General features: G+C 55.0%; 51 protein-coding genes (2 of these 51 cut by a window edge). 26 read left to right on the forward strand and 25 right to left on the reverse strand.

Features of this window, described 5'->3' with window-relative positions; all coding sequences use genetic code 11:
• Positions 1-1,070: the 5' portion of a malonate decarboxylase subunit alpha gene (gene mdcA, locus EoCCA6_RS09975; protein WP_152082510.1), read on the reverse strand. The gene continues 586 nt to the left of window position 1, outside the view; only the first 1,070 of its 1,656 coding nucleotides appear in the window; it begins with the start codon at positions 1,068-1,070; its stop codon lies beyond the left edge, outside the window.
• A gap of 227 nt (positions 1,071-1,297) precedes the next feature.
• Here mdcA and EoCCA6_RS09980 point away from each other — a divergent pair, with 227 nt between their 5' ends.
• Genes EoCCA6_RS09980 through EoCCA6_RS09990 form a run of 3 tightly spaced genes read left to right on the forward strand, consistent with a single transcriptional unit; the run spans position 1,298 to position 3,435 of the window.
• Positions 1,298-2,320, forward strand: a complete 1,023-nt coding sequence (locus tag EoCCA6_RS09980) for a hydrolase (RefSeq protein WP_152082511.1) — start codon at positions 1,298-1,300, stop codon at positions 2,318-2,320.
• Positions 2,317-2,535 (forward strand): YheU family protein, encoded by a 219-nt coding sequence (locus EoCCA6_RS09985; protein WP_152082512.1) that lies wholly within the window; start codon positions 2,317-2,319, stop codon positions 2,533-2,535. The genes EoCCA6_RS09980 and EoCCA6_RS09985 overlap by 4 nt, the downstream gene beginning before the upstream one ends.
• A gap of 30 nt (positions 2,536-2,565) precedes the next feature.
• Complete coding sequence (locus EoCCA6_RS09990; protein WP_152082513.1) at positions 2,566-3,435, forward strand: phosphoribulokinase; 870 nt, start codon at positions 2,566-2,568, stop codon at positions 3,433-3,435.
• Between the two features lie 86 nt (positions 3,436-3,521).
• Here EoCCA6_RS09990 and EoCCA6_RS09995 read toward each other — a convergent pair whose 3' ends face one another.
• Positions 3,522-3,926, reverse strand: coding sequence for an OsmC family protein (locus tag EoCCA6_RS09995; RefSeq protein ID WP_152082514.1), 405 nt, complete (start codon positions 3,924-3,926; stop codon positions 3,522-3,524).
• A 311-nt stretch (positions 3,927-4,237) separates the two neighbouring features.
• On the opposite strand from EoCCA6_RS09995, the gene crp reads away from it, so the two are divergent.
• Positions 4,238-4,870 carry a cAMP-activated global transcriptional regulator CRP gene (gene crp / locus EoCCA6_RS10000; RefSeq protein WP_000242758.1) on the forward strand — a complete coding sequence of 211 codons (633 nt, stop codon included), beginning with the start codon at positions 4,238-4,240 and terminating at the stop codon, positions 4,868-4,870.
• Between the two features lie 56 nt (positions 4,871-4,926).
• Positions 4,927-7,014, forward strand: a complete 2,088-nt coding sequence (locus EoCCA6_RS10005) for a YccS/YhfK family putative transporter (protein ID WP_152082515.1) — start codon at positions 4,927-4,929, stop codon at positions 7,012-7,014.
• On the opposite strand, the gene argD is transcribed toward EoCCA6_RS10005, so the two are convergent.
• The 4 genes from argD to ppiA all read right to left on the reverse strand — a co-directional run bounded on the left by argD (position 7,011) and on the right by ppiA (position 10,175).
• On the reverse strand, positions 7,011-8,231 hold the full coding sequence (argD, locus tag EoCCA6_RS10010; protein ID WP_174779595.1) for a bifunctional acetylornithine/succinyldiaminopimelate transaminase: 1,221 nt from the start codon (positions 8,229-8,231) through the stop codon (positions 7,011-7,013). The genes EoCCA6_RS10005 and argD overlap by 4 nt on opposite strands.
• 87 nt (positions 8,232-8,318) lie before the next feature.
• Positions 8,319-8,882: an aminodeoxychorismate synthase component 2 gene (pabA, locus tag EoCCA6_RS10015; protein WP_152082517.1), complete on the reverse strand. Its 564-nt coding sequence runs from the start codon at positions 8,880-8,882 to the stop codon at positions 8,319-8,321.
• A 30-nt stretch (positions 8,883-8,912) separates the two neighbouring features.
• A complete protein-coding gene (locus tag EoCCA6_RS10020; RefSeq protein WP_152082518.1) occupies positions 8,913-9,497 on the reverse strand; it encodes a putative adenosine monophosphate-protein transferase Fic in 585 nt (194 codons plus the stop codon).
• A gap of 105 nt (positions 9,498-9,602) precedes the next feature.
• The gene (ppiA, locus tag EoCCA6_RS10025; protein WP_152082519.1) at positions 9,603-10,175 is read right to left on the reverse strand and encodes a peptidylprolyl isomerase A; all 573 of its coding nucleotides are present in this window, start codon (positions 10,173-10,175) and stop codon (positions 9,603-9,605) included.
• 278 nt (positions 10,176-10,453) lie between these two features.
• Here ppiA and tsgA point away from each other — a divergent pair, with 278 nt between their 5' ends.
• Positions 10,454-11,638, forward strand: coding sequence for an MFS transporter TsgA (gene tsgA, locus EoCCA6_RS10030; RefSeq protein ID WP_152082520.1), 1,185 nt, complete (start codon positions 10,454-10,456; stop codon positions 11,636-11,638).
• Positions 11,639-11,641: 3 nt separating this feature from the next.
• On the opposite strand, the gene EoCCA6_RS10035 is transcribed toward tsgA, so the two are convergent.
• Positions 11,642-12,958 carry a cytosine deaminase gene (locus EoCCA6_RS10035; protein WP_152082521.1) on the reverse strand — a complete coding sequence of 439 codons (1,317 nt, stop codon included), beginning with the start codon at positions 12,956-12,958 and terminating at the stop codon, positions 11,642-11,644.
• Positions 12,959-13,197: 239 nt separating this feature from the next.
• On the opposite strand from EoCCA6_RS10035, the gene nirB reads away from it, so the two are divergent.
• From nirB to EoCCA6_RS10070, 6 genes are all read left to right on the forward strand, one after another.
• On the forward strand, positions 13,198-15,741 hold the full coding sequence (gene nirB / locus EoCCA6_RS10045; RefSeq protein WP_152082523.1) for a nitrite reductase large subunit NirB: 2,544 nt from the start codon (positions 13,198-13,200) through the stop codon (positions 15,739-15,741).
• Complete coding sequence (gene nirD, locus EoCCA6_RS10050; RefSeq protein ID WP_152082524.1) at positions 15,738-16,064, forward strand: nitrite reductase small subunit NirD; 327 nt, start codon at positions 15,738-15,740, stop codon at positions 16,062-16,064. The genes nirB and nirD overlap by 4 nt, the downstream gene beginning before the upstream one ends.
• 68 nt (positions 16,065-16,132) lie before the next feature.
• Positions 16,133-16,942 (forward strand): nitrite transporter NirC, encoded by an 810-nt coding sequence (gene nirC, locus EoCCA6_RS10055; RefSeq protein ID WP_152082525.1) that lies wholly within the window; start codon positions 16,133-16,135, stop codon positions 16,940-16,942.
• A gap of 11 nt (positions 16,943-16,953) precedes the next feature.
• Positions 16,954-18,327: a siroheme synthase CysG gene (gene cysG / locus EoCCA6_RS10060; RefSeq protein WP_152082526.1), complete on the forward strand. Its 1,374-nt coding sequence runs from the start codon at positions 16,954-16,956 to the stop codon at positions 18,325-18,327.
• A gap of 266 nt (positions 18,328-18,593) precedes the next feature.
• On the forward strand, positions 18,594-23,966 hold the full coding sequence (locus EoCCA6_RS10065; protein ID WP_152082527.1) for a BigA/YdbA N-terminal beta-barrel domain-containing protein: 5,373 nt from the start codon (positions 18,594-18,596) through the stop codon (positions 23,964-23,966).
• A 192-nt stretch (positions 23,967-24,158) separates the two neighbouring features.
• Complete coding sequence (locus tag EoCCA6_RS10070; RefSeq protein ID WP_152082528.1) at positions 24,159-24,329, forward strand: YhfL family protein; 171 nt, start codon at positions 24,159-24,161, stop codon at positions 24,327-24,329.
• A 144-nt stretch (positions 24,330-24,473) separates the two neighbouring features.
• Here EoCCA6_RS10070 and trpS read toward each other — a convergent pair whose 3' ends face one another.
• The 12 genes from trpS to EoCCA6_RS10130 all read right to left on the reverse strand — a co-directional run bounded on the left by trpS (position 24,474) and on the right by EoCCA6_RS10130 (position 34,418).
• The gene (gene trpS / locus EoCCA6_RS10075) at positions 24,474-25,478 is read right to left on the reverse strand and encodes a tryptophan--tRNA ligase (protein ID WP_152082529.1); all 1,005 of its coding nucleotides are present in this window, start codon (positions 25,476-25,478) and stop codon (positions 24,474-24,476) included.
• Entirely contained in the window at positions 25,471-26,232 is a 762-nt protein-coding gene (gene gph, locus EoCCA6_RS10080) for a phosphoglycolate phosphatase (protein ID WP_152082530.1), read from the reverse strand. The genes trpS and gph overlap by 8 nt, the downstream gene beginning before the upstream one ends.
• The gene (gene rpe, locus EoCCA6_RS10085; protein ID WP_152082531.1) at positions 26,225-26,902 is read right to left on the reverse strand and encodes a ribulose-phosphate 3-epimerase; all 678 of its coding nucleotides are present in this window, start codon (positions 26,900-26,902) and stop codon (positions 26,225-26,227) included. The genes gph and rpe overlap by 8 nt, the downstream gene beginning before the upstream one ends.
• Positions 26,903-26,943: 41 nt before the next feature.
• Positions 26,944-27,756, reverse strand: coding sequence for an adenine-specific DNA-methyltransferase (gene dam / locus EoCCA6_RS10090; RefSeq protein WP_152082532.1), 813 nt, complete (start codon positions 27,754-27,756; stop codon positions 26,944-26,946).
• A gap of 67 nt (positions 27,757-27,823) precedes the next feature.
• Positions 27,824-29,098, reverse strand: a complete 1,275-nt coding sequence (gene damX / locus EoCCA6_RS10095; protein ID WP_152082533.1) for a cell division protein DamX — start codon at positions 29,096-29,098, stop codon at positions 27,824-27,826.
• Between the two features lie 92 nt (positions 29,099-29,190).
• Positions 29,191-30,279: a 3-dehydroquinate synthase gene (aroB, locus tag EoCCA6_RS10100; RefSeq protein ID WP_152082534.1), complete on the reverse strand. Its 1,089-nt coding sequence runs from the start codon at positions 30,277-30,279 to the stop codon at positions 29,191-29,193.
• A gap of 57 nt (positions 30,280-30,336) precedes the next feature.
• Complete coding sequence (gene aroK, locus EoCCA6_RS10105; protein WP_010436374.1) at positions 30,337-30,858, reverse strand: shikimate kinase AroK; 522 nt, start codon at positions 30,856-30,858, stop codon at positions 30,337-30,339.
• Positions 30,859-31,144: 286 nt separating this feature from the next.
• The gene (gene hofQ, locus EoCCA6_RS10110; protein WP_232623280.1) at positions 31,145-32,356 is read right to left on the reverse strand and encodes a DNA uptake porin HofQ; all 1,212 of its coding nucleotides are present in this window, start codon (positions 32,354-32,356) and stop codon (positions 31,145-31,147) included.
• The gene (locus EoCCA6_RS10115; protein ID WP_152082536.1) at positions 32,295-32,699 is read right to left on the reverse strand and encodes a HofP DNA utilization family protein; all 405 of its coding nucleotides are present in this window, start codon (positions 32,697-32,699) and stop codon (positions 32,295-32,297) included. The genes hofQ and EoCCA6_RS10115 overlap by 62 nt, the downstream gene beginning before the upstream one ends.
• Positions 32,689-33,150 (reverse strand): HofO family protein, encoded by a 462-nt coding sequence (locus EoCCA6_RS10120; RefSeq protein WP_152082537.1) that lies wholly within the window; start codon positions 33,148-33,150, stop codon positions 32,689-32,691. Before EoCCA6_RS10120 ends, EoCCA6_RS10115 begins: the two co-directional genes overlap by 11 nt.
• Before the next feature lie 3 nt (positions 33,151-33,153).
• Positions 33,154-33,645 (reverse strand): PilN domain-containing protein, encoded by a 492-nt coding sequence (locus EoCCA6_RS10125; RefSeq protein WP_152082538.1) that lies wholly within the window; start codon positions 33,643-33,645, stop codon positions 33,154-33,156.
• Complete coding sequence (locus EoCCA6_RS10130) at positions 33,642-34,418, reverse strand: type IV pilus biogenesis protein PilM (RefSeq protein ID WP_152082539.1); 777 nt, start codon at positions 34,416-34,418, stop codon at positions 33,642-33,644. The genes EoCCA6_RS10125 and EoCCA6_RS10130 overlap by 4 nt, the downstream gene beginning before the upstream one ends.
• Positions 34,419-34,538: 120 nt before the next feature.
• Here EoCCA6_RS10130 and mrcA point away from each other — a divergent pair, with 120 nt between their 5' ends.
• Positions 34,539-37,091, forward strand: a complete 2,553-nt coding sequence (gene mrcA, locus EoCCA6_RS10135; protein WP_167515539.1) for a peptidoglycan glycosyltransferase/peptidoglycan DD-transpeptidase MrcA — start codon at positions 34,539-34,541, stop codon at positions 37,089-37,091.
• Between the two features lie 79 nt (positions 37,092-37,170).
• Here the strand turns inward: mrcA and nudE are convergent, their stop codons facing one another.
• The gene (gene nudE, locus EoCCA6_RS10140; protein WP_152082541.1) at positions 37,171-37,731 is read right to left on the reverse strand and encodes an ADP compounds hydrolase NudE; all 561 of its coding nucleotides are present in this window, start codon (positions 37,729-37,731) and stop codon (positions 37,171-37,173) included.
• Positions 37,732-38,056: 325 nt separating this feature from the next.
• On the opposite strand from nudE, the gene EoCCA6_RS10145 reads away from it, so the two are divergent.
• The 4 genes from EoCCA6_RS10145 to hslO all read left to right on the forward strand — a co-directional run bounded on the left by EoCCA6_RS10145 (position 38,057) and on the right by hslO (position 42,243).
• Positions 38,057-40,195: an intracellular growth attenuator family protein gene (locus EoCCA6_RS10145; RefSeq protein WP_152082542.1), complete on the forward strand. Its 2,139-nt coding sequence runs from the start codon at positions 38,057-38,059 to the stop codon at positions 40,193-40,195.
• A 63-nt stretch (positions 40,196-40,258) separates the two neighbouring features.
• Positions 40,259-40,942 (forward strand): GMP/IMP nucleotidase, encoded by a 684-nt coding sequence (yrfG, locus tag EoCCA6_RS10150; protein ID WP_152082543.1) that lies wholly within the window; start codon positions 40,259-40,261, stop codon positions 40,940-40,942.
• Positions 40,939-41,340 (forward strand): ribosome-associated heat shock protein Hsp15, encoded by a 402-nt coding sequence (gene hslR, locus EoCCA6_RS10155; protein ID WP_152082544.1) that lies wholly within the window; start codon positions 40,939-40,941, stop codon positions 41,338-41,340. The genes yrfG and hslR overlap by 4 nt, the downstream gene beginning before the upstream one ends.
• 24 nt (positions 41,341-41,364) lie before the next feature.
• Positions 41,365-42,243 (forward strand): Hsp33 family molecular chaperone HslO, encoded by an 879-nt coding sequence (gene hslO, locus EoCCA6_RS10160; protein WP_023333711.1) that lies wholly within the window; start codon positions 41,365-41,367, stop codon positions 42,241-42,243.
• Positions 42,244-42,281: 38 nt separating this feature from the next.
• Here hslO and EoCCA6_RS10165 read toward each other — a convergent pair whose 3' ends face one another.
• Positions 42,282-44,039: a DUF4153 domain-containing protein gene (locus EoCCA6_RS10165; protein ID WP_152082545.1), complete on the reverse strand. Its 1,758-nt coding sequence runs from the start codon at positions 44,037-44,039 to the stop codon at positions 42,282-42,284.
• Positions 44,040-44,418: 379 nt separating this feature from the next.
• Between EoCCA6_RS10165 and pckA the strand changes: the two genes are divergently transcribed.
• On the forward strand, positions 44,419-46,038 hold the full coding sequence (pckA, locus tag EoCCA6_RS10170) for a phosphoenolpyruvate carboxykinase (ATP) (protein ID WP_152082546.1): 1,620 nt from the start codon (positions 44,419-44,421) through the stop codon (positions 46,036-46,038).
• An 82-nt stretch (positions 46,039-46,120) separates the two neighbouring features.
• Here pckA and envZ read toward each other — a convergent pair whose 3' ends face one another.
• Together envZ and ompR are read right to left on the reverse strand one after the other, a co-directional pair.
• Positions 46,121-47,467 (reverse strand): two-component system sensor histidine kinase EnvZ, encoded by a 1,347-nt coding sequence (envZ, locus tag EoCCA6_RS10175; RefSeq protein ID WP_152082547.1) that lies wholly within the window; start codon positions 47,465-47,467, stop codon positions 46,121-46,123.
• Positions 47,464-48,183, reverse strand: a complete 720-nt coding sequence (gene ompR / locus EoCCA6_RS10180; protein WP_001157751.1) for an osmolarity response regulator transcription factor OmpR — start codon at positions 48,181-48,183, stop codon at positions 47,464-47,466. The genes envZ and ompR overlap by 4 nt, the downstream gene beginning before the upstream one ends.
• A 232-nt stretch (positions 48,184-48,415) precedes the next feature.
• Between ompR and greB the strand changes: the two genes are divergently transcribed.
• The 5 genes from greB (at position 48,416) to feoC (ending at position 54,428) form a co-directional block, all read left to right on the forward strand.
• Positions 48,416-48,889 (forward strand): transcription elongation factor GreB, encoded by a 474-nt coding sequence (gene greB / locus EoCCA6_RS10185; protein ID WP_152082548.1) that lies wholly within the window; start codon positions 48,416-48,418, stop codon positions 48,887-48,889.
• A gap of 89 nt (positions 48,890-48,978) precedes the next feature.
• Positions 48,979-51,300: a Tex family protein gene (locus tag EoCCA6_RS10190; protein WP_152082549.1), complete on the forward strand. Its 2,322-nt coding sequence runs from the start codon at positions 48,979-48,981 to the stop codon at positions 51,298-51,300.
• Between the two features lie 303 nt (positions 51,301-51,603).
• A complete protein-coding gene (gene feoA / locus EoCCA6_RS10195) occupies positions 51,604-51,831 on the forward strand; it encodes a ferrous iron transporter A (RefSeq protein WP_152082550.1) in 228 nt (75 codons plus the stop codon).
• Between the two features lie 30 nt (positions 51,832-51,861).
• Positions 51,862-54,180, forward strand: a complete 2,319-nt coding sequence (gene feoB, locus EoCCA6_RS10200) for a Fe(2+) transporter permease subunit FeoB (RefSeq protein ID WP_152082551.1) — start codon at positions 51,862-51,864, stop codon at positions 54,178-54,180.
• Positions 54,181-54,191: 11 nt separating this feature from the next.
• Positions 54,192-54,428, forward strand: coding sequence for a [Fe-S]-dependent transcriptional repressor FeoC (gene feoC / locus EoCCA6_RS10205; RefSeq protein ID WP_152082552.1), 237 nt, complete (start codon positions 54,192-54,194; stop codon positions 54,426-54,428).
• A gap of 33 nt (positions 54,429-54,461) precedes the next feature.
• On the opposite strand, the gene EoCCA6_RS10210 is transcribed toward feoC, so the two are convergent.
• Entirely contained in the window at positions 54,462-54,731 is a 270-nt protein-coding gene (locus EoCCA6_RS10210) for a YdgH/BhsA/McbA-like domain containing protein (protein WP_152082553.1), read from the reverse strand.
• A 111-nt stretch (positions 54,732-54,842) separates the two neighbouring features.
• Positions 54,843-55,616 carry a pimeloyl-ACP methyl ester esterase BioH gene (gene bioH, locus EoCCA6_RS10215; RefSeq protein WP_152082554.1) on the reverse strand — a complete coding sequence of 258 codons (774 nt, stop codon included), beginning with the start codon at positions 55,614-55,616 and terminating at the stop codon, positions 54,843-54,845.
• Between the two features lie 35 nt (positions 55,617-55,651).
• Between bioH and gntX the strand changes: the two genes are divergently transcribed.
• The 3 genes from gntX to gntT all read left to right on the forward strand — a co-directional run.
• Complete coding sequence (gntX, locus tag EoCCA6_RS10220; RefSeq protein ID WP_152082555.1) at positions 55,652-56,335, forward strand: DNA utilization protein GntX; 684 nt, start codon at positions 55,652-55,654, stop codon at positions 56,333-56,335.
• Positions 56,336-56,396: 61 nt separating this feature from the next.
• Complete coding sequence (gene nfuA / locus EoCCA6_RS10225) at positions 56,397-56,972, forward strand: Fe-S biogenesis protein NfuA (RefSeq protein WP_152082556.1); 576 nt, start codon at positions 56,397-56,399, stop codon at positions 56,970-56,972.
• A 362-nt stretch (positions 56,973-57,334) separates the two neighbouring features.
• A protein-coding gene (gene gntT, locus EoCCA6_RS10230; RefSeq protein ID WP_152082557.1) for a gluconate transporter crosses the window boundary here: on the forward strand, positions 57,335-57,671 show its beginning. It continues 980 nt past the right edge of the window; only the first 337 of its 1,317 coding nucleotides appear in the window; it begins with the start codon at positions 57,335-57,337; its stop codon lies off the right edge, out of view.

Below are 57,671 nucleotides of genomic sequence, written 5' to 3' on the forward strand. Positions count from 1 at the left end.
GTAGAACCGATAAACATATCGACCGCATACTGGCCTGCCAGCTGGCAGAAGGCGCGGTTGGAACGCATGGAGCCATCGGCACCGGTAAAGAAGACATCAGGGCGGGCGCGGATGTACTCTTCCATCCCCAGTTCGCCGCCGAAGCAGTGCACGCTCTCCACCCAACCGCTCTCGATCGCCGGGATCAGCGTCGGGTGCGGGTTCAGCGTCCAGTGTTTACAGATTTTGCCTTTAAGTCCGAGCTGTTCACCGTAGGTTGGCAGCAGCAGCTCAATCGCTGCAGTGTTAAAGCCAATCCCGTGGTTCAAAGACTGCACCTGGTGTTCCGCGTAGATGCCTTTGATCGCCATCATCGCCATCAGGATATGTTCCTGTTTGATCAGGCGCGGGTCGCGGGTGAACAGCGGTTCGATAAAGAACGGCTTATCAGCAACGACGACGTAATCAATCCAGGAACCCGGAATATCGACGCGCGGCAGGTCGCATTCGTCGTCCACCAGCTCGTTCACCTGTGCGATGACGATACCGTCATGGAACGCGGCGGCTTCCACCAGCGCAGGTGTATCTTCGGTGCTCGCGCCGGTATAGAGGTTGCCTTTGCGATCCGCTTTAAAGCCCGCGATCAGCGCCACGTTGGGCGAGAGATCAACATACAGGCGGGAATAGAGTTCGATGTAGGTGTGGATCGCACCGATTTCGAGCTGACCATCTTCCAGCAGTTGCGAGATACGCAGGCTCTGAGTGCCGGAGAAAGAGAAGTCCAGTTTGCGGGCGATGCCTTTCTCAAAGATATCCAGATGCTCACTGCGGCCAACGCTTGGCATGATCATATGCAGGTCGTGCACGATTTGCGGGTTCACTTCAGCCAGTGAACGGGAAAGGAAATCCGCCTGCTTCTGGTTGTTGCCTTCCAGAACGACTTTGTCGCCCGGTGCGATCAGTTTTTCCAGCATGGCGACAAGATCGCCGGTTGGCAGTACCTTGCCCTGCACCGGTATGGACGCCAGACGACGCGCTTTTTCTGTGCGTCGAGTGTTCCATTGCCGGGTGGGTGTTTGCCCAGATAACATTATTAACCTCCTGATTCAGCGCATCATTCTGATTTGCTTAACGTTGAGTAAAGTGTGCGCTCTGGCGAGAAAGGCATCAATTAAGCGTAGAGTGGAATCATTAGCCTGAGAGTAATAATCAGGGTAAAGATTTGTGATCGGGATCAGTTCATGTTTCGGAAAAACGGGCTAAACGGGGTACAATTCGGAAGGTATAGTAAATAACTGACAATAATTACATCGCCGTTATGACCCAAATCATTCCATCAGACTTCGACATTGCAGCCGAAGAGAGCGCCGGATTCGTGCCGATGCGCGGCGTGGCTAACCCGCACCTGCAGACCATGCTGCCGCGCCTGATCCGCCGCAAGCTACAGTTCACCCCACACTGGCAACGCCTTGAGTTGCCGGACGGTGATTTTGTGGATCTCGCCTGGAGCGAAGCACCAGACCAGGCCCGCCATAAACCGCGTCTGGTTGTTTTTCATGGTCTGGAAGGCAGCCTGAATAGCCCTTACGCACACGGGTTGATTCAGGCGGCAAAAGCGCGCGGCTGGCTCGGCGTGGTGATGCATTTTCGCGGCTGCAGCGGCGAGCCGAACCGCCAGAAACGCATTTACCACTCCGGTGAAACCGAAGACGGCACCTGGTTTTTATGCTGGCTGAGGGAGAACTTTGGCACAGTGCCAACCGCAGCCGTGGGCTACTCGCTGGGGGGCAACATGCTGGCCTGCCTGCTGGCCAAAGAGGGTGACGCGGTGCCGCTGGAGGCGGCGGTAATTGTTTCCGCGCCGTTTATGCTGGAGCAGTGCAGCTACCATATGGAAAAAGGGTTTTCACGGGTGTATCAGCGCTACCTTCTTAACCTGCTGAAAGCCAACGCGGCTCGCAAACTTAAGGCGTATCCGGATACATTGCCCGTCAGCCTGCAACAGCTCAAGCGCGTGAAGCGTCTGCGCGAGTTTGACGATCTGATCACCTCGAAGATCCACGGCTTTGCGGATGCCATTGACTACTACCGTCAGTGCAGCGCGATGCCGTTATTGAACCAAATCACAAAGCCGACGCTGATTATCCACGCCAAAGATGACCCGTTTATGGATCACCACTCTATTCCGGCACCCGACCATTTACCGGCAAACGTGCAGTATCAACTTACGGAATACGGCGGACACGTCGGCTTCGTTGGCGGCACGCTGCGTCGACCCAAAATGTGGCTGGAAACGCGCATTCCTGACTGGTTAACGGCTTATCTGGACGGTAAACAATGATTATTCCCTGGCAGGATCTGGCTCCCGAAACGCTCGATAATCTGATTGAAAGTTTTGTATTACGTGAAGGCACCGATTATGGTGAACATGAACGTTCGCTTGAGCAAAAGGTCAGCGATGTGAAGCGCCAGCTCAAAAGCGGCGACGTGGTGCTGGTGTGGTCCGAACTGCATGAGACAGTCAATATCATGCCCCGCAACGCGTTTCACGGCTGAGCTTAAAACCTTTCCAGTCAGGGAGTTGCTATGTCTGCCAGACATCCGGTTATTGCCGTAACGGGTTCGAGTGGTGCGGGAACCACCACCACCAGCCTCGCCTTTCGCAAGATTTTCGCCCAGCTGAATTTACGGGCGGCAGAGGTCGAAGGCGACAGCTTTCACCGCTACACGCGCCCGGAGATGGACATGGCCATCCGCAAGGCGCGCGATCTGGGTAAACACATCAGCTATTTCGGCCCGGAGGCCAATGATTTCGGCCTGCTGGAGCAAACCTTCGCTGAATACGGTCAGAGCGGTAAAGGGCAATCCCGTAAATACCTGCATACCTACGATGAAGCCGTTCCCTGGAACCAGGTGCCGGGGACGTTCACGCCCTGGCAGCCGCTGCCGGAACCGACCGACGTGCTGTTTTATGAAGGGCTACACGGCGGCGTGGTCACGCCACAGCACGACGTGGCGCGCCATGTGGATCTGCTGGTCGGCGTAGTGCCGATCGTTAACCTCGAGTGGATACAGAAGCTGACGCGTGACATGAGCGAGCGCGGCCATTCGCGTGAAGCGGTGATGGATTCGGTGGTACGCTCCATGGAAGATTACATCAACTACCTCACGCCGCAGTTCTCCCGTACCCACATTAACTTCCAGCGCGTGCCGACGGTGGACACCTCTAACCCGTTCGCCGCCAAAAGTATCCCGTCGCTGGATGAGAGCTTTGTGGTGATCCATTTCCGCAATCTCGAAGATATCGATTACCCCTGGCTGCTGGCGATGCTGCAGGGCTCGTTTATTTCTCACATGAATACATTGGTGGTGCCGGGCGGGAAAATGGGGCTGGCGATGGAGTTAATTATGACACCGCTGGTGCAGCGGTTGATGGAAGGAAAGCAGATCGCGTGACGCCTGTTACCGGATGGCGTTTCGCTTATCCGGCCTACGTTCGTGCAGTTGTAGGCCCGGTAAGCGCAGCGCCACCGGGCTTTGTTTTAAGCCTCGATCACTTCATACGAATGGGTGATTTTTACCGCTTTCTCCAGCATTAACGCCACAGAGCAGTATTTCTCCGCAGAAAGATCCACCGCGCGTGATACCGCCGCATCTTTCAGCTCCTTGCCGGTAACAATAAAGTGCAGATTAATGTGCGTAAACAGGCGCGGTGCCTCTTCGCGGCGTTCAGACGTGAGTTTGACTTCGCAATCGGTCACATTGTGGCGGCCTTTTTGCAGAATCGACACCACGTCGATTGCGCTGCATCCGCCCGCCGCCATCAGCACCATCTCCATCGGGCTTGGGGCTTTGTCGCCGGAGTTCCCGTCCATCAAAATCTGGTGTCCTGAAGCGGACTCGCCCAGGAACGTTAACCCTTCAACCCACTTTACACGCGCTTGCATATTCATTAACTCCAACGTTGCATTTTTGGTGACAGATTACGCGCGCGTTACATTTCTCGCAACGGAAGGCGACCTGCATCATGCTGAAGCGAGACACCAGGAGACACGCGGCTAAAGCTATGCTAAAACACTCTGGATGCTACAGTAATACATTGACGTTACACATGTATGCAGAGGACATCAAACTTTACTGGCTGCGAAACGTTACGACAGCCGACTTCCCAGGGTATGGGTAAGAATTCGATTGCAACCCCAGAGTCCGGATGCATCTTATGACTCTGGTGACAGCTTATAACAGAGGATAACAGCGCATGGTGCTTGGCAAACCGCAAACAGACCCGACTCTCGAATGGTTCTTGTCTCATTGCCACATTCATAAGTACCCATCGAAAAGCACTCTGATTCACCAGGGTGAAAAAGCCGAAACGTTGTATTACATCGTTAAAGGCTCGGTGGCAGTGCTGATCAAAGATGAAGAAGGGAAAGAGATGATCCTTTCTTATCTGAACCAGGGCGATTTCATCGGTGAACTGGGCCTGTTTGAAGAGGGCCAGGAACGTAGCGCCTGGGTTCGTGCAAAAACAGCATGTGAAGTGGCTGAAATTTCCTACAAGAAATTCCGTCAGTTGATCCAGGTTAACCCGGACATCCTGATGCGTCTTTCTTCCCAGATGGCTCGCCGTCTGCAGGTCACGTCTGAGAAAGTGGGTAACCTCGCCTTCCTGGACGTTACCGGCCGTATCGCGCAGACGCTGCTGAACCTGGCGAAACAGCCAGACGCCATGACCCACCCTGACGGCATGCAAATTAAAATTACCCGTCAGGAAATTGGTCAGATCGTCGGTTGCTCCCGCGAAACAGTGGGCCGTATCCTGAAAATGCTGGAAGACCAGAACCTGATCTCTGCCCACGGTAAAACTATCGTGGTTTACGGAACCCGTTAATTCCGGCCAAACGGCGTGCCATCGCAAGGTGGCACGCCGTTTTTGTCTCTATTCCCATGTGGCGCAGGCTGATTTATCACCCGGAAGTTAACTACGCACTGCGACAAACGCTGGTGTTGTGTCTTCCCGTGGCTGTGGGTCTGATCCTCGGACATCTCCAGCAGGGTCTGCTGTTTTCTCTCGTTCCCGCCTGCTGCAACATTGCCGGTCTGGATACGCCGCATAAGCGTTTTTTCAAACGTCTGATTATTGGTGGCTGCCTGTTCGCAGGCTGTAGCCTCGCCGTACAGCTCCTGCTTGCCCGCGATATTCCGCTGCCGTTGATTTTGACCGTGCTGGCGATGACGCTCGGCGTGACCGCCGAAATCAGCTCGCTGCATGCCCGGTTACTCCCCGCTTCGCTGATTGCCGCCATCTTCACTCTGAGCCTTGCGGGCAATATGCCGGTGTGGGAACCGCTGCTGATCTACGCCCTCGGCACGCTGTGGTACGGGCTGTTTAACTGGTTCTGGTTCTGGCTGTGGCGCGAACAACCGCTGCGCGAATCCCTGAGCCTGCTCTATGTGCAGCTTGCAGATTACTGCGAAGCCAAATATACCCTGCTTACCCAGCACACCGATCCGGAAAAATCACTGCCGCCGCTGCTGGCACGTCAGCAAAAAGTGGTCGATCTGATAAGCCAGTGCTATCAGCAATTACACATGCTGGCCGCCAATAAAAACCATGATTACAAGCGGCTGCTGCGTACCTTCCAGGTGGGGCTGGATTTACAGGAGCATATCTCCGTGAGCCTGCATCACCCGGAGGAAGTGCAGAAGCTGGTGGAACGCAGCCACGCCGAAGCGGTGATCCGCTGGAACGCGCAGACCGTTTCTGCGCGCCTGCGGGTACTGGCGGACGATATTCTGTATCACCGCTACCCGACGCGATTTACCATGGACAAACAGCTCGGCGCGCTGGAGAAAATCGCCCGTCAGCACCCGGAAAACCCGGTCGGGCAGTTTGCCGCCTGGCACTTCAGCCGCATCGCCCGCGTGTTGCGCACCCAGCGGCCACTTTACCCTCGCGACCTGATGGCCGATAAACAGAAGCGTCTGCCGCTGCTGCCCGCGCTGAAAAGCTACCTTTCACTGAAATCTGCTGCCCTGCGCAACGCCGCGCGGATAAGCGTGATGCTCAGCATCGCCAGCCTGATGGGCATGGCGCTGCACCTGCCGAAGCCGTACTGGATTTTAATGACGGTACTGTTTGTGACCCAGAACGGCTACGGAGCCACGCGGGTACGCATACTGCATCGGGCAGGCGGAACGATGGCGGGGCTGATTATTGCGGGCGTGACGCTGCACTTCCACGTGCCTGAAGGCTATACGCTGGTGGGTATGCTGGCGATAACGATGGTCAGCTATCTGATTATCCGTAAAAATTACGGCTGGGCGATGGTGGGCTTTACAGTCACGGCGGTGTATACCCTGCAACTGCTGACGCTCAACGGCGAGCAGTTTATTATCGCCCGTCTGGTTGATACGCTGATTGGCTGCCTGATCGCCTTTGGCGGTATGGTCTGGCTGTGGCCGCAGTGGCAGAGCGGGTTGCTCAGGCAGAACGCCCACGACGCGCTGGAGGCCGATCAGCAGGCGATCCGCTTAATCCTTAGCGACGACCCGCAGCCCTCCCCGCTGGCGTATCAGCGCATGAAGGTCAACCAGGCACATAACGCCCTGTTTAACTCGCTCAACCAGGCGATGCAGGAGCCGGGGTTTAACGCGCACTATCTGGCTGATATGAAGCTGTGGGTGACGCACAGCCAGTTTATCGTCGAGCATATCAATGCCATGACCACGCTGGCGCGCGAGCATACGATGCTGACGCCGGATCTGGCGCAGCGCTATTTGCAATCGTGTGAAATTGCCCTGCAGCGGTGTCAGCAACGTCTGGAGTACGACGCGCCGGGCGAGTCAGGGGATTCGAATATTCTGGAAGCGCCGGAGACGTTAACTCACGGGCCGATGAGCACCCTGGAGCAGCATTTGCAGCGCGTACTGGGGCATTTAAACACCATGCACACCATTTCGTCGGTGGCATGGCGTCAGCGTCCGCATCACGGCATTTGGTTAACGCGCCGGTTAAAACGAACCGAGTATTAGCCTTTTACGATCTTCGCGACCGCTGCGGCAAAGCGGGTCAATCCGTCCTCAATGTCTTTTTCTTCCACCACCAGCGACGGTGCAAAACGCATCACGTCCGGCCCCGCATTCAGCACCATCACCCCTTCATGGGCGGCGGCGTGCAGGAAATCGCGCGCGCGACCTTTGTACTGCGGCTTCAGTTCAGCGCCAATCAGCAGTCCCATGCCGCGGATCTCGCTGAACACGTCGTACTGGTCATCAATCTGCTGAAGATGCTTCACAAAACGTTCGCGCTTCGCGTTGACGCCGTTCAGCACCTCCGGCGTGTTAATAATATCAAACGCGGCACCGGCAATAGCGCAGGCCAGCGGGTTGCCGCCGTAGGTGGAGCCGTGGGACCCGACGTGGAACGCAGAGGCAATCTCCTGCGTGGTCAGCACCGCGCTGACCGGGAAGCCCCCGCCGAGCGCTTTCGCGCTGGTCAGAATGTCCGGCGTCACGCCGTAATGCATATAGGCGAACAGGTCTCCGGTACGCCCCATGCCGCTCTGAACTTCATCAAAGACCAGCAGCGCCTGATGCGCATCGCACAGCTCGCGCAGCCCTTTCAGGAATTCCGGCGTGGCGGCAGTCACACCGCCTTCCCCCTGAATCGGCTCAACCACCACCGCACAGGTGTGGTCGTCCATCACCGCTTTCACCGCATGCAGATCGTTAAACGGCACGTGGACGATATCGGCCGGTTTCGGGCCAAAACCGTCGGAGTATTTCGGCTGACCGCCGACGGAGACGGTAAAGAAGGAGCGCCCGTGGAAGGCGTTATGGAAAGCGATGATTTTGGTTTTGTACGGGCTATGTCGGGTCGTCGCGTAGTAACGCGCCAGCTTGAAGGCCGTTTCGTTGGCTTCGGTGCCGGAGTTCATAAACAGCACGCGCTCGGCGAAGGTCGCATCAATAATCTTACGCCCCAGACGCAGCGCCGGTTCGTTGGTAAACACGTTGCTGGTGTGCCACAGGGTTTCGCCCTGGGTTTTTAGCGCCTCCACCAGCGCAGGATGGCAATGGCCCAGCGCCGTCACCGCAATACCGCCCGCGAAATCCACATACTCTTTACCCTGCTGATCCCAGACGCGGCTGCCTTTTCCTTTTACCGGGATAAACTCAGCCGGTGCATAAATCGGCAGGATCACTTCATCAAATGTTGCGCGGGTAATTGCGGGTTGTTCAGTTGCCATATCATGACCATCCATTTTTATGTCACAGTTAATGTGAAAATATAATCACAAAATATGCATAAAAAATCACAGCAAGGCAACAGATATTCAGCGATTAAGGAAATTCGCCAGCAGGTCGTGCCCCTGCTCGCTGAGAATGCTTTCCGGGTGGAACTGCACCCCTTCGAGATCCCACTCGCGATGGCGGATGCCCATGATCTCCTGGGTGTCGCTCCAGGCGGTCACGTCAAAACAGGCAGGCAGGGTTGGCGGGTCAATCACCAGAGAATGGTAGCGCGTCACGGTTAACGGGTTATTTAACCCAGTGAATACGCCCGTGCCGGTATGCGTAACCGGCGAGGTTTTACCGTGCATCACTTTGGCGGCACGCACGATGGTCGCACCAAAGACCTGCGCTATCGCCTGATGGCCCAGGCAGACACCCAGAATCGGCAGCTTGCCGGCAAAGTGTTGGATAACATCGAGAGAAATGCCCGATTCCGACGGCGTACAGGGGCCTGGTGAAATCACAATTTTCTGCGGGGCCAGCATGTCAATGTCGGCCAGGCCGATCTCATCGTTGCGGCGGACAACCACCTCCGCACCCAGTTCACAAAAATACTGGTAAAGGTTCCAGGTGAAGGAATCGTAGTTATCTATCAGCAGGATCATGGCGGCTCCGGAAAAAAATGCCGCCCTATTCTACTCAGTTTCCCGCGCTTCGCTCACTACTTTGGCAAAGATGGCGTTCAGGGCCGTTAAATCTCCCATTGCCCCGCTCTGGTTAGCTACCGCCCAGTCGTCCGGGTCGATACCTTTCCAGCTCAGCTGATAGCCCGCATGGATCGCCAGCTGTTCAAAGAAGATCCGCTGGGCAATGCCATTGCCGCTCATAAAAGGGTGCAGCATATTGATTTCACAGTAGTAATGGCTAACTTTGTCTGTGAACGCCTCTTTCTGAAGACCCACCAGATACTTGTCGCTTTCCATCGCCGCCATCAGTTCGTTACCCATCTTTTCGATGTACTCGAAATGACAAAAAGGAATGTTACCCTTAGAAATGTCGGCGGTGCGAAGCTCGCCAGCCCGCTTCATCTCTCTGCGGTATAAATGGCGGTGAATGAGACACAAATGGGGTAAACCAGGCGCAGACGGCCCCAGTTCCAGCGTCTCAATGTGGGGTTCTGAAGGACCATTACCTTTTTCAAGGAGGCAACTGGCCTGAAAATTGACGTTACGCTGCTGCTCCCAGAGACGGGATTTTTGCTTGTCGGTGAGTTTTTTCACTTAACGCCTCCCTGAATGTCCGTTTGCCACAAGTATAAGCAGCAAAACGCGCTTTCGCAGGGAGGACGAAAGAACACGAGCGAGATGGGCCCGTGTTAATGGTAATTACGGCAGCACTTTTGCGGAGAGGATAACCACCGGTTTTGACGGCACATTCTGGTATGGACCGACATCATGCGTCTGTACCTGAGAGATCTTGTCTGCCACATCCATCCCTTTCACAACTTTACCGAAAACGGCATAGCCAAAGTCACGCTGGCCGTGGTCCAGGAAGGCGTTATCCGCAACGTTGATGAAGAACTGGCTGGTCGCGCTGTCTTTATCTGCAGTGCGCGCCATAGAGATAGTGCCACGTTTGTTCAGCAGGCCGTTGTCTGCTTCGTTTTTAATAGGCGGATTAGGCTGCTTTTGCTGCATCTGCTCATTAAAACCGCCGCCCTGCACCATAAAGCCCGGAATCACGCGGTGGAAGGTGGTGTTGTTATAGAAACCACTGTTCACATAGTCGAGGAAGTTTTTCACAGAAACGGGAGCTTTCTGGCTATTCAGTTCCAGCTCAATGTTCCCGGCGGAGGTGGTCAGCAGGACGTGGGGGTCTCCGTTTGCTGCCAGCGCAGCAGGGGAAACGGCAGAAAGAGCAAACACAGCTGCGACAGCCGCCAGTGTTGATTTGAGCATGAGAATTCCTTAACAAAGCGCAGTATAAAAAGCGAATGGCTTGATTCTAAAGAGCAGTATGAACTGAGACCAGCCTTTTACCTAATTTTACGAAATTGAAACAGTTGTAACCGCGCAAACGATTGGTTTTCACGCCGATTAATGTGACTCAGATCACATTAAAAACTGCAATAGAGTTCAAATTTTCTTTAAAAGATATGAATGGATCACTTTCGCGACTAAAATCTGCCCGCTCAAACGCAGTCAATGCGTTTTACTTTACTTTGAACAGGCCAGACATGACTAACAGCAATCGCATCAAGCTCACATGGATCAGCTTCTTCTCCTACGCCCTGACCGGCGCGTTGGTGATCGTCACCGGGATGGTGATGGGAAATATCGCAGACTACTTCCAGCTGCCCGTTTCCAGCATGAGTAACACCTTCACCTTCCTCAACGCGGGGATACTGATCTCCATCTTCCTGAATGCCTGGCTGATGGAGATCGTGCCGCTGAAAACGCAGCTACGCTTTGGTTTTGTGCTGATGGTCGCCGCTGTCGCTGGCCTGATGCTGAGCCACAGCATCGCGTTGTTCTCTGCCGCCATGTTCGTGCTCGGCCTGGTGAGCGGGATCACCATGTCGATCGGGACGTTCCTCATTACCCATATGTATGAAGGCCGCCAGCGCGGCGCGCGTCTGCTGTTTACCGACTCCTTCTTCAGCATGGCCGGGATGATTTTCCCGATGGTGGCGGCCTATCTTCTTGCTCGCAGCATTGAGTGGTACTGGGTGTATGCCTGCATTGGTCTGGTTTACGTCGCTATCTTCATTCTGACCTTCGGCTGTGAATTCCCGGTGCTGGGTAAAAAAGCGCAGACCACTGAGGAACCTGTCGCGAAAGAGAAATGGGGCATCGGCGTGCTGTTTCTCTCCGTTGCCGCACTGTGCTACATCCTGGGCCAACTGGGCTTTATCTCCTGGGTGCCGGAGTACGCCAAAGGTCTGGGCATGAGCCTGAACGATGCCGGTAAACTGGTGAGCGATTTCTGGATGTCTTACATGTTCGGCATGTGGGCGTTTAGCTTCATCCTGCGCTTCTTCGACCTGCAGCGCATCCTGACCGTGCTGGCAGGCCTGGCGACGGTGCTGATGTATCTGTTCATCAACGGTTCACCGGAACATATGCCGTGGTTCATTCTGACCCTGGGCTTCTTCTCCAGCGCGATTTACACCTCCATCATCACGCTCGGTTCCCTGCAGACCAAAGTGGCCTCGCCGAAGCTGGTCAATTTTGTACTGACCTGCGGCACCATCGGCACCATGCTGACCTTCGTCGTCACGGGCCCGATTGTTGCGCACAGCGGCCCACTGGCCGCGCTGCACACCGCTAACGGGCTATATGCCGTGGTGTTCATTATGTGCTTCGTTCTCGGCTTCGTGACGCGCCACCGCCAGCACAACGTAGCAGCGGCGTCTCACTGATCCCTACGCCCCTTTGCGCTCAGCAGAGGGGCTGTTTCCGGTAAAGAACACCTCTTCTCCCCCCTTGTCCGTTTTTATCCAGGTCTGAGCCAGTTGCGTGGTCGCAATCACGCGTCCCTGACGAATCGACCAGCGCACCGGCACCTGGCAGCGTACCGCTTCAAACCCGCTCTCCGCAGGCAGAATAATCAGGTTAGCCGGATTTCCCGTCTCAATACCGTAATCGCTCAGGCCAAAGGTTCGCGCGCTATTATGGGTAATGAGATTCAGGCCGCTGTCGATTTGCGGATACCCCATCATCTGGCAGACGTGCAGCCCCATATGCAGCACCTGCAGCATATTGCCGGTGCCAAGCGGATACCACGGGTCAAAGACATCATCATGACCGAAGCAGACGTTAATTCCCGCGTCCTGCAGCTCTTTCACGCGGGTAATGCCGCGACGCTTCGGATAGTCGTCAAAGCGCCCCTGCAGATGGATGTTTACCAGCGGGTTGGCGACAAAGTTAATTCCCGACATTTTCAGCAGACGGAACAGCCGCGAGGTGTAAGCGCCGTTGTAGGAGTGCATGGCGGTGGTGTGGCTGGCGGTCACGCGCGGGCCGATCCCGGCCTCATAGGCCAGCGTGGCGACCGTCTCGACAAAGCGCGACTGTTCGTCGTCAATTTCATCACAGTGGATATCCAGCGGACGGTCGTATTTCTTCGCCAGCTCGAAGGCAATATGCAGCGACTGCACGCCATATTCGCGGGTGAACTCGAAATGCGGAATAGCCCCCACCACATCCGCTCCCAGCCTTAACGCCTCTTCCAGCAGCGCCGCGCCGTTCGGGTAAGAGAGAATACCCTCCTGCGGGAACGCCACGATTTGCAGCGTCACCCACGGCGCGACCTCCTGCTTCACCTCCAGCATCGCCTTCAGCGCGGTAAGCGTCGGGTCAGAAACATCGACGTGGGTACGCACAAACTGGATACCGTTGGCGATTTGCCACTTCAGCGTTTTCCATGCGCGTGCTTTCACATCCTCATGGCTGAGCAGCGCCTTGCGTTCGGCCCAGCGTTCAATGCCTTCAAACAGCGTCCCGGACTGGTTCCAGTTCGGTTCGCCCGCCGTCTGGGTGGTATCAAGATGAATATGCGGCTCAATAAACGGGGGTATCGCCAGCCCGCCGCGAGCATTCAATACCTCATAGCTTTCGGTGTGGGTATCGTCCATGGGCGTAATGTCACCAAAACGACCGTTCTCAATGGCGATTTGCCACAGCCCTTCCCGACCCGGTAAACGAACATTCTGGACAAGCCAAAGCGGTGTTGTAGACATACCTTTCCCCCGAAAAACGCGGCTGAAATTTAGGAGTACGCATTTTTAAAAATCCGCCTCCAGTTTGTACACAAAATCGACGAGAACGAAAAGCCAGCGATTTCCACAATTTATAAAAATCCTGACAAATCAGCAATCTACCCACTAAGGGGTAGTTGAAGGCGTATTTGATTTGCATCAATAAGCGCCGTTGCTGAATCGTTAAGGTAGGCAGTAATAGAAAAGAAATCGAGGCAAAAATGAGCAAAGTCAGACTCGCTATCATCGGTAACGGCATGGTCGGCCACCGCTTTATTGAGGATCTTCTCGATAAAGCCGATGCCGATCGGTTCGATATTACCGTGTTCTGTGAAGAACCCCGCAAGGCGTACGACCGTGTGCACTTGTCTTCCTACTTCTCCCATCATACCGCCGAAGAGCTTTCTCTGGTGCGTGAAGGTTTCTATGAGAAGCATGGCGTAAAAGTGCTGGTGGGCGAACGCGCTATCACCATCAACCGTCAGGAAAAAGTGATCCACTCCAGCGCCGGACGCACGGTTTTTTACGACAAGCTGATCATGGCGACTGGCTCGTATCCGTGGGTTCCGCCAATCAAAGGCTCGGAAACGCAGGATTGCTTTGTATACCGTACCATTGAAGACCTCAAAGCCATCGAAAACTGTGCACGTCGCAGTAAACGCGGCGCGGTGGTCGGTGGCGGCCTGCTGGGTCTGGAAGCAGCTGGCGCGCTGAAAAACCTCGGTGTTGAAACCCACGTTATCGAATTTGCCCCGATGCTGATGGCCGAACAGCTGGACCACATGGGTGGTGACCAGCTGCGCCGTAAAATCGAAAGCATGGGCGTGAAAGTTCACACCAGCAAGAATACCAAAGAGATCGTCCAGGAAGGCACTGAAGCGCGTAAAACCATGCGCTTTGCCGACGGCAGCGAGCTGGAAGTGGACTTCATCGTCTTCTCCACCGGTATTCGCCCGCGCGACAAAATGGCTACCCAGTGCGGCCTGGCCGTTGCGCAGCGCGGCGGGATCATGATTAATGACTCCTGCCAGACCTCCGACCCGGATATCTACGCTATCGGCGAGTGCGCCAGCTGGAATAACCGCGTGTACGGCCTGGTGGCTCCGGGTTACAAAATGGCGCAGGTCGCCGTTGACCATATCCTCGGCACCGAAAACGCCTTCACCGGCGCAGACATGAGCGCCAAGCTGAAGCTGCTGGGCGTGGACGTGGGTGGTATCGGTGATGCGCACGGCCGCACCCCGAACTCTCGCAGCTACGTTTACCTCGACGAAAGCAAAGAAGTCTACAAACGTCTCATCGTCAGCCAGGACAATAAAACCCTTCTCGGTGCGGTACTGGTGGGCGACACCAGCGACTTCGGCAACCTGCTCCAGCTGGTGCTGAACGCCATTGAGCTGCCGGAAAACCCGGACGCGCTGATCCTCCCGGCCCACGCCTCCAGCGGCAAGCCGTCTATCGGCGTGGATAAACTGCCGGACAGCGCACAAATTTGCTCCTGCTTCGACGTCACCAAAGGCATGCTGATTTCCGCCATCAACAAAGGCTGCCACACCGTTGCGGCGCTGAAAGCGGAAACCAAAGCCGGTACTGGCTGCGGCGGCTGCATTCCGCTGGTCACTCAGGTGCTGAACGCCGAACTGGCGAAACAGGGCATCGAAGTGAACAACAACCTGTGCGAGCACTTCGCTTACTCTCGCCAGGAGCTGTACCACCTGATCCGCGTGGAAGGCATCAAATCCTTCGACGAGCTGCTGGAAAAACACGGCCAGGGCTACGGCTGTGAAGTATGTAAACCGACCGTTGGCTCCCTGCTGGCCTCCTGCTGGAACGACTACGTGCTCAAACCAGAGCACACGCCGCTGCAGGACACCAACGATAACTTCCTGGCGAACATCCAGAAAGACGGCACCTACTCCGTGATCCCACGGTCTGCGGGCGGTGAAATCACCCCGGAAGGGCTGGTCGCGGTGGGTCGTATCGCCCGTGAATATAACCTGTACACCAAAATCACCGGCTCCCAGCGTATCGGCCTGTTTGGTGCGCAGAAAGATGATCTGCCTGAAATCTGGCGTCAGCTGATTGAAGCAGGCTTCGAAACCGGCCACGCGTATGCCAAAGCGCTGCGTATGGCGAAAACCTGCGTGGGCAGCACCTGGTGCCGCTACGGTGTGGGCGACAGCGTGGGCTTCGGCGTGGAGCTGGAAAACCGCTATAAAGGCATCCGTACCCCGCACAAAATGAAGTTCGGCGTCTCCGGCTGTACCCGTGAATGTGCGGAAGCGCAGGGTAAAGACGTGGGTATCATCGCCACCGAGAAAGGCTGGAACCTGTACGTCTGCGGTAACGGCGGGATGAAACCACGCCACGCGGACCTGCTGGCAGCGGATCTCGACCACGATACGCTGATCAAATACCTCGACCGCTTCATGATGTTCTACATTCGCACCGCCGATAAGCTGACCCGTACCGCCTCCTGGCTGGATAACCTGGAAGGTGGCATCGACTACCTGAAGTCGGTCATTATCGACGACAAACTGGGTCTGAACGAACATCTGGAAGAAGAGATGGCTCGCCTGCGCGACGCGGTGATCTGCGAGTGGACCGAAACCGTGAACACGCCAGCGGCGCAGACGCGCTTCAAACACTTTATCAACAGCACCCAGCGCGACCCTAACGTGCAGGTGGTGGCAGAACGCGAGCAGCATCGTCCGGCGACACCTTATGAACGTATTCCGGTGACTCTGGTGGAGGAAAACGCATGAGCCAGTGGGTAAACATCTGCAACATTAACGACATCCTGCCTGCCACCGGCGTCTGTGCGCTGCTGGGTAAAGAGCAGGTCGCGATTTTCCGCCCTCGCCACGATGAACAGGTCTTTGCCATCAGCAATATCGACCCGTTCTTCGAGGCCAGCGTGCTCTCCCGCGGTTTGATCGCAGAGCATCAGGGTGAGCTGTGGGTCGCCAGTCCGCTGAAAAAACAGCGTTTCCGTTTGAGTGACGGGCATTGCATGGAAGATGAGAGTCACTCTGTGAAGCACTACGACGTCCGCGTGAAAGACGGTAAAGTGCAGTTACGCGGTTAACTATTTTGAGGGAGGCGCAATGCCTCCCTTTTTAAACTTTTTCTTTTATTTTTCAGGATAATCAAACCATGTTTACAGACACTATTAACAAGTGTGCGGCTAACGCTGCGCGCATCGCACGGCTCAGCCAACATAACCCGCTCGGCTTCTGGGTCAGCTCCGCGATGGCAGGCGCTTATGTCGGCCTGGGAATTATTTTAATTTTCACGCTCGGGAATCTGCTCGAACCTTCCGTTCGTCCCCTCGTCATGGGCGCAACCTTTGGTATCGCGCTGACGCTGGTGATCATCGCCGGGTCTGAACTCTTCACCGGCCACACGATGTTCCTGACGCTCGGCGTGAAAGCGGGCACCATCAGCCACCGCCAGATGTGGGCGATCCTGCCGCAGACCTGGGTGGGCAACCTGCTGGGTTCTATATTCGTGGCGCTGCTGTACAGCTGGGGCGGCGGTAGCCTGCTGCCGGTGGATACCAGCATCGTTCACACCGTGGCGCTGGTAAAAACCACGCAGCCCGCGATGGTGCTGTTCTTCAAAGGCGCGCTGTGTAACTGGCTGGTGTGTCTGGCTATCTGGATGGCAATTCGTACCGAAGGCGCGGCGAAGTTCATCGCCATCTGGTGGTGTCTGTTGGCGTTTATCGCATCCGGTTACGAGCATTCCGTTGCCAATATGACGCTGTTCGCTCTCTCCTGGTTTGGTCACCACAACGACGCCTTCACCCTTTCGGGTATCGGCCATAACCTGTTGTGGGTAACGCTGGGCAATACCCTTTCAGGTGCAGTGTTTATGGGGTTAGGTTACTGGTATGCTACCCCGAAAGCGGAGCGTCCGACTCCGGCAAACATCGCAACTGCTCAGGCGAAAGCCCATTCTTAAGAGGTAATGTCGTGGATCACCTGCCGATTTTCTGTCAATTACGCAATCGCGACTGCCTGCTTGTAGGCGGCGGCGATGTCGCTGAACGCAAAGCGCGCTTGCTGTTAGAAGCAGGTGCCCGACTCACCGTAAATGCCCTCACCTTCGCGCCGCAGTTTGAGGTGTGGGCGCAGGAAGGGATGCTCACGCTCATGCAGGGTGAGTTCAACGAATCCCTGCTTGATACCTGCTGGCTGACCATCGCCGCCACGGATGACGATGCAGTGAACCAGCGCGTCAGCGATGCCTGCGAAACGCGCCGAATCTTCTGCAACGTGGTGGACGCGCCGAAAGAAGCCAGCTTTATCATGCCATCGATTATTGACCGTTCGCCGTTAATGGTGGCGGTCTCGTCCGGCGGGACTTCGCCGGTGCTGGCTCGTCTGCTGCGCGAAAAACTGGAATCGATTCTGCCTCAGCATCTCGGCCAGGTGGCGCATTATGCAGGCCAGCTGCGTTCCCGCGTGAAAAAAACCTTCGCTACCGTCGGTGAGCGACGTCGCTTCTGGGAAAAGTTCTTTGTGAACGACAGGCTGGCGCAGTCGCTGGCGAATCAGGATCAACAAGCCGTTGCAGAAACGACAGAGCAACTGCTTAGCGAACCGCTGGATCATCGCGGCGAAGTGGTGCTGGTGGGCGCGGGTCCTGGCGATGCTGGCTTACTGACGCTCAAAGGGCTGCAGCAGATCCAGCAGGCAGATATCGTGGTTTATGACCGTCTGGTCTCCGATGACATCATGAACCTTGTACGCCGCGACGCCGACCGCGTATTCGTGGGCAAACGTGCGGGTTACCACTGCGTGCCGCAGGAAGAGATTAACCAGATCCTGCTGCGTGAAGCGCAAAAAGGGAAGCGTGTGGTGCGTCTGAAAGGCGGCGATCCGTTTATCTTTGGCCGCGGCGGAGAAGAGCTGGAAACCTTGTGCAACGCAGGTATTCCGTTCTCCGTTGTACCAGGTATTACGGCGGCGTCCGGCTGTTCGGCCTACTCCGGTATTCCGTTGACCCACCGTGACTACGCCCAGAGCGTGCGTCTGGTAACCGGTCACCTGAAAACCGGCAGCGAGCTGGACTGGCACAACCTGGCCGCTGAAAAGCAGACGCTGGTGTTTTATATGGGGCTGAATCAGGCCGCGACCATCCAGGCAAAACTGCTGGAGCATGGCATGGATGAAGCAATGCCCGTCGCGCTGGTAGAGAATGGAACATCCATTAAGCAGCGCGTGGTGAATGGCGTGCTGACGCAGTTAGGGGAACTGGCACAGCAGGTTGAAAGCCCGGCGCTGATCGTCGTGGGTCGCGTGGTCGCGCTTCGCGAAAAATTAAACTGGTTTTCCAATCATTAAGAACAATGTTAAATGCCCTGTAACCGGGGCATTTATTAATAAATCAATTTAGCCCCTCTGAATTTACGTTTCTTTATTTTTTATTTAATAACCATCGTGAATAAATAAAACTGTAAAACACGATTTACCCATAAAAAAACCGCCAATAATTCACAAGACAAATAATACGAAAAAACCAGAGACCATTTTTTCCTCCCGTTTATTCTCCATACAGATTTATAATTAATATTAATTCATACATCCAATCTTTTTTGAGGGATTGCCACATGCAAAGGAAAAAATTCCTTGCAGCTGCCATTGCTATTGCGCTGCAAACGTCTTATGCGCCCGTTTTTGCTGCAGAAACACCTGATGATGATAATGATTGCCCAACCAATATTTCGTCATTATCACAAAAAGAGAAAGAAAAACTCTCTGATAAATGTCTCATTCCGTTAGCTGAGCAAGATAATCAATGGGGATGGATCTCCGGTGGTATCGCGGCACTGGCTGCGGGTGTGGCGATTGGTATAGAAAATAACGGAGGGGATGATGCTCATCACAATAACGTCTCTCCCGTACCGCCAGATGATGGCGGCGATGTGACTCCGGTGCCACCGGACGATGGCGACGATAACACACCTGTGCCACCCGATGACGATGACGACACTCCCGTACCCGATACCCGCGTAACAACGTACGATAATGGCGTAACGCTTAATCGCGCACAGAAAACCATTACCATTGATTATCTTGATGTAAACGGCACGGCCTTTACAGACGCCACTTTCACTTACGCCAGCACTGAAGATGGCAAGCACTATATTCTGACTGCGCCAGACAGCACCACGCTGCTTGTCGATAACTGGCATGCCACTGCCCCGGAAAGCGGAAACGGGATGAATGCCGTATTTAGTGGCACGACCGACGACGGGCATTTCTGGAAATACGACAGCCGCGGAAACTTTATTCTTGCATCAGATCAAACCGTTATTACGGATCAGGACAATGCGAATAACAACTTCGATGACGCAATAACCATTGATGGCAAAAATAAAATCACCAATATTATTTCCGGAGACAAAACAAACAATACCATAAATGGTGAAATTGCAACGAGTAACGGCGCAACTGGCTATATCATTACGGGCGACGATACAACAAACACATTTAACAGTGATAGCGTCAGTGATGGAGCCGTCGGCATTCATATCTCAGGAAACCGCGCTGATACGACCCTGAACGGTAAAACGACAACGACAGATGGCGGCTGGGGTGTATTGATTGACGGTGATGATTCGCGTCTCGATAACCACGGAACGGTTGAAGCGATCGGTACGGGATCGATTGGTGCCATTATTGAAGGTGATGATTCCATATTCACGAATGAAGGTGAGATTTCCGCGAAAGACGGCGGTGCCGGGGTACTGATTTCAGGAGACGGGAACACAACCTACAGCAGCGGCACGATCCACGCCGATGGAAAATCCTCCATTGGGATCGCCATCGCGGGTAATGATGCCAATATTATCCAGAATGGCGATTTGATCGTCACCAATGGCGCGTATGGCATCCTGAGCTACGGCGAAGATAATCTGATCGCCAACACAGGAAAAGCAACAGTGCGTGACGATGGCTCGATCGGCTTCATCGTCACAGGTAAAAATAACACTTTCAGTAACAAGGGGGACATCGATGTCTCTCTGAACGGCATCGGCACACTGGTCAATGGCGATGAGTCCACGGTAAAACTTGACGGCGATATCCTCGTCACGGCAGCAAAAGGGAGCGATGGCCTGATGCATGGCGCAACAGGCGTGACGGTATCAGGGGATGCCAATACCACGACAATTTCCGGCGACCTCAACATCAGCGCACTCTTCGCCACGGATGACCAAATTGATAGCAGTGATTCCGTTAACGGCGTGATGGTCAGCGGCAGCGGCAATACCGTGACTCTGGACGGTGAGTTGAATATGGATGTGCACTATGACAGCACGGCTGAAGAAGTCATCAATACCACAGGGCTGACTGTTGAAGGTGAGAATAATACCGTAAACATTACTCAGGGTCTGAATATGGATGTTTCATCACGACCCCAGTCTGAAGAAGCGTTTACTACCGGCATTTACATTAACGGTGCCAATACCGTTAATCTGGGCGGCAACTCCACGCTAACCATCAATTCGCTTACAGGTGGCCGCCAGATGCTGGCGAATGTGCAAAATGGCGGCCATCTCATTCTGAATAAGGATTCTGAAATCGTCCTTAACAAGACCATTAACTCACTTTATTACGATTTCTACTCCTTGTTAAATGCCAGCGGAGAAGGCTCTTCGATAGTGAATGAGGGGACTATCGAAAGTAACGGTATCACGGCGTTAATGTCCGCCGAAAATGAAGGGACGGTGATAAACAAAGGGGTACTGACTACTGTTGTCAACGTCGATGACTCCGCTGTTTTCGAAACATTCGTCAGTGCAAACGGTAAGAATTCTACGGCACATAATGGCAGTGGCGGCATCATCAATTTAACGTCACTGGTAACCCCCACCGGAAGCGCTCAAACAGCCCTGCCATTCTCCCCAATAAACTTTACCTATAAAATTTTTTACGCTATGTCGACGTATGATTACGGTGAAGTCAGCAATGATGCAGGCGCGACCATTTCATTAAATGGCGCGGGTGTCTATGGCATGTCAGCCGTTCAAGGTACTGCGATTAACGCTGGTGATATTTATCTGGATGGCTTCGTTCCTGTTTTAGATGACGCAGGGAATATCATTAGCTCAAGCTACTGGCAAGCCCCGCAATCCTATCTCTATGACACCAGCGCAGCGATGATTGTTGGTTCCGATGACTCAGGCAGAGGCGACGCTACCGCTATCAACACCGGTACTATCACCGTCAAGAATGCCGGTTTCGGTATGACCGCGCTTAACGGTGGCACCGCCATTAACCAGGGCACCATTAATCTGATCGCAGATGAGGGCGTCACCGGTGAACCCAATCAGCTGGTAGGGATGGCTGCGCTTAAGCAAGGCGTGGTGATCAACGATACCACTGGCGTCATCAATATCGACGCTGACTATGGACAGGCTTTCCTCACGGATGAAAACAGCTACGTTATCAACAATGGCACCATTAACCTGGATGGTTCCCCGATGGCGGATGACGACTCGCATATGGGAGCCACACCGACCGATAAAGCCTGGATACAAACCCTGCCCGGTAGCGGCGAGAGCAGCACTCAAACCTCCGATACCGGTTTTTTCACCAGTGATGTGGTAGCGAACTATGGTAACGCCACGCTGAACGGTGATGTGGACATCCAGGACTGGCTGTATAACGAAACGGATGCCAGCCTAACCGTCAACGGCGAGTTGAATATCAACGCCAGTGGTCTGGAAAACAAAGGCACACTCAACGCTGATACCATCAACACTCACAGCGGGATCTATAACCGTGCGGACGGTAGCATCACCACAAACCTGCTCACGCTCAACGGTAACGTCACGCTGTTTAACGAAGGGGATTTCACCGGCTCCATCGCGGGGACCAGCTACCAACAAGAGATCGTCAACACGGGCAACATGACGGTGGCAGCAGACGGGAAATCACTGATCGAGGGTAGTTTCATCTTCTATAACCAGGAGGGTGCAACGCTGACCAACAGCGGTAACGCAGTAGAAGGCGGTGAAAATACCATCATTAACCTGACGCGTACCAGCGACTCTCTTGCCCAGGTTAACAGTGGCACAATCACGGCGACCAACGGTTACAGCGCCATTACCACGGCAAACGCCAGTAACAATCCTGTCTGGATTTGGAACACGGCAACCGGCGTGATTAACGGCATCAACCCGGATGCACCGCTCATTAATCTGAGCCGCGGCTTTAACTTTGGCAATGAAGGCACCATCAACGTCCAGGGTGATAACGCGGTAGCGATCAGCGGCGGCACCACCAGCTATAACGTTAATCTGGTCAACAGCGGCACCATCAACGTGGGTACTGAGCAGGGCCAAAAAGACGGTACAAACGGTACAGGGCTTATCGGTATAAAAGGCAACGGTAAAGCCACTACCATCAATAATACCGCCGACGGCGTGATCAACGTCTATGCGGATAACTCATACGCGTTTGGCGGGCAGACTAAAGCCATTATCAACAACGGTGAAATTAACCTGCTCTGCGATACCGGTTGTGACATTTATGCCCCCGGCACCACAGGCACCCTGGACGATCACAACGGTACGTCCGATATCGCGATTCCGGATGCCAACACCGCACCGGCTCAGGGCAACGTGCCGGATGCACCGGCCGATCCGAACGCGCCGCAGATGCTGTCCAACTATATTGTCGGCACTAATGCCGATGGCAGTTCCGGCTCGCTAAAAGCCAACAACCTGGTGATTGGCGACAACGTTGAAGTCAATACTGGCTTTACCGCAGGCACTTCTGCCACTACCGTCGTCGTGGATAACGCCTTTACCGGCAACAATATCCAGGGCGCGGAAAAAATCACCTCCACCAGTGTGGTATGGAACGCTCAGGGTAGTACCGACGGTGATGGCAATGTTGACGTCACCATGACCAAAAATGCCTATGCGGATGTCGCGACGGACGGCAGCGTGTCCGGCGTAGCACAGGCGCTGGATTCGGGTTACACCAACAACGAGCTGTACACCAGCCTCAACGTTGGCACCACCGCAGAGCTAAACAGCGCGCTGAAACAGATTAGCGGCAGCCAGGCCACGACGGTCTTCCGTGAAGCGCGAGTATTGAGCAACCGTTTCAACATGCTGGCAAATGCTGCACCGCAGATGGGTAACGGTCTGTCTTTCAACGTGGTAGCGAAAGGCGACCCGCGCGCCGAGCTGGGTAACGATGCCCGGTACGATATGCTGGCGCTGCGTCAGACGCTGGATATCACCGAAAGCCAAAGCCTGACGCTGGAGTACGGTATCGCGCGGCTGGACGGTAGCGGTGCGCAGGCGGCTGGCGATAACGGCGTGACCGGCGGCTACAGCCAGTTCTTCGGTCTGAAACACAGTATGGCGCTCAATGATGACGGCCTGAACTGGAACAACGCCCTGCGCTACGATGTACACCACCTCGACAGTAGCCGTTCCGTCTCCTATGGCGACGTCAGCAAAGCGGCGGAATCTGATGCGCGTCAGCAGTATCTTGAGTTCCGCAGCGAAGGCGCAAAAACCTTCTCCATGCTGGGTGACGCGCTGAAAGTCACGCCTTATGCAGGTGTAAAACTCCGCCATACAATGGAAGATGGCTATAAAGAGCGCAGCGCCGGAGATTTCAACCTCTCAATGAACGCGGGCAGCGAAACGGCGGTCGATTCCATTGTCGGTATGAAACTGGATTACGCCGGGGAAAACGGCTGGGGCGTCAGTGCCACGCTGGAAGGTGGCCCGAACCTGAGCTATACGAAGAGCCAGCGTACTGCTTCGCTGCAGGGTGCGGCAGGCCAGCAGTTCGCCGTCGATGATGGACAGAAAGGCGGAGGTATCAACAGCCTGGCTTCAGTGGGTGTGAAATACAGCGATAAAGACAAGGCGTTAAGCGTTGATGCTTACCAGTGGCAGGAAGACAACATCAATGACAAAGGTCTGATGATGACGTTCAAGAAAACATTCTGATCATCAGGGCAGATTTCGATCTGCCTTGCCTTCTTCCGCCTGTCCAGGCATCGCGTTTTAGCGTGGAAAGTAGTCCTTATACGGACTACTTTCTTTTTCCGACTCCCGCTACTATCCCGCCCGCGAAATGGAACTTTTCCATTTATTCCCTCGTGTTACATCCAATTAAAGTTTTTTAGACAAGGAATGCGTATGTTCAAACTGGCAAAAGCCGCCATTCTGGTAGGCGTATTATCGACCCTGACTGCCTGTACCGGTCACGTGCAAAATACCAAAAATAACTGCAGCTACGATTACCTGCTGCACCCGGCGATCTCCATTTCGAAGATCATCGGTGGTTGCGGACCAGCGGCACAGCAGTAAGCGTTTTTCAGGCGTAAAAAAACCGGGAATTTCCCGGTTTTTTTTGTTTGGGCGGTACGGTTTTTTGTCGGGTGGCGCTACGCTTACCCGACCTACACTGTTCCGTAGGCCGGGTAAGGCGAAGCCACCACCCGGCAAGCAGACTCAAGGTTTCGCCACAAACCCAATCGCGTCGTACACCGCTTTCAGGGTTTCGGACGCGCGCGCGCTGGCTTTTTCCGCGCCGTCTCTCATCACCTTCTGCAGGAAGGCTTCATCGTTACGGAAGCGGTTATAACGCTCCTGCAGCTCGGTCAGCATGCCGGAGACGGCTTCTGCCACTTCACCTTTCAGATGACCATACATCTTACCTTCGAAGTGCTGCTCCAGTTCAGGGATGCTCTGGCCAGTCACACCAGAAAGAATATCCAGCAGGTTAGACACGCCCGCTTTGTTCTGCACGTCGTAACGCACCACTGGCGGCTCGTCGGAATCGGTCACCGCGCGCTTGAGCTTTTTGACCACCGATTTCGGGTCTTCCAGCAGGCCGATCACGTTGTTACGGTTATCGTCAGACTTGGACATCTTTTTGGTCGGCTCCAGCAGCGACATTACGCGCGCGCCGGATTTCGGAATGAACGGCTCTGGCACTTTGAACACGTCACCGTAAATCGCGTTGAAGCGCTGGGCGATATCGCGGCTCAGCTCCAGGTGCTGCTTCTGGTCTTCACCCACCGGAACCTGGTTGGTCTGGTACAGCAGAATGTCAGCCGCCATCAGTACCGGGTAGTCAAACAGACCGGCGTTAATGTTTTCCGAGTAGCGGGCAGATTTATCTTTGAACTGGGTCATACGGCTCAGCTCACCGAAATAGGTGTAGCAGTTCAGCGCCCAGCCCAGTTGCGCGTGCTCCGGCACGTGTGACTGAACAAAGATCGTGCTTTTCTCAGGATCGATACCGCAGGCCAGGTAGAGCGCCAGCGTATCCAGCGTGGCTTTACGCAGCTTCTCAGGGTCCTGACGGGCGGTGATGGCATGCAGATCCACGATGCAATAGATGCAATGGTAATCATCCTGCATGCTCACCCACTGACGCAACGCACCCATGTAGTTACCAATGGTCAATTCACCTGAAGGCTGTGCGCCACTAAAAACGATGGGCTTAGTCATTTTTCAATTCCTGATGTTCACTGTGCGAAAGCCCGAGAGCGGGCAACAAATCTTTGAAGTGATCGAACACAACGTCCGGCTCACTCAGCGTGATGGCCTCACCGTAGTTGTAGCCATAGGTTAACCCAACGGAAGGACAACCTGCTGCTCTGGCAGCCAGAATATCATTGCGTGAATCCCCGACAAAGAGCAGCTCCGCAGGTGTTAAGGATAATTTTCCTGCCACCAGCAAAAGCGGCTCCGGATGCGGCTTTTTGTTTTTCACGTCATCGCCGCCAACAATCACCGAGAAGTATTTCGCAATATCCAGCGCTTCCAGCAAAGGCGCAACAAACGGCGTCGGCTTGTTCGTGACCAGCCCCAGCGGGATACCTTTGGCGTGAAGGGCGCTCAGCGTTTCAGCGACGTCCGGGAACAGGAAACTGCCCTCCTCTACGGTCTCTTCGTAGAAACGGTCAAACAGTTTGCGCAGAATACGCTGCTGCTCTTCCTGTGGGATATCAGCATGATCAACGCTCGGTTTACCCTGCGCGGAACGCTGAGCGGCACGTTCCTGGCGAGCCCAGGTCAGGGCCCGTTCCATCAACACATCCGCACCATTACCAATCCACGTCACGACACGGTCTTCACCCGCAACGGGTAATTCAAGGGCATACAGCGCCTGATCGACTGCGCTGCTTAAGCCCGGCGCGCTGTCGACCAGCGTGCCATCGAGGTCAAATGCAATACCTCGGGTTGCCTGCAATTTATCCATGACTTACCTTCGCCAGTTCACGGCGCATTTCATCAATGACTTTTTTGTAATCCGGTTGATCAAAGATGGCGGAGCCAGCAACGAACATATCCGCGCCCGCTGCCGCAATCTCACCAATGTTGTTCACTTTTACCCCGCCATCTACTTCCAGACGAATGTCATAGCCTGACTCATCAATACGGCGACGTACTTCACGCAGTTTATCAAGCGTGTGAGGGATGAACGACTGCCCGCCAAAGCCTGGGTTAACGGACATCAGCAAAATGACATCCAGCTTGTCCATCACGTAGTCGAGATAGCTCAGCGAGGTAGCCGGGTTAAAGACCAGGCCCGCTTTACAGCCGTTCTCTTTAATCAGCTGCAGCGTGCGGTCTACGTGTTCGGAGGCTTCAGGATGGAATGTAATAATACTGGCACCCGCAGCGGCGAAATCAGGGACGATGCGATCAACAGGCTTCACCATCAAATGCACGTCAATCGGTGCGGTAATGCCGTAATTGCGCAGCGCCTTGAGCACCATCGGGCCGATGGTCAGATTGGGAACGTAGTGGTTATCCATAACGTCGAAATGGACGACATCCGCACCAGCCGCGAGCGCTTTAGCGGTATCTTCACCCAGGCGGGCGAAATCGGCCGACAGAATTGAGGGAGCAATCAAAAACTGTTTCATCCGCATCTCCTTGAAATGTGTTTACCGGCGGGCAAAACGGCTCAGGGTCGATAAAGAGCCAGGAGTTCGTCCACCTTTTTACGTGTGCCGCCATTGCTGCTTATGCTGCGCCGGACTTTAACCTGAAAATGCTTCGCGGCTTTGTACCATTCGCGCGTATCAGGCGTATCGTGATTCGAAATTAACACCGGAATTCTTTTGCTGACCAGCTTTTCCGCTATCTCCGCCAGACGCGCCTGCTCGGCAGGGCTGAAGCTGTTGGTGTGATAAGCGGTAAAGTTCGCCGTCGCGGACAGCGGCGCGTAAGGCGGATCGCAGTAGACCACCGAGTTTACATCTGCACGGCTCATACACTCTTCATACGAAAGGCAGTGGAACTCTGCATTCTGCGCTTTTTTCGCGAAGTGGTACAACTCGTCCTGCGGGAAATAGGGGCGCTTATAGCGGCCAAACGGCACATTGAATTCGCCACGCAGGTTATAACGGCACAGGCCGTTGTAACCATGACGGTTGAGATAGAGGAACAACAGCGCCCGGCGGAAAGGATCATGGCTCTGATTAAACTCCGCGCGGAACTGGTAGTAGACGTCCGGGTTGTTGTTCTCAGGCGTAAAGAGCTTGCGCGCCTCATCAACGTACTCATCGGTACGCTGTTTTACGATGTTATAGAGACTGATCAGGTCGCTGTTGATATCCGCCAGAATATAACGAGAAAAATCGGTATTCAGAAACACCGATCCCGCTCCCACAAAGGGCTCGATAAGACACTCGCCTTTCGGCAGGTGTTTTTTAATATCGTCGAGCAGGGGGTATTTGCCCCCTGCCCATTTCAGAAAAGCGCGATTTTTTTTCATGCTGACTAACTGATTACACCTTCTCCGGCTGTGGAGAAAGCTCCGACAGCATCCTGCGCTTTAAACATTACTTCAGATCGGCCTGAACCTGATGAATCGGTTTCGCCCACGGGTTTTTCGCCTGAACATCGGCTGGCAGCGTCGCCACGGCACGTTTTGCCTCATCTTTGGAAGCATAAACGCCGCTCACCAGCACATACCACGGCTGCCCGTTACGGGTCGTCTGATAAACCACGTAGTTTTTCAGATTCGATTTTTTCGCCCAACCGTTGAGGTTGTCGTAGTTAGACGAACTGCTCAGCTGCAGCGTGTAATTGCTGGATGGCGCAGATTTCAGGGAACCGACGTTGCCTGCCGTTTTACCTGCCACAGCGCTGGACGCAGTCGCAGCAGGTGCCGCAGTAGCGGCTGGCGCTGTTGTGGTTGCAGTCGCTTTCGGCGCAGGCGTTGCCGCTGGTGTTTTAACTGTCTCGCTCACTGCGGGCTTCGTCTGGGCTGGCGCTTTCACTTCAGGCGCTTTTGCCACAGCCTGCGGTTTGGTTTCACGCTTCGGCTCAATCACTACCTGCTTACGTTCCTGACGCGGGGCTGTCTGCGTCTGGCGCGGTTTGGTTTCCGTTGCAGCGGTTTGCGGCTGAGCGTGACCACCCCGAATCGGGGCGACGGTCGCAGGTTCGGTTGGCAGCGTAGAGTTGACCACGACGTTGTTCATCTGGTCCTGATTCTGTGGCTGCGTCAGTGCATTATTCAAATCGCCCTGAACTTCTACACGCTGCTGGCCTTCCGGCGTGACGGGAGCTTGTCCCTGAGTCGGGGTAGGCGACACTGGCGGCAGAGAGATATCCTGTGCGGTATTACCAGCCGTCTGTTCTGCTGAGGTCGTGCCTGGCGCTGGCTGCGCACCATTCGCCTGATCGGATGCATCGTTACCAGACAGATTGATGCTCTTCTCAGCAGACGCCGTTTGCTCATTTGAGTTTGTTGATGGCGCTTTCAGCGCGGAGCCGATGCCGACAATCAGCAGCACGAGCACCAGAACGCCCAACCCCATCATAATGTACTGGCGGGAAGCTGGTTTTGCCGCTGCCACTTTTTTACGTCTGCGCGGGCGACGCTCTACGGGCTCTTCGTCCATTGAATCTTCTTCGGACTCATAACCCTCTTCTTCTCGCTCATCACGCGCATTGCGGCTGCGCGAAGGGCGACGATCGTCTGCATCCAGGTCAACATCGTCAAAGTTGATCTGCGGCTCGTTATCACGTTCTGAAGATTGACGAGAACGACCAGTACGACGATCGCTGGGATCGGGTTTCAGCTCGTCTTCTGGTTTGAATTCATCCATTTAACACCCCACTCAAAGGCTTATGCCAACGACTTTGCATTTCGCCTGAAGCTAAACGACCACCTGTTACAGCGGCCTGACCTTTCTAATAGTTACGCCTGCTGACAATCAGCAATAGCGCCAAGAACCACGTCGTGCGGCACTCCGCCGCGCACTTCACTTTTCCCTATTGCAAGCGGGAGTACAAGACGCATCTCGCCTGCCAATACTTTTTTATCGCGCATCATGTGGGGTAGATACGCCTGCGCAGACATCTCCTGCGGGCCTGAAACCGGCAAGCCAGCACGTTCGAGCAGCGCGATGATCCGGGCCGTCTCTTCCGGTGTGAACTGACCCAGACGTTCAGACGCACGCGCAGCCATAACCATACCGGCCGCAACCGCTTCGCCGTGAAGCCAGTTGCCATAGCCCATTTCGGCTTCAATGGCGTGGCCAAACGTATGCCCCAGATTCAGTAAAGCACGTAAGCCGGTTTCACGCTCGTCTGCCGCAACGACTTCGGCTTTCAGCTCACAACAACGGCGAATACAGTACGCTAACGCGGGTCCGTCAAGGCGCAGCAGGGCATCCATATTCTCTTCCAGCCAGGTGAAGAACTCGCCGTCGAGAATAATGCCGTATTTGATCACTTCAGCAAGGCCAGACGCCAGCTCGCGGGCAGGCAAGGTTTTCAGACAGTCGAGATCCACCACCACCGAAGCGGGCTGGTAGAACGCGCCAATCATGTTTTTGCCGAGCGGATGGTTAACTGCCGTTTTACCGCCGACAGACGAGTCGACCTGAGACAGCAACGTGGTAGGAACTTGAATAAAGCGCACGCCACGTTGATAACTTGCGGCGGCAAAACCCGTCAGATCGCCCACAACACCGCCGCCCAGGGCAAGCAGTGTCGTATCGCGACCGTGCGGTTTTTGCAGAAGTGCGGTAAAAACGGTATCCAGTACCGTCAGGCTTTTATACTGCTCGCCATCAGGCAGAATCACACTGTCGACCTTCACGCCCGCCTGCTCAAGCAGGTGACGGACGCGGTCGAGGTAAAGCGGAGCCAGTGTCTCATTGGTGACCAGCATCGCCTGATCACCCGCTTTCAGTGGTAAGAAGGAAGCTGGGTCGTTAAACAAACCAGCCGCGATGGTGATAGGGTAACTACGTTCCCCGAGAGTAACTGTAATCCTCTCCATGACGCGACATCCACCTTAAATGCTTTTACCCGCAGGCGAGTGTATATAAAGCCAGAATCAGTTGCTTTCCAGCATATGAATAATCTGGTTTGCAACCACTTTAGCGCTCTGGTCGTCAGTACGAATGGTCACATCCGCAATCTCTTCGTACAGAGGATTGCGTTCGCCTGCCAGGGCTTCCAGAACTTCACGTGGCGGCGTTTCAACCTGCAGCAGCGGGCGCTTTTTATCGCGCTGCGTACGTGCCAGCTGTTTTTCAATCGTCGTCTCAAGATAGACCACAACGCCACGGGCGGAGAGACGGTTGCGGGTTTCGCGAGATTTCACAGAGCCGCCGCCAGTTGCCAGCACAATGCCCTGTTTTTCCGTGAGTTCGTTGATCACTTTTTCTTCTCGGTCACGGAAACCTTCTTCGCCTTCTACGTCGAAGACCCAGCCCACATCCGCTCCGGTTCGTTTCTCAATCTCTTGATCAGAATCGTAAAATTCCATATTGAGTTGTTGAGCTAACTGACGCCCAATAGTGCTTTTGCCGGCACCCATAGGCCCAACCAGAAAGATATTGCGTTTCTCTGCCATTTTTTCGGTACTACTAAGACTATTCGTTAATGGTAATCCCCGCTTCGCAGACACCCAGCGTAGCAGGACATGAACTGAAACCTCATATGCAATAGAGCGAGAGTCAGACTAAAAATTATCTCAATACTCCGGCTTGTTTGGCAACTGATTAAATCACCGTTCCAGCCGCATAAGGCAACAAGACGTAAGACCGACTCAAATCGGTACTCCTTGTATGCTAATTCATGTCCCACGTCAAACATCTGCAACAATATGAATGCAAAATCATTGCGGGGATCGTTACCCATCAGTGAATACCCACCAGCCGTGGCGTAATAAACACCACCAGTTCACGCCGTTCATTATCTTTCCCGTCATGACGAAAAAGCTGCCCAAGCCACGGGATATCGCCCAGCCCCGGTACGCTATCCCGCCCGGTTTTATTCTTTTGCGAGAAAATACCGCCCAGCGCCAGCGTTTCTCCGCTTTTTACTTCCACCTGCGTTTCGATTTCCTGCTTATCAATTGCCAGCGTTTCACCATCCGCCTGCTGTAGCACCTGCCCAGGCATATTTTCGCTGATATGAAGTTTCAGACGCACGCGGCCCCCCGGCAATACTACCGGCGTGACCTCCATCCCCAACACCGCCTCTTTGAACTCCACGGAGGTCGCCCCGCTTTCACCGCTGGAGACCTGATACGGGATCTCACTCCCCTGCTTAATGCTGGCCGGTTGCATGTGTGAAGCCAGCAGGCGCGGGCTGGCGATGATATCGACCTGCTGCTTTTGCTCCAGCGCCGACAGTTCCAGATCCAGCAACCTGCCGTTAATGCGCCCGATATTAAACCCGACATGAGTGGTGGCGCTGGCAACCGACAGATCCGCCCCAAGCGTAGTGACTTGCCCAACCTTGCCCGCTTCTGTAGCCTCCGCGAGATTCCATTTCACGCCCAGTTCGCGAAGACTCTTTTCATTGATCGTGACAATATGTGCCGCCAGCTCCACCTGCTCGACGGGTATGTCCATCTGCTCCGCCCAGCGCTGGATCGCCTCCTGTACCGTCTGGTTATCCCGTACCAGCAGGCGGTTGGTGCGCTTATCTACAGATAAGCTACCCTTTGGGCTCAGTAGTTTTTCCGCCGTTTTCTGCAGTTCTCCGGCATCAGCATAGGCAAAGGGGATACTGCGTGATAACAACGGGGCATCAAGCTGCCGACGAGCCTGCTCCTGCTCTTTGCGCGTCTGTTGTTCTCGTTGCCAGGCCGCAGTATGAACGTAAAAAATACCGCTCTCTTCACGCAGAACAAGCCCGGCGCTGTTCACAACCGTCTGCAGCGCCTGACGCCAGGGCACACGCGTCAAATTCAACGTAAGCGACCCGCTAACATCGGGTGACACCACCAGATTACGGTTCTCCTGCGCGACCAACGCCTGTAGCACCTGCACCACCGGAACATCATCCACCACGAGGGTGATCGGCCTGGGGGCGACGGCCCACACGGGATGACTGAGCACCATCAACAACAGCACTATCCTTATCTTCACTCTTTTTTGTTCCTTCTCGTTGCCATGTCCATTGTTTCGGCTCGCATTTTTCGCCGACATCCACCGTCAGTTCATGTTCATCCATAGCAGTAACCCGCCATCCCACAGCGACGCGCTCGTCCACCGTCACGCGGTGCCAGCGCTTTTTTCCATCCTGCAAAATGCCTGTTCCTGTGTTCCCCTTCACCATCCCGTGGTATCGCCACTGGGCAAGCTGCCCTGCCGCACAGAGATCTTCCGGTGGCTGGAAAGGATCACGCATCCCCGTCAGGAACAACAACGGACACAAAACCAGGTAACGCATCTTATTGCGCATGGTTGATCTCCAGCTGTATGCGCACACGCAGAAGCGTCCCCTGCGGGATGATGTCAAACAGGCTCACCCGCACGTCCCGCAACGCCAGCCGGGAGAACAACGCCGGAATATCCGACCAACCCGCGTCCAGCGCCAACTCTCCTCCACTCTGCTGCGGTTTCCAGTGCACCAGCGTCACACCGTGAGCCTGGAATTCCAGAGGAGAAAAGGGTTGAACTGGCCGTGCTACGCCCGCTTCTGGTGTCGGGTGTTGCCGTCTGACCACGGGCCACAGCGAGGCATTTGTCTGACGTGTCCGGTTCACCTGTGCGTTGAGTTCTTCACTCTGACGATTGACGGGCCTGACCAGCATCCCCCAGATAACCAGAGCCACGACGCACGACACCACACACCAGCCAAGCACCCGTATAGCAGGACGGCTTTCACACCAGCGTTGAAAGATGAGATCCACCCGCTACCCCCGGCTGTTCAGCTGAAAAGTGAACATCCAGCGTCCCTGGCTATCCTGCTGCAATTCACCGGCCGTGCCTGGGCTAAAACCGGTTATCCGTTTAAGCGCGTCCGCCATAGCAGAAAGTGCCGGTAGCGTGGCGGCATACCCGGTCAACATCAGCGAAGGTGGCTGATAGCGTAGCGCCGTCAGCCACACCTGAGCTGGAATCACATCAGAGAGCGAGTCCAGCATCGGTTGCCAGGCTATCTGCGGCGGCAGCGTGGTTGGAGGTGTTGGTGTAGCCACGCTCCGGCGCGCGTTAAGCGCCTGTTGCACCGCATACATTCCCGTCAGTTCAGTTTGCAGGGCACGCCGTTTTACGGTGCTGTTCATTCGCAGGATGAGAGCAACAGCCAGCGTGACCAGCAACGTCGCGGTAAACAGCACACACCAGAAACGCAGGCAGCGGGCACGTCGTTGTTGCCTCCAGGGTAAAAGATTCGCCATGCTCATCCCGCGACCTCGCTCATGGCCAGCGCCAGTGCGACGGTGAATCCGGCCCCATCCGCAGGCAGCGGTGGCTGACAGCGAGCCAGCGTTTCCCACGGATCGCGATCTGCATCAAACAGGGCGATATCTGTCGGAGCCAGCGCAAGCAAGGCTGCCAGTTCGTCGGCGTTCGCCGCCTCGGTGGTAAAACGTCGCCCCCACTGATGTCGCATCGCCCACAGCCACTGGTGCTCATCGCGCCAGGCGACACACGTCGCAGGTGCAACCACAGAAAGAAAGTTCGCCAGCGCCCCGGCATCCGGGATAATCGCCGCCAGGTGCAAGCGCAGCGCTTTCGCCAGCGTCAGAAGCGTGTCGACCTCTTTGTTTTGCGCGGCGGTGACATGGAATGTGTTGCTAAACGTGTCTTGTGCATAATCGAAACAGAGCGTCTCGACGGGCATCTCCAGTTCACGTGATAACGCGGAACCCACCCACGAGACCTGTTCACTGTCGCGCAGTGAAATAGCCGGACGAGGCAACACCCTCTGCAAGGTACGTGCTGCAGGGAATGAGAGAAATATCCGGTGATGGTGCGGCAGCGTTCGTCGCCAGTCGCGTAGCGCGTCAACCAGTTGTTGTGGCCTGAGGATCTTTCCGTCACGGATGATGCCCTCCGTCAGCGGAACAGACCACCAGCGGCGCAAGCACCATGCCGATTTCTCTTTGATCAGCGCAACGATCAGCGCTTTATCTTGTTGAATATGAACGCCGGTTTGCCATGTTTTGAAAGCCATGCTTCACGATCTCCTTATCGCCCGTCGCCTTGACGGCTATATCAATGAATCAGGCTTGCCTTTATACTACCGCGCGATTGTTTAGAAACTGCCCAAGTGAAACCAAATGGGAAATCTCCGGTGAAGTTCGTAAAGTATTTATTGATCCTTGCAGTCTGTTGCATTCTGCTGGGAGCAGGCTCGATTTATGGTTTGTACAAATATATTGAGCCGCAGCTGCCTGATGTTGCCACGCTTCGCGATGTGCGACTCCAGATCCCTATGCAGGTCTATAGCGCCGATGGCGAGTTAATGGCGCAATATGGCGAAAAACGCCGTATCCCGCTGACCTTAAACCAAATCCCGCCCGTGATGGTGAAAGCCTTCATTGCCACCGAGGACAGCCGTTTTTACGAGCACCACGGCGTCGATCCGGTCGGTATTTTCCGTGCCGCAAGCGTGGCGCTGTTCTCCGGCCATGCGTCTCAGGGGGCGAGTACTATTACGCAGCAGCTTGCGCGTAACTTCTTCCTCAGCCCTGAAAAAACGCTGATGCGTAAGATCAAAGAGGTGTTCCTCGCGATCCGCATTGAGCAACTGCTGAGCAAAGACGAGATCCTTGAGCTTTACCTCAACAAGATCTACCTGGGCTACCGCGCCTATGGCGTCGGCGCTGCTGCGCAGGTTTACTTCGGAAAACCGATTGAACAGTTAACGCTTAGCGAAATGGCGACCATTGCCGGTTTGCCAAAAGCGCCGTCGACCTTTAACCCGCTCTACTCGCTGGATCGCGCCACCGCGCGGCGTAACGTTGTGCTGTCACGTATGTTGAGTGAAGGCTATATCAGCCAGACCGAGTACGACCAGGCACATAACGATGTCATCGACGCTAACTACCATGCGCCGGAAATTGCGTTCTCCGCACCCTACCTGACGGAGATGGTTCGTCAGGAGATGGTTCGCCGCTACGGTGAAAATGCTTACGAAGATGGTTATCGCGTTTACACCACCGTAACCCGCAAAGTGCAGCAGGCCGCGCAGCAGGCGGTGCGTAACAACGTGATGGATTACGATATGCGCCACGGCTATCGCGGCCCGTCTAACGTGCTGTGGAAAGTGGGTGAAAGCGCATGGGACAGTAAAAAGATTACTGACTCGCTGAAAACCCTGCCGACCTATGGTCCGCTACTGCCCGCGGTTGTGACGCAAGCCAACCCGCAGGAAGCCGTAGCGTTAATGGCGGATGGTACGTCCGTTTCTCTGCGCATGGACGGTATCCGCTGGGCGCGTCCGTACCGCTCCGATACCCTGCAAGGGCCGACGCCACGTAAAGTGACCGACGCCGTTCAGATCGGCCAGCAAATCTGGGTGCGTCAGGTGGGTGATGCCTGGTGGCTGGCGCAAGTTCCGGACGTGAACTCTGCACTGGTATCCATTAATCCGCAGAACGGTGCCGTGATGGCGCTGGTGGGTGGGTTTGATTTTAACCAGAGCAAATTTAACCGCGCCACGCAGGCGCTGCGTCAGGTCGGCTCCAACATTAAGCCGTTCCTCTACACCGCAGCGATGGATAAAGGACTGACGCTCGCCAGCATTCTCAACGACGTGCCGATTTCCCGCTGGGATGCCGGTGCTGGTTCTGACTGGCAGCCGAAGAACTCCCCGGCTCAGTACGCGGGCCCTATTCGTCTTCGTCAGGGTCTGGGACAGTCGAAAAACGTGGTCATGGTTCGCGCAATGCGCGCGATGGGCGTCGACTATGCGGCTGAGTACCTGCAACGCTTCGGCTTCCCGGCACAGAATATCGTCCATACCGAATCGCTGGCGCTGGGCTCTGCCTCCTTTACACCGCTTCAGGTCGCGCGCGGTTACTCGGTGATGGCTAACGGCGGGTTCCTGATCGATCCGTATTTCATCAGTAAAATCGAAAACGACCAGGGCGGCGTCCTGTTCGAAGCGAAACCGAAAATCGCCTGTGCCGAGTGCGACATTCCGGTGATTTATGGTGATACGCCGAAGTCCAATGTTCTTGAGAACAAAGACATGGAAGACGTCGCGATCTCCCAGGAACAGCAGAATTTAGCCGTACCACAACCTCAGCTGGAGCAGGCTAACCAGGCGCTGGTGGCGCAGAGCGGTGCGCAAGAGTATGCCCCGCATGTGATCAACACGCCGCTGTCATTCCTGATCAAAAGCGCGCTGAACACCAACATCTTCGGTGAACCCGGCTGGCAGGGAACTGGCTGGCGCGCAGGCCGTGATTTGCAGCGTCATGACATTGGCGGCAAAACCGGGACGACCAACAGTTCGAAAGATGCGTGGTTCTCAGGCTACGGTCCGGGAGTGGTGACTTCAGTCTGGATCGGCTTTGACGATCATCGTCGTGATTTGGGGCGCACCACGGCCTCTGGCGCGATTAAAGATCAGATTTCCGGTTATGAAGGCGGCGCAAAGAGTGCGCAACCAGCCTGGGATGCTTACATGAAAGCCGTTCTGGAAGGTGTACCGGAACAGCCGTTGACGCCACCACCGGGTGTGGTCACCGTCAATATTGACCGCAGCACCGGGCAGCTTGCTAACGGTGGTAACAGCCGCGAAGAGTATTTCATCGAGGGCACACAGCCAACCACGCAGGCGGTGCATGAGGTGGGTACAACGCTCATTGATAACGGCGAGACGCACGAGCTGTTTTAAACAATAAAATGCCCGATAAAAATCGGGCATAACATCGCAGGCCGGGTAAGGCGAAGCCGTCACCCGGCTTTTTTATGGGCTACAGCCGCCCCTGCCCCTTCAGCCACTCGCGAACCAGGAACAGCGCACTCACGTTGCGCGCTTCGTTAAAGTCTGGTTCTTCCAGCAGATCCATCATATGCGCCAGCGGCCAGCGAACCTGCGGCAACGGCTCCGGCTCGTCCCCTTCCAGTGATTCCGGGTAGAGATCTTCCGCGACAACAATATTCATTTTGCTGGAGAAATAGGACGGTGCCATGCTCAGTTTTTTCAGGAACGACAACTCGTTCGCACCAAAACCGACCTCTTCTTTCAGTTCACGGTTTGCCGCTTCAAACACGGACTCGCCTGGGTCGATAAGCCCTTTTGAAAACCCAAGCTCATAGGATTCTGTTCCCACAGCATATTCGCGGATCAAGATCAGGTGGTCGTCAACGATGGGGATTATCATCACCGCTTCGCGCGAAGAGGGGCGCATACGTTCATAAACGCGACGCACACCGTTGCTGAACTCCAGGTCCACACTTTCGACATTAAACAGACGCGATTTTGCGACTGTTTCAACATTCAGAATGGTGGGTTTTTGTAATGGTTTGCTCATCGTGATGGGTCTTTACTGGGTGAACTGGCTTTATTGTGCGATATGCCGCACGGTTTCGGCAATGTCAATTGTTCTTTATTTACATTTATGCAACGTACCAGGAAGGCGTCCTCATTTCAAAACAAAAGTCAAGAGGTTGAAATGTTTCCAGGAATTTGCTGATATCGCGCCATGGCAGGCTTTGCTATCATCATCGGTCACTGGGATGCGCGTCAAAATGCTCAAGTTAGACTCCATACTTGCCGATAGCCAACCACAGACTCTCATTCATTGTTAAAGGTGCAATTGACTACACCTGTAAGAAGATAAGTAAGATGGGGAAAGCATGAGCACCATTTTGATTTTTCTCGCTGCTATGCTGGCCGGCGCTTTGATTGCAGGGTGGGTATACAGGCGTCGCGTTCAACGCCGATATCGGCTGCCCTTTTTAAACGCCTTCGCTGGTGCGACCACGCGTAAGCTCACGCCTGAAGAACGCAGTTCCGTAGAACACTACCTCGACACGTTAAACCGATCTCAGCAATCGCCTGGGCCAACGGGTGCCAGTGCTGCTCCGGTTTCGCTCAATCTTAACGCACAAAGCGACACAGTGCTGTGCGTGACGCGTTCGATCACCCGCTATGGCATCACCACCGACGATCCGAATAAATGGCGCTACTACCTTGATTCCGTTGAAGTTCATCTGCCCCCCTTCTGGGAGCAGTATATTAATGATGAAAACAGCGTAGAGCTAATCCATACCGACTCGTTACCGCTGGTTATCTCTTTAAACGGCCATACCCTGAGTGAATATGTTCAGGAAGCGCCGCGCTTTGCGCTGGAACGCGCAAGCTCAACGCAGGCCTCTATTCGTGGTGAAGAGACAGAGCAGATTGAACTGCTAAATATTCGTCAGGAGACGCATGAAGAGTACGCGCTGAGCCGCCCGGACGGTATTCGCGAAGCGGTGCTGATTGTCGCGGCGTTCCTGCTCTTTTTCTTCTGCCTGCTGACGCCAGACGTCTTCGTTCCCTGGCTGGCAGGTGGCGCAGTGCTGCTGCTGGCGGCCGGACTGTGGGGGCTGTTTGCGCCTCCGGCGAAAACGTCTCTGCGTGAAATTCACTGCCTGCGCGGAACGCCTAAACGCTGGGGGCTATTCGGTGAGAACGATCAGGAACATATCAACAATATCTCGCTTGGTATTATTGATCTCATCTACCCGCGCCACTGGCAGCCATGGATTGCCCAGGATTTAGGGCATAAAACCGATATTGATATCTATCTCGACCGTCATGTGGTGCGTCAGGGGCGTTATTTATCCCTGCATGACGAAGTGAAAAACTTCCCGCTTCAGCACTGGCTGCGCAGCACGGTGATTGCTGGCGGCGCGGCGCTGGTCTTCGCCCTGCTGCTGCTTTTCGTGCCGCTGGATATGCCGATTAAATTCACCCTGTCCTGGATTAAAGGGGCACAAACCGTAGAAGCCACCAGCGTCAAACAGCTGGAAGAGGCGGGTGTGCGAGTAGGAGATACGCTGCGCCTGAAGGGAACCGGGATGTGTAACATCCATGCTCCAGGGGCCTGGAACACGCGGCAAAACTCGCCGTTTATGCCGTTCGACTGTTCACAAATCATCTGGAATGATGCCCCGCCGCTACCGTTGCCGGAATCCGACGTGGTCAACAAGGCAACCGCGCTCACGCAAACGGTCAATCGTCAGCTTCACCCGAAAGCAGACGATGATTCTCGCGTCAGCCCTGCCCTGCGTTCCGCCATTCAAAAATCTGGCATGGTGCTGCTCGATGACTTTGGTGAAATCGTCCTGAAAACGGAGGATTTATGTTCCGCTCAGGATGAGTGTGTGCGGCTTAAAAATGCCCTGGTGAATCTCGGCAACAGTAAAGACTGGGATGCTCTGGTGAAACGCGCCGAAGCGGGCCGTCTGGACGGCGTGAACGTGCTGCTGCGTCCGGTGAGCGCCGAGTCGCTGGACAATCTGGTCGCCACGTCTACCGCGCCGTTCGTGATGCGTGAAACCACCCGTGCGGCACAGGCGCTGAATAGCCCGGCTCCGGGCGGTTTTGTGATTGTCAGCGATGAAGGCAGCGATCTGGTCGATCAGCCTTATCCCCAGGTCGCGCTTTATGATTACCCGGCGCAGGATCAATGGGCCGAGTTCCAGCGGCTGGCGCAAATGCTGATGCAAACGCCGTTTAGCGCGGAAGGGATCGTGACAGGGATATTTACCGATGCCAACGGTACGCGCCACATCGACCTGCACCGGATGCCGGACAGCGCAGGCTTATGGCGTTATATCGGCACATCCCTGCTGATGATGGCGATGCTGGTATGTATCTTCTGGAACGGATATACGGCGCTGCGTCGCTATCAACGTTCGCGCACGCGACTGGCTGAAATCCAGCAATACTATGAAAATTGCCTCAATCCTAAACTGATCCCCGCTCCCGATAGCCTGATCGGATAACCTCACGGCGCGACAAGTTATGCTACCCTGTCGCGCACGTTTCTTCTGGCTGGAGTTCCCCTTATGCATCTTGATATCGCCTGGCAGGAGGTTGATACCGTCCTGCTGGATATGGACGGCACGCTGCTCGATCTCGCCTTTGATAACTACTTCTGGCAAACGCTGGTGCCGGAAACCTATGGTGAGCAGCAGGGCATCTCCCCGGCGGAAGCGCAGGAATTCATTCGTTCGCAATATAGCGCGGTGCAGCATACGCTAAACTGGTACTGTCTTGACTACTGGAGTGAGCGACTCGGTTTGGATATTTGTGCCATGACCACCGCCCAGGGGCCACGCGCCGTGTTGCGTGAAGATACCGTCCCCTTCCTGGACGCGCTAAAAGCAAGCGGCAAGCGCCGTATTTTGCTCACCAATGCGCATCCTCACAATCTGGCCGTGAAGCTGGAACATACGGGTCTGGCTTCACACCTTGATTTATTACTTTCCACCCACACATTTGGTTATCCGAAAGAGGATCAGCGGTTGTGGCATGCGGTGGCAGAAGAGACCGGTTTGCAGCCGGAACGTACCCTGTTCATTGACGACAGCGAGCCGATTCTGGATTCCGCAGCGACGTTCGGCATTCGCTATTGCCTGGGCGTCACGAATCCTGATTCTGGCCTGGCTGAAAAAAGTTACCTTCGCCATCCGGGGCTGAACGACTATCGCCGGATGATCCCCTCACTGACCGTGAAGGAGACGCCATGAAAGAAAAGCCCGCTAACGGGGTAAGACTGGATAAATGGCTGTGGGCGGCCCGTTTTTATAAAACGCGCGCCCTTGCCCGCGAGATGGTTGACGGCGGGAAAGTGCATTACAACGGCCAGCGCAGCAAGCCGAGCAAGCTGGTTGAGCTGAATGCCACCTTAACGCTGCGTCAGGGCAACGACGAAAAAACGGTCGTGGTAAAAGCCATTACCGAACAGCGACGCCCCGCAACTGAGGCCGTACAGCTTTATGAAGAGACGGCTGAAAGCATTGAAAAGCGTGAGAAGACCGCGCTGGCACGCAAAATGAATGCGCTGACAATGCCACACCCTGACCGGCGACCGGATAAAAAAGAGCGCCGCGATCTGATGAAATTTAAACACGGTGAGAGCGAGTAATTCTCACCTGCACGAGAGACTATTATGGCCCAACACGACCAATTACACCGCTATCTGTTTGAACAATTCGCCGTGCGCGGCGAGCTGGTGACCGTATCCGAAACCTGGAAACAGATTCTGGAAAACCACAACTACCCGCTGCCGGTGAAAACCCTGTTGGGCGAACTGCTGGTTGCCACCAGCCTGCTGACCGCCACGCTGAAGTTCGCCGGTGATATCACCGTGCAGCTGCAGGGCGACGGTCCAATGACGCTGGCAGTGATCAACGGCAACAACCAGCAGCAGATGCGCGGCGTGGCGCGCGTTCAGGGCGATGTGCCTGAAAATGCGGACCTGAAAACGCTGGTCGGCAATGGCTACCTGGTGATCACCATTTCCCCGGAAGAAGGTGAACGCTATCAGGGTGTGGTCGGTCTGGAAGGCGATACCCTGGCGGCCTGCCTGGAAGATTACTTCATGCGTTCCGAACAGCTGCCAACTCGCCTGTTCATCCGTACCGGTGAAGTGGACGGACAGCCCGCTGCGGGCGGTATGCTGCTGCAGGTTCTGCCTGCACAAGATGCCCAGACCAACGACTTCGAGCATCTGGCAACGCTGACAGAAACCATCAAAGCGGAAGAGCTGTTCAACCTGTCCGCGACCGATGTGCTGTGGCGTTTGTACCACGAAGAAGAGGTGACGGTTTACGACCCGCAAGCGGTGGAATTTAAATGCACCTGTTCCCGCGAACGCTGTGCTGGCGCGCTGAAAACCCTGCCTGATGAAGAGATCGACAGCATCATGGCGGAAGACGGTGAAATCGACATGCACTGTGACTACTGCGGTACACACTATGTGTTTAATTCGATGGATATCGCGGAGATCCGCAATAACGCCTCCCCGGCCGATCCGCAGGTTCACTAAGCATGACAAAACGGCTCCTTCTGAAGGAGCCGTTTTTGTTAACGCCACTGCGCGTTGTTGTAGCTATCGTAGCTCATATCAACACGTTCGCCGAAAATCTGAATATCCGCCCAGGGTTTAACAACCGATTTAACCTTCCCTTGTCGTAATGCGCGGTCTAGCTCCTCTCGGGTCAATCCCTCCGGCATTTTCCATGCGTCTCCTGCAAGCCTCCAGCTCGTATCCGTTTGGGTATATACCATGATTGTGCGATCGGTAAATTGATACAGCACGGCTTCCGGTTTGCCGTCACCGTTCAGATCCAGCGGCATCAGCAAACAGTTTCCCTGCGCATGACTGCAGGACTCGAATCGATACTGATTACTCAGCATCGCTTGCCATAATCCCTTATCAGGACGAGCCATCCCCGGAGCAAGCTGGATCTGCTCTTCCAGCATCGCGGCGGTCATTTTCCCCGCTCCATCGCGGTTTCCAGAGAGAAGGCCATTAACCTCGCGCTGGCGTTTTGGGTTTGAGATAAACTGCGGATCGTTTTGCAGGGTGAGCATAGCCTCTCGTCCCTTTCGTCCGGCATTGCTGAGCATATACAGGCTGACCTGATCCGCGGTTATTCTGCCGTCCTGATAACGGGCCATATGGCTTTCAACGCTGATCCGCCAGGGATCGAGCACCGGCGTATGGATCAAGATCAGGAAGGCGAGAGAGAGTAATCCTGTCGCTGGCGTGACATACGCCTGTAGCTTTTGCGGTTCACGGCGGTAAAAAAGAACGCTGACACAAAAACCGACGGCCCATACCAGCGCGACGATCGTAACCAACACGCCATACAGACGCTCGGGTGACCAGCCATATTGTGAAATGCGCAACCACAACGCCCAACCTGCCAGTACGGGATAAACGGGGGCAACCATCACGGCAAGTCGAACCATGCCGCGCAGGGGGGAATAGTAAGGCAATATTTGACGCTGCGGGTGCCAGACGACCGTCACCAGAAAAAGCAGCAGTATCGCTAACGTAGTCAGCAGGCCCGCAGCGGAAATTCGTGCTGAGATGGCCTCCAGGCCAACAAAGGGCAATGCACCAATAAAGAGTAACGCCAACGCAGCCAGCAGGGGCAGTAAGCCGGTGGCTATCAACGTCAACAGGTTTTGTAATGCCAGGATCAGCCGCACCTGCATTCGCGCCAGCACTGCCGCACTCGCAGAAACTACGCCAATCGCCACTGAAATAAACCCGTCAGAATTGAAGAAAAGCTGATCAAAAAAGCGTATGCCAATAAGTTTGAAAAGCTCAGCCCACAGGAAAAGCACCACCCAGAACAAGCCATTGCTGAAAAAAATAATCAGCAAGGTCAGGGCGTTATGCCAGTTTCTGTTGTAAAAGTCGCTGTAAAATGAGGCCGTTGGCGAGGGCGTCAAACGCCGTTGAAGCCACGGCAGCATGAACAGTGTCATCAGCAAAAGGTGAAAACCAAAAAATAGCACCGCCTCCCTGATCTCCCAACTATCCTGCCCTGCAACATTCCATTTAAGCCAGGCTCCCATACCTGCAACGACAGCGCCAACGATCCCTAACGCCAGCCACAGGAAAGGCGTTCTGAATGACGTTACGGTAAGCGACAGTGTGGTGGTCATCACTACCGTGGCAGGTACCACGCACAGTAACCACAGCGTATCGGACGGCAATTCCGCGTAGCCGATATACCAGGTAATCAAATAGCAGATGACACCCTGTAATGCGCCCACCAGCACCAACGCAAGGCGCGTTGAAGGGGACAACGTTGCACTGTTTTCCATCTCTCATCCCTTATTCATGAAAAGCGTATTGTTTCACCAAAGCGATAAATGGGTCCCCACAATAAAATCTGAAATATCTTCTGTGGCAGGAGACATGAATCGTTTTTCACACTGTAACTCTTACGTAATTTTCCAACATGTATGCGATTACATTCACATTCCTTCGGTTAAATTCACCGTCATTTAACCTTTTAAGAACATTTTCCCCAACCAAAAAGCGATTCCTGCGATAATCTGCCCGCCCTGTGACTGGAGTCGCAGCGTTTTCCGTTAGCAAGGGTTTTGTCCAGATACGTAAATCTATGAGCCCCGTCGCGGTTAACAACCTCAGAAAAACCCTACAATTTCAGGCAGTACATATTGGCTAAGGAGCAGTGATATGCGTGTTAATGGTTTAACCCCGCAAGATCTCAAGGCTTATGGTATTCACGACGTCCAGGAAATCGTCTACAACCCCGACTACGATACGCTGTATCAGGAAGAGCTCAATCCAGCACTGGAAGGATACGAGCGAGGTGTATTGACGAACCTTGGTGCTATCGCCGTCGATACCGGTATTTTTACCGGCCGTTCGCCGAAAGATAAGTATATCGTCCGAGACGACACCACCCGCGATACGCTGTGGTGGGCTGATAAAGGCAAAGGGAAGAATGATAACAAACCACTCTCCCCGGAAACCTGGCAGCATCTGAAAGGGCTCGTCACTCATCAACTTTCCGGCAAGCGTCTGTTCATTGTGGATGCTTTCTGTGGCGCTAACGCCGACACCCGTCTTTCCGTGCGTTTTATCACCGAAGTGGCCTGGCAGGCGCATTTCGTGAAAAACATGTTTATTCGTCCAACCGACGAAGAGCTGCAGGATTTCACCCCTGATTTTATCGTGATGAACGGTGCGAAATGCACGAATCCACAGTGGAAAGAGCAGGGCCTGAATTCCGAAAACTTCATTGCCTTCAACCTGACCGAGCGTATCCAGCTCATCGGCGGGACCTGGTACGGCGGCGAAATGAAGAAAGGGATGTTCTCGGTGATGAACTACCTGCTGCCGCTGCGGGGCATTGCCTCTATGCACTGCTCGGCGAACGTCGGCGAAAAAGGCGATGTGGCGGTGTTCTTTGGTCTGTCCGGCACGGGCAAAACCACCCTTTCAACCGATCCGAAACGCCGTCTGATTGGCGATGACGAACACGGCTGGGATGATGACGGCGTGTTTAACTTCGAAGGCGGTTGCTACGCGAAGACTATTCGCCTGTCTGAAGAGGCTGAGCCGGATATCTTCCACGCCATCCGTCGCGATGCGCTGCTGGAAAACGTCACCGTGCGCGCCGATGGCTCTGTCGATTTCGACGACGCCTCGAAAACTGAAAACACCCGTGTCTCGTATCCGATCTATCACATCGACAATATCGTGAAGCCGGTGTCGAAAGCGGGCCATGCCACGAAGGTGATTTTCCTGACCGCTGACGCGTTCGGCGTACTGCCGCCGGTGTCTCGCCTGACTGCCAGCCAGACGCAGTACCACTTCCTCTCCGGGTTTACCGCTAAACTGGCGGGAACCGAGCGCGGCGTAACGGAGCCAACGCCAACCTTCTCTGCCTGCTTCGGCGCGGCATTCCTGTCGCTACACCCGACGCAGTATGCAGAAGTGCTGGTGAAGCGTATGCAGGCATCTGGCGCACAGGCTTATCTGGTCAACACTGGCTGGAACGGCACCGGCAAGCGCATCTCCATCAAAGATACGCGTGCCATTATTGACGCCATTCTGGATGGTTCGCTGGATAACGCCGAAACCTTTACGCTGCCGATGTTTGACCTGGCGATCCCGACAGAACTGCCGGGCGTGGATACGCGTATCCTCGACCCACGCAATACCTACGGCTCACCGGAGCAGTGGCGTGAGAAGGCGGAATCGCTGGCGAAATTGTTTATCGAGAACTTCGAGAAGTATACCGATACCCCGGCGGGTGCTGCACTGGTGAGTGCGGGACCGAAGCTGTAGGTGAAAATAAAAAGGCAACGAAAGTTGCCTTTTTTCATGTTTTCTCCCTCTCCCCGTAGGAGAGGGCCGGAGTGAGGGGAAATTAACTCTCTTTTACCTGCCCGCGCGTCACCGGCACTGGCAACCACGCCCGAATGCTCAAACCACCCCGCTCGCTGGTCCCAATCTCCAGCAACCCGTTATGGTTATCGACAATACGCTGCACAATCGCCAGCCCTAAGCCGGTCCCGCTGGTGCTGCGCGCGCTGTCGCCGCGCACAAACGGCTGGAACAGGTGCTTACGTTGCTCAGGTTTAATGCCCGGACCATCATCTTCCACCTGGAACCAGGCGCGGTTGAGTTCCGAGCCACTGCTGACTTTGATCCAGCCATTACCGTAGCGCGCCGCGTTGACCACCATGTTGGCCACCGCACGCTTGATGGAGAGCGGATGCATACGCACCTGAATCTCGCCCGGCTGAAGGTCAGTCTCAATTTCACGCTCGTAGCCGCTTTCCGCCGCCACCACTTCGCCCAGCACCGCATTGAGATCGGCCATTTCCAGCGGCATCTCCTGCCCGGTGCGCAGGTAGTCGATGAACTGCTCGATGATGGCATTACACTCTTCGATGTCCTTGTTGATGGACTCGGCGAGGTAACCGTCCTGTTCGCCCATCATCTCCGTCGCCAGACGAATACGCGTCAGTGGCGTGCGCAGGTCATGACTCACGCCCGCCATCAGCAGCGTGCGGTCGTCTGCCAACTGCTTCACGCCTGCCGCCATATGGTTAAACGCGCGTGTCACCGAACGCACCTCCGACGCGCCATACTCACGCAGCGGTGGCGGAATAATCCCTTTACCGACCTGCAGCGCCGCGTGCTCCAGGTCGACCAGCGGTCGGTTCTGGATACGGATAAACAGCCACGCGCCGCCTATGGCCAGCAGCATAATCGCCAGGGTGTAACGGAACAGCGGCGAGAAGTCGCCCTGATGGATTTCAGTCAGCGGAACGCGCACCCAGATGTTGGGTGACAGCCAGGTTTTCAGCCAGACAACCGGCGAGCTTTTGTTGACCTCAACGCGCACTTCCGTCGGGCCGCCAAGCTGCTGTGCCATCTGCTGACTAAGGAATTCATAGTGCTGCGCCCAGCGCAGCCCCGCGTCTTCTGCTGCTTCATTTGAGTAGAGCGAAATGCCCAGCTCACGGTAGATTTCACGGCGAAACGCCGGGGGAACAACGAGCTGCGTGCCGTCCTCCAGTTGCAGTTTATCGGTCATCAGCATACGCACTTCGTAGGCCAGGACCTTATTAAACTGCTGGAGGCTCGGCAGGATCGCAAAGTTCAGTACCACCAGGTAGGTTGTCACCAGGCTGACGAACAGCAAGGTGACAATCAGTAGCAGGGTGCGGGCAAACGAGCTTCGCGGTGAGAAGCGCATTCGCCTCATGCTTTAGAGCCGTCCGGGACAAATACGTAGCCCAAACCCCACACGGTCTGAATATAACGAGGATGCGCCGGATCTTCTTCCACCATACGGCGCAGACGAGAGATCTGCACGTCGATGGAGCGTTCCATTGCGGAGTATTCGCGGCCACGCGCCAGGTTCATCAGTTTGTCACGAGAGAGCGGCTCACGCGGGTGGCTGACCAGTGCTTTCAGTACCGCGAACTCGCCGCTGGTCAGCGGCATGGGCTCATCTTCACGGAACATCTCGCGCGTGCCGAGGTTCAGCTTGAACTTACCGAACGCAATCACCGCTTCTTCCTGTGATGGCGCACCAGGCAGTTCGTTCGCCTGACGGCGCAGCACAGCGCGGATACGCGCCAGCAGCTCGCGCGGGTTAAACGGTTTAGGAATGTAGTCATCCGCACCGATTTCGAGGCCCACGATACGGTCAACTTCTTCGCCCTTCGCCGTCACCATGATGATCGGCATCGGGTTGCTCTGGCTGCGCAGACGGCGGCAAATGGAAAGCCCGTCTTCGCCAGGCAACATCAGATCCAGCACCATCAAATGGAAGGACTCACGGGTCAGCAGGCGGTCCATCTGCTCAGCGTTCGCGACGCTACGAACCTGGAAGCCCTGCTCGGTCAGATAACGCTCCAGCAGCGCACGCAGGCGCATGTCGTCATCCACGACCAGAATTTTGTAGTTCTCTTGCATTGTGTGTACTCCCAAAGGTTCGGATAGTCTAATAACAGCGTATTCTAAAAAAGTGCACGTGTTCGACCAGCTAATTCTGGTATAAATTCTAGTCGAAATTGTTACAAAGCATATTTAACAGCAGCTTATCTGCACATTTCATCACATAAATCATTATTAATGCTGTCGGTTATTCTATGTGATACGTAATGTGCGCAAGGTTTGCAATGATGTCGAGTCTGAAGGTCACCGCATGAAAACGCCACTGATCACCCGCGAAGGGTACGAAAAACTCAAAAAAGAGATGGATTACCTGTGGCGCGAAGAGCGCCCTGAAGTGACCAAAAAGGTCACCTGGGCGGCAAGCCTGGGCGATCGCAGCGAGAATGCTGACTACCAGTACAACAAAAAGCGCCTGCGTGAAATCGACCGTCGGGTGCGCTATCTGACCAAATGCCTTGAGAACCTCAAGATTGTCGATTACTCCCCGCAGCAGGAAGGCAAAGTGTTCTTCGGAGCCTGGGTGGAGATCGAAAATGATGACGGCGACACCCTGCGTTTTCGCATCGTCGGCTACGATGAAATTTTTGGCCGTAAAGATTATATCTCCATTGATTCCCCCATGGCCCGCGCGCTGCTGAAAAAGGAAGTGGGCGATTTGGCCATTGTTCAGACACCTGGCGGTGAAGCCAGCTGGTATGTGAATGAGATCGAGTACGTAAAATAGTCCGAGAGCGCCCTCCACGGCTGGCATTTTTTCGTGCCAGTCCGTATAACTATCCCCTGATTTTTTTCGACTCAACAGATGAAATAGCCATGATGAAAGATTCGCTCTGCCGCATTATTGCGGGTGAACTTCAGGCCAGAGCCGAACAGGTAGAAGCTGCCGTTCGCCTGCTTGATGAAGGGAACACCGTGCCGTTTATTGCACGTTATCGTAAGGAAGTCACTGGCGGTCTGGATGACACGCAGTTGCGTAACCTGGAGACCCGTCTGGGTTACCTGCGCGAGCTGGAAGACCGTCGTCAGGCGATCCTCAAATCCATCGGCGAACAGGGCAAACTGACCAGCGACCTGGAAAAGGCCATTAACGGCACCCTGAGCAAAACCGAGTTAGAAGACCTCTACCTTCCCTACAAACCGAAGCGCCGCACGCGCGGGCAGATTGCGATTGAAGCAGGTCTGGAGCCGCTGGCTGAGCTGCTGTGGAACGAGCCGTCACACGACCCGGACACCGAAGCGGCGAAGTTTATCGACGCCGACAAAGGCGTGGCGGACACCAAAGCCGCGCTCGATGGCGCACGCTATATTCTGATGGAGCGCTTCGCCGAAGACGCCGCCCTGCTCGCCAAAGTGCGAGATTATCTGTGGAAGAACGCCCACATCGTCTCCACCGTTGTGGCAGGGAAAGAGGAAGAAGGGGCGAAATTCCGCGACTACTTCGATCACCACGAACCGATTTCAACCGCCCCATCACACCGTGCGTTGGCGATGTTCCGCGGCCGCAACGAAGGCGTGCTGCAACTCTCGCTGAATGCCGACCCGCAGTTTGACGAGCCGCCGAAAGAGAGCCACTGCGAGCAGATCATTATCGACCATCTCGGCCTGCGCCTGAACAACGCCCCGGCGGACAGCTGGCGCAAAGGCGTGGTGAGCTGGACGTGGCGTATTAAGGTGCTGATGCACCTCGAAACCGAGCTGATGGGCACCGTCCGCGAGCGCGCTGAAGATGAAGCAATCAACGTCTTTGCCCGTAACCTGCACGACCTGCTGATGGCCGCCCCTGCTGGCCTGCGCGCGACTATGGGGCTCGATCCGGGCCTGCGTACCGGCGTGAAAGTGGCCGTCGTTGACGGCACCGGCAAGCTGGTGGCTACCGACACCATTTATCCGCATACCGGCCAGGCAGCGAAAGCGGCGGTTGTGGTGGCGGCACTGTGCGAGAAATACAACGTTGAGCTGGTCGCCATCGGTAACGGTACGGCGTCCCGTGAAACCGAGCGTTTCTATCTCGACGTGCAAAAACAGTTCCCGAAAGTGACGGCGCAGAAAGTGATCGTCAGCGAAGCCGGGGCATCCGTCTATTCCGCGTCTGAACTGGCGGCGCAGGAGTTCCCGGACCTGGACGTCTCCCTGCGTGGTGCAGTCTCTATCGCTCGCCGTCTGCAGGACCCGCTGGCGGAGCTGGTGAAGATCGACCCGAAATCTATCGGTGTGGGCCAGTATCAGCACGACGTAAGCCAGACGCAGCTGGCGCGTAAGCTGGATGCAGTCGTGGAAGACTGTGTAAACGCCGTCGGCGTTGACCTGAACACGGCCTCCGTTCCCCTGCTGACCCGCGTGGCGGGCTTAACCCGCATGATGGCGCAGAATATCGTCGCCTGGCGTGATGAGAACGGTCAGTTCCAGAACCGTCAGCAGTTGCTGAAGGTGAGCCGACTGGGGCCGAAAGCCTTTGAGCAGTGCGCGGGCTTCCTGCGTATCAACCACGGCGATAACCCGCTGGATGCCTCTACCGTTCACCCGGAAGCGTACCCTGTCGTGGAACGCATTCTGGCGGCAACCCAGCAGGCGCTGAAAGCGCTAATGGGCGACAGCAACGCGCTGCGCAACCTGAAAGCCTCAGATTTCACCGACGAGCAGTTCGGCGTGCCGACGGTCACCGACATCATCAAAGAGCTGGAAAAACCAGGCCGTGACCCGCGCCCTGAGTTTAAAACCGCGACCTTTGCAGACGGCGTCGAAACCATGAACGACCTGCTGCCAGGTATGGTGCTGGAAGGCGCAGTCACGAACGTCACCAACTTCGGCGCGTTTGTGGATATCGGCGTGCATCAGGATGGTCTGGTCCACATCTCTTCCCTCGCCGACAAGTTCGTTGAAGATCCGCACACCGTGGTCAAAGCGGGCGACATCGTGAAGGTGAAAGTGCTGGAGGTTGATCTGCAGCGTAAGCGTATCGCCCTGACCATGCGTCTGGACGAGCAGCCAGGCGAGACCAACGCGCGTCGTGGTGGCAACCGCGAGCCGCAACGTCCGGCTGCGAAAGCCGCCAAACCGCGCGGTCGCGACGCTCAGCCTGCGGGCAACAGCGCGATGATGGATGCGCTGGCAGCGGCAATGGGTAAAAAACGGTAATACGGTTAATGCCCGGTGACACTACGTTTGCCGGGCATTTAAATAAATAAAGATGTACTCACTCATTAATTAATAAATATGAAACCGATTGCATATCCATATTTAAACCATCAATTATCACTTCATTAACAAATAAATCCCCCTGTCTTCCCGCCATCAAATTCAATAAATATTGAGCAAGGTCAAACTGGCCGTAAATTAATACCATTAACAACATTCCGTCACATTTTTATTATTGCTGATAAAAACTATTCTCATTATCATCGCAGTGTAGATTATTTAACCTCTCGTAAAGTAGGCGCTATGCAATTCACTCCAGACAGTGCATGGAAAATTATCGGTTTTACCCGTGAGATTAGCCCGGCCTATCGGCAGAAGCTGCTGTCACTGGGCATGCTACCCGGCTCGTCATTCCAGGTTGTACGCGTTGCACCGTTGGGCGATCCTGTTCATATCGAAACCCGACGAGTGAATCTGGTACTGCGTAAGAAAGATCTCGCATTATTAGAAGTCGAAAACGTATCCCGATAACAAGCCAGCGGTTTCAGTGGGTCTAATACAATGAAAAAATTAACTATTGGCTTAATTGGCAATCCTAATTCCGGCAAGACAACTTTATTTAACCAGTTAACTGGCGCACGCCAGCGTGTGGGAAACTGGGCAGGCGTAACGGTTGAGCGCAAAGAAGGTCAGTTCATGACAACAGACAATCAGGTTACCCTGGTTGATCTGCCTGGCACCTATTCGTTAACCACTATTTCATCTCAAACGTCCCTCGATGAGCAGATTGCCTGCCACTATATTTTGAGCGGCGATGCGGATTTATTAATTAACGTGGTCGATGCCTCCAACCTGGAGCGCAACCTTTATCTCACGCTGCAACTGCTGGAACTGGGTATTCCCTGCATCGTGGCACTCAACATGCTCGACATTGCGGAAAAGCAAAAGCTGCGCATTGATATCGATGCCCTTTCTTCACGTCTGGGCTGTCCGGTGGTTCCGCTGGTCTCCACCCGCGCTCGCGGTATTGATGCCCTGAAGCTGGCGGTTGACCGACACGCGGGCAACACCGATGTTGAGCTAGTGCACTACGCGCAACCGCTGCTTCGCGAAGCCAACCTGCTGGCGCAGGAGATGGATAACACCATGCCTGCCCGACAGCGTCAGTGGCTCGGCCTGCAGATGCTGGAAGGTGACATCTACAGCCGTGCGTATGCAGGCGATGCGGCAGACAAACTGGACGTATCGCTGGCGCGCCTGAGCGACGAACTGAGTGACCCTGCTTTGCACATTGCGGATGCGCGTTATCAGTCTATCGCCGCGATTTGCGATGTGGCCAGCAACGCATTAACGGCTGAACCAAGCCGCTTTACCGCCGCCGTCGATAAAATCGTTCTGAACCGTTTCCTCGGCCTGCCGGTCTTCTTACTGGTGATGTACCTGATGTTCCTGCTCGCCATCAACATTGGCGGTGCGTTACAGCCTGTTTTCGATGCCGGTTCCGTCGCGATTTTCGTGCACGGTATTCAGTGGGTCGGTTACACCCTGCACTTCCCGGAATGGCTGACCATCTTCCTCGCCCAGGGGATCGGCGGCGGCATCAATACCGTTCTGCCGCTGGTGCCGCAAATCGGCATGATGTACCTGTTCCTCTCCTTCCTTGAGGACTCCGGCTACATGGCGCGCGCGGCTTTCGTCATGGATCGCCTGATGCAGGCGCTGGGCCTGCCCGGAAAATCCTTCGTGCCGCTGATTGTCGGCTTCGGCTGTAACGTTCCGTCGGTGATGGGTGCCCGCACGCTGGATGCGCCGCGTGAACGCCTGATGACCATCATGATGGCACCGTTTATGTCCTGCGGGGCACGTCTGGCGATCTTCGCGGTCTTTGCGGCGGCCTTCTTTGGTCAGCAAGGAGCGCTGGCGGTATTCTCTCTGTATGTGCTCGGTATCGTGATGGCGATCCTGACCGGCCTGATGCTGAAACACACCATCATGCGTGGTGAAGCATCGCCGTTCGTGATGGAGCTACCGGTCTACCACGTTCCCCATCTTAAAAGCCTGGTGATCCAGACCTGGCAACGCCTGAAAGGGTTTGTGCTGCGCGCCGGTAAAGTGATTGTCGTCGTCAGTATTTTCCTGAGTGCGCTGAACAGCTTCACGCTGAGCGGCCAGGCGGCGGACAACATCAACGACTCTGCCCTTGCCTCCGTCAGCCGCGTCATTACGCCGGTCTTTAAACCGATTGGCGTGCATGAGGATAACTGGCAAGCGACTGTCGGCCTGTTCACCGGGGCGATGGCAAAAGAGGTGGTTGTCGGGACGCTGAACACACTCTATACCGCTGAGAACATTCAGGAAGAGGAGTTTAACCCGGCAGAATTTAACCTCGGTGACGAGCTGCTCGGTGCCGTAGAGGAGACCTGGCAGAGCCTGAAAGACACCTTCAGCCTGAGCGTGCTGGCAAACCCAATCGAAGCCAGCAAAGGCGACGGCGAAATGGCGACCGGCGCGATGGGCGTGATGAGCGAGAAATTTGGCAGCGCGTCAGCGGCCTACAGCTACCTGATCTTCGTGCTGCTTTACGTTCCGTGCATTTCGGTGATGGGGGCGATTGCCCGCGAGTCCAGCCGCGGCTGGATGGGCTTCTCGGTACTGTGGGGGCTGAACATCGCTTACTCGCTGGCGACGGTCTTTTATCAGACCGCCAATTTCAGCCAGCACCCGCGTTATAGCCTGGTCTGCATCCTGGCGGTGATCCTGTTCAACGTGGTTGTCATTGGCCTTCTGCGCAGAGCGCGGAGCCGCGTGGATGTCAACCTGCTGGCGACACGTAAAACCGCCGCCACCTGTTGCAGCAGCCCGGCTGGCGACTGTCACTAAAAGGTAAACACATGGCATCGTTGATTCAGGTTCGTGATTTGCTGGCATTGCAGGGAAGAATGGAGGCAAAACAGCTAAGCTACAGCCTGCATACGCCGCAACCGATGATTGATGCCATGCTGCAACGGCTGGAAGCAATGGGGAAAGCCGTGCGCATTCAGGAAGATGCGGATGGTTGTTTGTCCGGCAGTTGCAAAAGCTGTCCCGAAGGGAAAGCCTGCCTCAGAGAGTGGTGGGCGCTGCGCTAATAAAGCCGGGCCATACCGCCCGGCTTTTTGGTATTACTTATAAACCTCTGCCGTTGCATGAACGTCTTTCGTATCTTTCTGTGCACTGGTAACAACGAAATATTTACCGCCCAGCTCATCCGCTTTTTTGGACAGTTCACGTTTCGCATCCATCGGAGCCGTGGTATCAGAAGTGGTGATTGTCCCCACTTTGGTCAGATTCATCTCTTTGACCTTATCTTTATCCAGCTCTTCTGCAGCAAATGCGCCAAATGACAGTGACCCAATAACCAGAGATGTAACAATACCTGTGACAAGTTTCATAGATCAGCCTCTCCTTAGATTGTTGTTTTGATCATCGTCGGCAGTTCAACCGCAACGACCTCTGAAGTATTGTTGCGGTATGAAACTTTTTCCAGGCTGGACGGGAAATAATCAGTTTACACGTTGACTTATCGCAACCAGTGCCGAGCAGAACTCAGCGGGATGGGAGATAAACGGCGCGTGCGCGGCTTTGGCAATCACCCGCGATTCACTTTCAGGCCACAGGGTGTCCAGCAACGGCACCACTTTGCGCGGCACCAGTCCATCCAGATAGCCATAAATACGCAGATGCGGCATCGTCAGCGACGCCAGCGGCTCACGCAGGTCGACCGTCTTCAGAATGTCCAGACCACCGTTAAGTACCTTAACGTCCGGCATCGGCAGGGAGAGCACCGTCTGTTTCAGCAATCTGGCATCCTGACGGGCGGTTTCGGTTCCCATCGTCTGCAGCGCCAGGAAACGCTCAACCGTTCGCTGGAAATCTTCGCTCAGTTGCTGCTGGAACCCGGTCAGCACCTCAGGCTTAATGCCCGGCCACGCTTCACGTGCGCTAAAGCACGGCGAAGAGGCCACCGTCACCAGCGCCTGCACGCGTTCGGGATGGCTCAGCGCAATCTGACTTGCCACCAGCCCGCCCAGGCTCCAGCCGAGCCAGATCGCTTTTTGCGGCGCAGCACCCAAAACCTGCTTCGCCATCGCGTCAAGCGTCATCGCGCCAAAGCCGTGGCTACGGCCATAACCCGGCAGATCAACCAGATGTAACGTAAATTGCGAGGCGAGTTCCTCACTTACGCAACGCCATACTTCAGCGTTCAGTCCCCATCCGTGCAGCAGCACAAGATGGCAATTTCCCGTCCCTACGGTCTGCCACCACAGTGTCTTCATCAGTTACTGTTCTCTTTTTTACATGGAGGTTGCACATGCTAACAGTGCCCGGCTTGTGCTGGCTATGCCGAATGCCACTTGCGCTGAGTGCGTGGGGAGTCTGTTCCGTTTGTACACGATCGCTGGAAGGCCGAATCAACGGCTGCCCGCAATGCGGTTTACCGGCCACAAGCCAGGTGATCCCCTGCGGGCGTTGCCTGAAGAAATCCCCGCCGTGGAACGCCCTGGTGGCGGTGGACGGTTATGCTCCTCCGCTGAGCGGCCTCATCCATAAACTGAAATTTTCTCACCAGAGTACGCTGGCGCGGCCGCTCGCCCGGCTACTTGTACTGGCGGTTTTACAGGCGCGACGTACCCGCGGGTTACCGGCAGTGGACATAATTATGAATGTGCCGTTGCACCGGCGTCGTCACTGGCGACGTGGCTATAATCAGAGTGACCTGCTCTGCCGCCCGCTCGCCCGCTGGCTCAGGTGCCGTTACGATGCCTCTGCGCTGAGGCGCGTGCAGGCGACAGCAATCCAGCATCAACTCAGTGCGCGCCTGCGCAAAAGGAACCTTAAAAATGCCTTTCGCCTTGAATTGCCCGTTAACGGCCTCCATATCGCGATTGTGGATGATGTCGTCACCACGGGCAGTACCGTTGCTGAACTTTCCCGACTGCTTTTGCGAAGCGGCGCTGCGTCGGTTCAGGTATGGTGTCTGTGCCGTACCTTGTAGCCCTTCTCCAATGGGCGTATTATTATACCCAGGTAATTTAGTCAACTATTAGGCCAAAGCTATGATCCGTATTTCCGATTCTGCACAAGCGCACTTTGCCAAACTGCTGGCAAATCAGGAAGAAGGGACGCAGATCCGCGTGTTTGTGATCAATCCAGGCACTCCGAATGCAGAATGCGGTGTCTCTTATTGTCCTCCGGACGCCGTGGAAGCAACTGACACTGCCCTTAAATTTGACCAGCTCACCGCCTACGTTGATGAGCTGAGCGCACCGTATCTTGAAGATGCGGAGATTGACTTCGTCACCGACCAGCTCGGTTCTCAGCTGACGCTGAAAGCGCCAAACGCAAAAATGCGTAAAGTGTCGGACGATGCCCCACTAATGGAACGTGTAGAGTATTTGCTGCAATCGCAGATCAACCCACAGCTGGCAGGCCACGGCGGTCGTGTTTCCCTGATGGAAATCACCGAAGATGGTCTGGCGATCCTGCAGTTTGGCGGCGGCTGTAACGGGTGTTCCATGGTCGACGTGACGCTGAAAGAAGGGATCGAGAAGCAGCTGCTGAACGAGTTCCCGGAACTGAAAGGCGTGCGCGATCTGACCGAACACCAGCGCGGCGAGCACTCTTACTACTAATTCAATGCCCGTCTGTTTTGCCCGGTGGCGCTGCGCTTACCGGGCCTACAAAAACAGTTCATACGCATCGTAAGCCGGGTAAGGCGAAGCCGCCACCCGGCTTTTGTTTTCCTGCCTCCCCCCTCTATATGTTGACCTGCGTCTCATAATTCAAATTTAGCTGCCCTGGGTGATTCTCAATTACGCCATGTTACCCGTATCATTCTCATGGGCACTAAGCACCCACATAACAGCCGACTAAACTTAATCGTTTCACAGGCATCAGTATTAGTGCCGTTAACGCTCTGTTCCCTGTTGGGACAATCGGATTTTGTCGTTGAAACAATGACGTTACCCATAACAATTCAAAGGCCAGGTAAATCATGCCATTAGTCATCGTCGCTATAGGTGTTGTGTTATTACTGCTCTTGATGATCCGCTTCAAAATGAACGGATTTATCGCTTTGGTTCTGGTGGCACTTGCAGTCGGTTTGATGCAAGGGATGCCGCTGGTGAAAGTTATCAACTCCATTAAAGCCGGGGTCGGCGGTACGCTCGGCAGCCTGGCGCTGATCATGGGCTTCGGTGCCATGCTCGGTAAAATGCTCGCGGATTGCGGTGGTGCGCAGCGTATCGCCACCACGCTTATCGCCAAATTTGGTAAGCAGCACATCCAGTGGGCAGTGGTATTAACCGGCTTTACCGTCGGTTTTGCGCTGT

Source organism: Enterobacter oligotrophicus, from assembly GCF_009176645.1.
Classification (GTDB): domain Bacteria; phylum Pseudomonadota; class Gammaproteobacteria; order Enterobacterales; family Enterobacteriaceae; genus Enterobacter; species Enterobacter oligotrophicus.

Coding starts and splice junctions, on each gene's coding strand:
- hofQ (WP_232623280.1), bottom strand. CDS start 32,356: ATGGTGCTCAGTCATCCCGTGTGGGCCGTCGCCCCCAGGCCGATCACC.
- hslO (WP_023333711.1), top strand. CDS start 41,365: ATGGCCCAACACGACCAATTACACCGCTATCTGTTTGAACAATTCGCC.
- EoCCA6_RS10145 (WP_152082542.1), top strand. CDS start 38,057: ATGAGCACCATTTTGATTTTTCTCGCTGCTATGCTGGCCGGCGCTTTG.
- EoCCA6_RS10130 (WP_152082539.1), bottom strand. CDS start 34,418: ATGGCTTTCAAAACATGGCAAACCGGCGTTCATATTCAACAAGATAAA.
- nirB (WP_152082523.1), top strand. CDS start 13,198: ATGAGCAAAGTCAGACTCGCTATCATCGGTAACGGCATGGTCGGCCAC.
- EoCCA6_RS09995 (WP_152082514.1), bottom strand. CDS start 3,926: ATGCAAGCGCGTGTAAAGTGGGTTGAAGGGTTAACGTTCCTGGGCGAG.
- EoCCA6_RS10165 (WP_152082545.1), bottom strand. CDS start 44,039: ATGGAAAACAGTGCAACGTTGTCCCCTTCAACGCGCCTTGCGTTGGTG.
- EoCCA6_RS09985 (WP_152082512.1), top strand. CDS start 2,317: ATGATTATTCCCTGGCAGGATCTGGCTCCCGAAACGCTCGATAATCTG.
- pabA (WP_152082517.1), bottom strand. CDS start 8,882: ATGATCCTGCTGATAGATAACTACGATTCCTTCACCTGGAACCTTTAC.
- aroB (WP_152082534.1), bottom strand. CDS start 30,279: ATGGAGAGGATTACAGTTACTCTCGGGGAACGTAGTTACCCTATCACC.
- dam (WP_152082532.1), bottom strand. CDS start 27,756: ATGAAAAAAAATCGCGCTTTTCTGAAATGGGCAGGGGGCAAATACCCC.
- nirD (WP_152082524.1), top strand. CDS start 15,738: ATGAGCCAGTGGGTAAACATCTGCAACATTAACGACATCCTGCCTGCC.
- feoB (WP_152082551.1), top strand. CDS start 51,862: ATGAAAAAATTAACTATTGGCTTAATTGGCAATCCTAATTCCGGCAAG.
- feoC (WP_152082552.1), top strand. CDS start 54,192: ATGGCATCGTTGATTCAGGTTCGTGATTTGCTGGCATTGCAGGGAAGA.
- ompR (WP_001157751.1), bottom strand. CDS start 48,183: ATGCAAGAGAACTACAAAATTCTGGTCGTGGATGACGACATGCGCCTG.
- yrfG (WP_152082543.1), top strand. CDS start 40,259: ATGCATCTTGATATCGCCTGGCAGGAGGTTGATACCGTCCTGCTGGAT.
- rpe (WP_152082531.1), bottom strand. CDS start 26,902: ATGAAACAGTTTTTGATTGCTCCCTCAATTCTGTCGGCCGATTTCGCC.
- crp (WP_000242758.1), top strand. CDS start 4,238: ATGGTGCTTGGCAAACCGCAAACAGACCCGACTCTCGAATGGTTCTTG.
- nirC (WP_152082525.1), top strand. CDS start 16,133: ATGTTTACAGACACTATTAACAAGTGTGCGGCTAACGCTGCGCGCATC.
- EoCCA6_RS10070 (WP_152082528.1), top strand. CDS start 24,159: ATGTTCAAACTGGCAAAAGCCGCCATTCTGGTAGGCGTATTATCGACC.
- ppiA (WP_152082519.1), bottom strand. CDS start 10,175: ATGCTCAAATCAACACTGGCGGCTGTCGCAGCTGTGTTTGCTCTTTCT.
- aroK (WP_010436374.1), bottom strand. CDS start 30,858: ATGGCAGAGAAACGCAATATCTTTCTGGTTGGGCCTATGGGTGCCGGC.
- EoCCA6_RS09990 (WP_152082513.1), top strand. CDS start 2,566: ATGTCTGCCAGACATCCGGTTATTGCCGTAACGGGTTCGAGTGGTGCG.
- EoCCA6_RS10115 (WP_152082536.1), bottom strand. CDS start 32,699: ATGCGCAATAAGATGCGTTACCTGGTTTTGTGTCCGTTGTTGTTCCTG.
- EoCCA6_RS10190 (WP_152082549.1), top strand. CDS start 48,979: ATGATGAAAGATTCGCTCTGCCGCATTATTGCGGGTGAACTTCAGGCC.
- pckA (WP_152082546.1), top strand. CDS start 44,419: ATGCGTGTTAATGGTTTAACCCCGCAAGATCTCAAGGCTTATGGTATT.
- EoCCA6_RS09980 (WP_152082511.1), top strand. CDS start 1,298: ATGACCCAAATCATTCCATCAGACTTCGACATTGCAGCCGAAGAGAGC.
- damX (WP_152082533.1), bottom strand. CDS start 29,098: ATGGATGAATTCAAACCAGAAGACGAGCTGAAACCCGATCCCAGCGAT.
- EoCCA6_RS10005 (WP_152082515.1), top strand. CDS start 4,927: ATGTGGCGCAGGCTGATTTATCACCCGGAAGTTAACTACGCACTGCGA.
- greB (WP_152082548.1), top strand. CDS start 48,416: ATGAAAACGCCACTGATCACCCGCGAAGGGTACGAAAAACTCAAAAAA.
- nudE (WP_152082541.1), bottom strand. CDS start 37,731: ATGAGCAAACCATTACAAAAACCCACCATTCTGAATGTTGAAACAGTC.
- trpS (WP_152082529.1), bottom strand. CDS start 25,478: ATGACTAAGCCCATCGTTTTTAGTGGCGCACAGCCTTCAGGTGAATTG.
- feoA (WP_152082550.1), top strand. CDS start 51,604: ATGCAATTCACTCCAGACAGTGCATGGAAAATTATCGGTTTTACCCGT.
- hslR (WP_152082544.1), top strand. CDS start 40,939: ATGAAAGAAAAGCCCGCTAACGGGGTAAGACTGGATAAATGGCTGTGG.
- bioH (WP_152082554.1), bottom strand. CDS start 55,616: ATGAAGACACTGTGGTGGCAGACCGTAGGGACGGGAAATTGCCATCTT.
- EoCCA6_RS10125 (WP_152082538.1), bottom strand. CDS start 33,645: ATGAGCATGGCGAATCTTTTACCCTGGAGGCAACAACGACGTGCCCGC.
- EoCCA6_RS10035 (WP_152082521.1), bottom strand. CDS start 12,958: ATGTCTACAACACCGCTTTGGCTTGTCCAGAATGTTCGTTTACCGGGT.
- tsgA (WP_152082520.1), top strand. CDS start 10,454: ATGACTAACAGCAATCGCATCAAGCTCACATGGATCAGCTTCTTCTCC.
- gntX (WP_152082555.1), top strand. CDS start 55,652: ATGCTAACAGTGCCCGGCTTGTGCTGGCTATGCCGAATGCCACTTGCG.
- nfuA (WP_152082556.1), top strand. CDS start 56,397: ATGATCCGTATTTCCGATTCTGCACAAGCGCACTTTGCCAAACTGCTG.
- argD (WP_174779595.1), bottom strand. CDS start 8,231: ATGGCAACTGAACAACCCGCAATTACCCGCGCAACATTTGATGAAGTG.
- envZ (WP_152082547.1), bottom strand. CDS start 47,467: ATGAGGCGAATGCGCTTCTCACCGCGAAGCTCGTTTGCCCGCACCCTG.
- gph (WP_152082530.1), bottom strand. CDS start 26,232: ATGGATAAATTGCAGGCAACCCGAGGTATTGCATTTGACCTCGATGGC.
- EoCCA6_RS10065 (WP_152082527.1), top strand. CDS start 18,594: ATGCAAAGGAAAAAATTCCTTGCAGCTGCCATTGCTATTGCGCTGCAA.
- EoCCA6_RS10210 (WP_152082553.1), bottom strand. CDS start 54,731: ATGAAACTTGTCACAGGTATTGTTACATCTCTGGTTATTGGGTCACTG.